Annotated in this window: 53 protein-coding genes and 6 pseudogenes (2 of these 59 cut by a window edge); 28 read left to right on the plus strand and 31 right to left on the minus strand. The window is 56.8% G+C overall.

The window, feature by feature from the left end; translation table 11 throughout:
- The 5 genes from FY156_28400 to msuE form a co-directional block, all read left to right on the plus strand.
- On the plus strand, positions 1–304 hold the 3' portion of the coding sequence (locus FY156_28400) for an ABC transporter ATP-binding protein (protein UXS05468.1). 1,421 nt of this gene lie to the left of the window's left edge; only the last 304 of its 1,725 coding nucleotides appear in the window; its start codon lies off the left edge, out of view; it ends in the stop codon at positions 302–304.
- Positions 301–1,389: an LLM class flavin-dependent oxidoreductase gene (locus FY156_28405; GenBank protein UXS05469.1), complete on the plus strand. Its 1,089-nt coding sequence runs from the start codon at positions 301–303 to the stop codon at positions 1,387–1,389. Before FY156_28400 ends, FY156_28405 begins: the two co-directional genes overlap by 4 nt.
- Before the next feature lie 167 nt (positions 1,390–1,556).
- A complete protein-coding gene (locus FY156_28410; protein UXS05470.1) occupies positions 1,557–2,660 on the plus strand; it encodes an LLM class flavin-dependent oxidoreductase in 1,104 nt (367 codons plus the stop codon).
- A gap of 117 nt (positions 2,661–2,777) precedes the next feature.
- The gene (locus tag FY156_28415; protein UXS05471.1) at positions 2,778–3,959 is read left to right on the plus strand and encodes an acyl-CoA/acyl-ACP dehydrogenase; all 1,182 of its coding nucleotides are present in this window, start codon (positions 2,778–2,780) and stop codon (positions 3,957–3,959) included.
- Positions 3,960–3,972: 13 nt separating this feature from the next.
- A complete protein-coding gene (msuE, locus tag FY156_28420; protein ID UXS05472.1) occupies positions 3,973–4,533 on the plus strand; it encodes an FMN reductase in 561 nt (186 codons plus the stop codon).
- 147 nt (positions 4,534–4,680) lie between these two features.
- On the opposite strand, the gene FY156_28425 is transcribed toward msuE, so the two are convergent.
- The 18 genes from FY156_28425 to FY156_28510 all read right to left on the minus strand — a co-directional run bounded on the left by FY156_28425 (position 4,681) and on the right by FY156_28510 (position 24,089).
- Positions 4,681–7,776: a PAS domain-containing protein gene (locus tag FY156_28425; GenBank protein UXS05616.1), complete on the minus strand. Its 3,096-nt coding sequence runs from the start codon at positions 7,774–7,776 to the stop codon at positions 4,681–4,683.
- 116 nt (positions 7,777–7,892) lie between these two features.
- Positions 7,893–8,270 carry a response regulator gene (locus FY156_28430; protein ID UXS05473.1) on the minus strand — a complete coding sequence of 126 codons (378 nt, stop codon included), beginning with the start codon at positions 8,268–8,270 and terminating at the stop codon, positions 7,893–7,895.
- 1,156 nt (positions 8,271–9,426) lie between these two features.
- Positions 9,427–9,681, minus strand: a complete 255-nt coding sequence (locus tag FY156_28435; GenBank protein ID UXS05474.1) for a type II toxin-antitoxin system Phd/YefM family antitoxin — start codon at positions 9,679–9,681, stop codon at positions 9,427–9,429.
- 319 nt (positions 9,682–10,000) lie between these two features.
- A complete protein-coding gene (locus tag FY156_28440) occupies positions 10,001–10,864 on the minus strand; it encodes a CoA ester lyase (GenBank protein ID UXS05475.1) in 864 nt (287 codons plus the stop codon).
- Entirely contained in the window at positions 10,861–11,727 is an 867-nt protein-coding gene (locus tag FY156_28445; protein UXS05476.1) for an acyl-CoA dehydrogenase, read from the minus strand. Before FY156_28445 ends, FY156_28440 begins: the two co-directional genes overlap by 4 nt.
- 16 nt (positions 11,728–11,743) lie before the next feature.
- Positions 11,744–12,937, minus strand: a complete 1,194-nt coding sequence (locus FY156_28450) for a CoA transferase (protein UXS05477.1) — start codon at positions 12,935–12,937, stop codon at positions 11,744–11,746.
- Positions 12,934–14,118 (minus strand): CoA transferase, encoded by a 1,185-nt coding sequence (locus tag FY156_28455; protein UXS05478.1) that lies wholly within the window; start codon positions 14,116–14,118, stop codon positions 12,934–12,936. The genes FY156_28450 and FY156_28455 overlap by 4 nt, the downstream gene beginning before the upstream one ends.
- 15 nt (positions 14,119–14,133) lie before the next feature.
- Complete coding sequence (locus FY156_28460; protein UXS05479.1) at positions 14,134–15,351, minus strand: acyl dehydratase; 1,218 nt, start codon at positions 15,349–15,351, stop codon at positions 14,134–14,136.
- Between the two features lie 208 nt (positions 15,352–15,559).
- The gene (locus FY156_28465; protein UXS05480.1) at positions 15,560–16,138 is read right to left on the minus strand and encodes a cysteine hydrolase; all 579 of its coding nucleotides are present in this window, start codon (positions 16,136–16,138) and stop codon (positions 15,560–15,562) included.
- 81 nt (positions 16,139–16,219) lie between these two features.
- A complete protein-coding gene (locus FY156_28470) occupies positions 16,220–16,870 on the minus strand; it encodes a GntR family transcriptional regulator (protein ID UXS05481.1) in 651 nt (216 codons plus the stop codon).
- 54 nt (positions 16,871–16,924) lie between these two features.
- Positions 16,925–17,764, minus strand: coding sequence for an N-acyl homoserine lactonase family protein (locus tag FY156_28475; GenBank protein UXS05617.1), 840 nt, complete (start codon positions 17,762–17,764; stop codon positions 16,925–16,927).
- Entirely contained in the window at positions 17,757–18,518 is a 762-nt protein-coding gene (locus FY156_28480; GenBank protein UXS05482.1) for an ABC transporter ATP-binding protein, read from the minus strand. The genes FY156_28475 and FY156_28480 overlap by 8 nt, the downstream gene beginning before the upstream one ends.
- A complete protein-coding gene (locus FY156_28485) occupies positions 18,511–19,287 on the minus strand; it encodes an ABC transporter ATP-binding protein (GenBank protein ID UXS05483.1) in 777 nt (258 codons plus the stop codon). Before FY156_28485 ends, FY156_28480 begins: the two co-directional genes overlap by 8 nt.
- Positions 19,287–20,273 carry a branched-chain amino acid ABC transporter permease gene (locus FY156_28490; GenBank protein ID UXS05484.1) on the minus strand — a complete coding sequence of 329 codons (987 nt, stop codon included), beginning with the start codon at positions 20,271–20,273 and terminating at the stop codon, positions 19,287–19,289. The genes FY156_28485 and FY156_28490 overlap by 1 nt, the downstream gene beginning before the upstream one ends.
- Complete coding sequence (locus FY156_28495; protein ID UXS05485.1) at positions 20,266–21,165, minus strand: branched-chain amino acid ABC transporter permease; 900 nt, start codon at positions 21,163–21,165, stop codon at positions 20,266–20,268. Before FY156_28495 ends, FY156_28490 begins: the two co-directional genes overlap by 8 nt.
- Positions 21,162–22,058, minus strand: coding sequence for an NAD(P)-dependent oxidoreductase (locus tag FY156_28500; GenBank protein UXS05486.1), 897 nt, complete (start codon positions 22,056–22,058; stop codon positions 21,162–21,164). The genes FY156_28495 and FY156_28500 overlap by 4 nt, the downstream gene beginning before the upstream one ends.
- Before the next feature lie 3 nt (positions 22,059–22,061).
- A complete protein-coding gene (locus FY156_28505) occupies positions 22,062–22,811 on the minus strand; it encodes an SDR family oxidoreductase (GenBank protein UXS05487.1) in 750 nt (249 codons plus the stop codon).
- Between the two features lie 66 nt (positions 22,812–22,877).
- Positions 22,878–24,089, minus strand: a complete 1,212-nt coding sequence (locus FY156_28510) for an ABC transporter substrate-binding protein (protein ID UXS05488.1) — start codon at positions 24,087–24,089, stop codon at positions 22,878–22,880.
- A 283-nt stretch (positions 24,090–24,372) separates the two neighbouring features.
- On the opposite strand from FY156_28510, the gene FY156_28515 reads away from it, so the two are divergent.
- Positions 24,373–25,608, plus strand: a complete 1,236-nt coding sequence (locus tag FY156_28515; GenBank protein ID UXS05489.1) for a CoA transferase — start codon at positions 24,373–24,375, stop codon at positions 25,606–25,608.
- 187 nt (positions 25,609–25,795) lie between these two features.
- On the opposite strand, the gene FY156_28520 is transcribed toward FY156_28515, so the two are convergent.
- From FY156_28520 to FY156_28530, 3 genes are all read right to left on the minus strand, one after another.
- The gene (locus FY156_28520; GenBank protein ID UXS05490.1) at positions 25,796–26,248 is read right to left on the minus strand and encodes a MarR family transcriptional regulator; all 453 of its coding nucleotides are present in this window, start codon (positions 26,246–26,248) and stop codon (positions 25,796–25,798) included.
- Between the two features lie 121 nt (positions 26,249–26,369).
- A complete protein-coding gene (locus FY156_28525) occupies positions 26,370–26,789 on the minus strand; it encodes a type II toxin-antitoxin system VapC family toxin (protein UXS05491.1) in 420 nt (139 codons plus the stop codon).
- Positions 26,786–27,040 (minus strand): plasmid stabilization protein, encoded by a 255-nt coding sequence (locus FY156_28530; GenBank protein ID UXS05492.1) that lies wholly within the window; start codon positions 27,038–27,040, stop codon positions 26,786–26,788. Before FY156_28530 ends, FY156_28525 begins: the two co-directional genes overlap by 4 nt.
- Before the next feature lie 284 nt (positions 27,041–27,324).
- On the opposite strand from FY156_28530, the gene FY156_28535 reads away from it, so the two are divergent.
- The 4 genes and pseudogenes from FY156_28535 (at position 27,325) to FY156_28550 (ending at position 30,280) form a co-directional block, all read left to right on the plus strand.
- Positions 27,325–27,585: a type II toxin-antitoxin system prevent-host-death family antitoxin gene (locus FY156_28535; GenBank protein UXS05493.1), complete on the plus strand. Its 261-nt coding sequence runs from the start codon at positions 27,325–27,327 to the stop codon at positions 27,583–27,585.
- A pseudogene (locus FY156_28540) lies at positions 27,575–27,982 on the plus strand (hypothetical protein). The gene FY156_28535 and the pseudogene FY156_28540 overlap by 11 nt, the downstream one beginning before the upstream one ends.
- Positions 27,983–28,340: 358 nt before the next feature.
- Positions 28,341–28,787 (plus strand): annotated as a pseudogene (locus FY156_28545) (ATP-binding cassette domain-containing protein).
- Positions 28,788–29,137: 350 nt separating this feature from the next.
- The gene (locus FY156_28550) at positions 29,138–30,280 is read left to right on the plus strand and encodes a Fic family protein (protein UXS05494.1); all 1,143 of its coding nucleotides are present in this window, start codon (positions 29,138–29,140) and stop codon (positions 30,278–30,280) included.
- 91 nt (positions 30,281–30,371) lie between these two features.
- Here FY156_28550 and FY156_28555 read toward each other — a convergent pair.
- Positions 30,372–31,268 (minus strand): annotated as a pseudogene (locus FY156_28555) (filamentous hemagglutinin).
- A gap of 108 nt (positions 31,269–31,376) precedes the next feature.
- Between FY156_28555 and FY156_28560 the strand changes: the two are divergent.
- Both FY156_28560 and FY156_28565 read left to right on the plus strand, forming a co-directional pair.
- Positions 31,377–31,658, plus strand: a complete 282-nt coding sequence (locus FY156_28560; protein ID UXS05495.1) for a type II toxin-antitoxin system ParD family antitoxin — start codon at positions 31,377–31,379, stop codon at positions 31,656–31,658.
- Positions 31,648–31,965, plus strand: coding sequence for a type II toxin-antitoxin system RelE/ParE family toxin (locus FY156_28565; protein ID UXS05496.1), 318 nt, complete (start codon positions 31,648–31,650; stop codon positions 31,963–31,965). The genes FY156_28560 and FY156_28565 overlap by 11 nt, the downstream gene beginning before the upstream one ends.
- Before the next feature lie 270 nt (positions 31,966–32,235).
- Here the strand turns inward: FY156_28565 and FY156_28570 are convergent, their stop codons facing one another.
- Positions 32,236–33,138 (minus strand): LysR family transcriptional regulator, encoded by a 903-nt coding sequence (locus FY156_28570; GenBank protein ID UXS05497.1) that lies wholly within the window; start codon positions 33,136–33,138, stop codon positions 32,236–32,238.
- A gap of 81 nt (positions 33,139–33,219) precedes the next feature.
- On the opposite strand from FY156_28570, the gene FY156_28575 reads away from it, so the two are divergent.
- Positions 33,220–34,020 carry an SDR family NAD(P)-dependent oxidoreductase gene (locus FY156_28575; GenBank protein UXS05498.1) on the plus strand — a complete coding sequence of 267 codons (801 nt, stop codon included), beginning with the start codon at positions 33,220–33,222 and terminating at the stop codon, positions 34,018–34,020.
- A 469-nt stretch (positions 34,021–34,489) separates the two neighbouring features.
- On the opposite strand, the gene FY156_28580 is transcribed toward FY156_28575, so the two are convergent.
- On the minus strand, positions 34,490–34,933 hold the full coding sequence (locus tag FY156_28580) for a transcriptional regulator (GenBank protein ID UXS05618.1): 444 nt from the start codon (positions 34,931–34,933) through the stop codon (positions 34,490–34,492).
- A gap of 341 nt (positions 34,934–35,274) precedes the next feature.
- Here FY156_28580 and FY156_28585 point away from each other — a divergent pair.
- Positions 35,275–35,661 (plus strand): annotated as a pseudogene (locus FY156_28585) (DEAD/DEAH box helicase).
- A 12-nt stretch (positions 35,662–35,673) separates the two neighbouring features.
- On the opposite strand, the pseudogene FY156_28590 reads toward FY156_28585, so the two are convergent.
- Positions 35,674–36,018, minus strand: a pseudogene (locus FY156_28590) (DCL family protein).
- A gap of 426 nt (positions 36,019–36,444) precedes the next feature.
- Here FY156_28590 and FY156_28595 point away from each other — a divergent pair.
- A complete protein-coding gene (locus FY156_28595) occupies positions 36,445–37,032 on the plus strand; it encodes a hypothetical protein (protein ID UXS05499.1) in 588 nt (195 codons plus the stop codon).
- Positions 37,022–37,966 carry a nucleotidyl transferase AbiEii/AbiGii toxin family protein gene (locus tag FY156_28600; GenBank protein UXS05500.1) on the plus strand — a complete coding sequence of 315 codons (945 nt, stop codon included), beginning with the start codon at positions 37,022–37,024 and terminating at the stop codon, positions 37,964–37,966. The genes FY156_28595 and FY156_28600 overlap by 11 nt, the downstream gene beginning before the upstream one ends.
- A gap of 341 nt (positions 37,967–38,307) precedes the next feature.
- On the opposite strand, the pseudogene FY156_28605 reads toward FY156_28600, so the two are convergent.
- A pseudogene (locus tag FY156_28605) lies at positions 38,308–38,550 on the minus strand (hypothetical protein).
- 184 nt (positions 38,551–38,734) lie between these two features.
- Here FY156_28605 and FY156_28610 point away from each other — a divergent pair.
- Together FY156_28610 and FY156_28615 are read left to right on the plus strand one after the other, a co-directional pair.
- Positions 38,735–41,710, plus strand: coding sequence for a Tn3 family transposase (locus tag FY156_28610; protein UXS05619.1), 2,976 nt, complete (start codon positions 38,735–38,737; stop codon positions 41,708–41,710).
- A gap of 434 nt (positions 41,711–42,144) precedes the next feature.
- On the plus strand, positions 42,145–42,636 hold the full coding sequence (locus tag FY156_28615; protein ID UXS05501.1) for a hypothetical protein: 492 nt from the start codon (positions 42,145–42,147) through the stop codon (positions 42,634–42,636).
- Positions 42,637–42,704: 68 nt separating this feature from the next.
- On the opposite strand, the gene FY156_28620 is transcribed toward FY156_28615, so the two are convergent.
- From FY156_28620 to FY156_28630, 3 genes are all read right to left on the minus strand, one after another.
- On the minus strand, positions 42,705–43,556 hold the full coding sequence (locus FY156_28620; protein ID UXS05502.1) for a DUF3313 domain-containing protein: 852 nt from the start codon (positions 43,554–43,556) through the stop codon (positions 42,705–42,707).
- A gap of 176 nt (positions 43,557–43,732) precedes the next feature.
- Complete coding sequence (locus FY156_28625) at positions 43,733–45,070, minus strand: HAMP domain-containing histidine kinase (GenBank protein ID UXS05503.1); 1,338 nt, start codon at positions 45,068–45,070, stop codon at positions 43,733–43,735.
- Positions 45,067–45,741: a response regulator transcription factor gene (locus tag FY156_28630; protein ID UXS05620.1), complete on the minus strand. Its 675-nt coding sequence runs from the start codon at positions 45,739–45,741 to the stop codon at positions 45,067–45,069. The genes FY156_28625 and FY156_28630 overlap by 4 nt, the downstream gene beginning before the upstream one ends.
- 190 nt (positions 45,742–45,931) lie before the next feature.
- Here FY156_28630 and FY156_28635 point away from each other — a divergent pair, with 190 nt between their 5' ends.
- The 3 genes from FY156_28635 to FY156_28645 all read left to right on the plus strand — a co-directional run bounded on the left by FY156_28635 (position 45,932) and on the right by FY156_28645 (position 50,877).
- Complete coding sequence (locus FY156_28635; GenBank protein ID UXS05504.1) at positions 45,932–47,089, plus strand: efflux RND transporter periplasmic adaptor subunit; 1,158 nt, start codon at positions 45,932–45,934, stop codon at positions 47,087–47,089.
- A 1-nt stretch (position 47,090) separates the two neighbouring features.
- A complete protein-coding gene (locus FY156_28640; protein ID UXS05505.1) occupies positions 47,091–50,267 on the plus strand; it encodes an efflux RND transporter permease subunit in 3,177 nt (1,058 codons plus the stop codon).
- 430 nt (positions 50,268–50,697) lie between these two features.
- The gene (locus FY156_28645) at positions 50,698–50,877 is read left to right on the plus strand and encodes a hypothetical protein (GenBank protein UXS05506.1); all 180 of its coding nucleotides are present in this window, start codon (positions 50,698–50,700) and stop codon (positions 50,875–50,877) included.
- 319 nt (positions 50,878–51,196) lie between these two features.
- Here the strand turns inward: FY156_28645 and FY156_28650 are convergent, their stop codons facing one another.
- Positions 51,197–51,859: a hypothetical protein gene (locus FY156_28650; GenBank protein ID UXS05621.1), complete on the minus strand. Its 663-nt coding sequence runs from the start codon at positions 51,857–51,859 to the stop codon at positions 51,197–51,199.
- A 153-nt stretch (positions 51,860–52,012) separates the two neighbouring features.
- Complete coding sequence (locus FY156_28655) at positions 52,013–52,639, minus strand: NADPH-dependent F420 reductase (protein ID UXS05507.1); 627 nt, start codon at positions 52,637–52,639, stop codon at positions 52,013–52,015.
- 97 nt (positions 52,640–52,736) lie between these two features.
- Between FY156_28655 and FY156_28660 the strand changes: the two genes are divergently transcribed.
- The 7 genes from FY156_28660 to FY156_28690 all read left to right on the plus strand — a co-directional run.
- Positions 52,737–53,636 (plus strand): LysR family transcriptional regulator, encoded by a 900-nt coding sequence (locus tag FY156_28660; protein ID UXS05508.1) that lies wholly within the window; start codon positions 52,737–52,739, stop codon positions 53,634–53,636.
- A 40-nt stretch (positions 53,637–53,676) separates the two neighbouring features.
- A complete protein-coding gene (locus FY156_28665; protein ID UXS05509.1) occupies positions 53,677–54,594 on the plus strand; it encodes a LysR family transcriptional regulator in 918 nt (305 codons plus the stop codon).
- A gap of 104 nt (positions 54,595–54,698) precedes the next feature.
- Positions 54,699–55,106, plus strand: a complete 408-nt coding sequence (locus FY156_28670) for a DoxX family protein (protein ID UXS05510.1) — start codon at positions 54,699–54,701, stop codon at positions 55,104–55,106.
- A gap of 28 nt (positions 55,107–55,134) precedes the next feature.
- Positions 55,135–56,001 carry a VOC family protein gene (locus tag FY156_28675; GenBank protein UXS05511.1) on the plus strand — a complete coding sequence of 289 codons (867 nt, stop codon included), beginning with the start codon at positions 55,135–55,137 and terminating at the stop codon, positions 55,999–56,001.
- Positions 56,002–56,004: 3 nt separating this feature from the next.
- A complete protein-coding gene (locus tag FY156_28680; GenBank protein UXS05512.1) occupies positions 56,005–56,964 on the plus strand; it encodes a glutathione S-transferase family protein in 960 nt (319 codons plus the stop codon).
- Between the two features lie 32 nt (positions 56,965–56,996).
- Positions 56,997–57,581, plus strand: a complete 585-nt coding sequence (locus FY156_28685; protein UXS05622.1) for a prolyl oligopeptidase family serine peptidase — start codon at positions 56,997–56,999, stop codon at positions 57,579–57,581.
- A gap of 11 nt (positions 57,582–57,592) precedes the next feature.
- Positions 57,593–57,671: the beginning of an LLM class flavin-dependent oxidoreductase gene (locus FY156_28690; GenBank protein UXS05513.1), read on the plus strand. 953 nt of this gene lie beyond the right edge of the window; the window shows 79 of its 1,032 coding nt (coding positions 1–79); it begins with the start codon at positions 57,593–57,595; its stop codon lies beyond the right edge, outside the window.

Below are 57,671 nucleotides of genomic sequence, written 5' to 3' on the forward strand. Positions count from 1 at the left end.
CGCCCTCGATGTCAGCGTACAGGCGGATATCGTCGAGGTGCTGCTCTCGCTACAGGCCAAACTCGGATTGACCTATGTGTTCGTCTCGCACGATCTGGCGCTTGTCCGCCAGCTCGCACATACCGTTTCCGTAATGCGGCACGGCAGCATCGTCGAACATGGAGCCGTTGCCGATATCTTCGACAGTCCGCAGCACCCCTATACCGCAGCACTTCTCGAATCCATTCCCGCAGGTTTCGCTGATCCGGTACGCCAGCCACGGCAGAAGCCGCATCGCGTTCTCCGGGAGGAGCGGTTCGCATGACAATAGCGGCACCCGCCAACACGCTGCCTGCCTCGTTTCGTCCGAAACGCCGACTGGGCTTCAACACCCGGGTTTCGTTCAATGACGACGCCGGGCCGGCGCAAGGATTGCGTGACGGGATCGAGCTCTACAAGGCAGCCGAGCGGCTGGGCTATCAGTCCGGCTGGGCCTATCAAAGGCATTTCGATCACTACCTGTCGTCACCACTGCCGTTCTTTGCAGCGGTCGGCCAGCATACGCGAAGGATCACGCTTGGTTCAGCCGTGATCCCGATGCGATATCAGGATCCGATCCTGCTCGCCGAGGCGGCGGGAACCACCGATCTCCTGATTGATGGCCGGTTGGAACTTGCCATTGCGACCGGCGCAAATGCCGCTTTCGACGCGGTATTTGGTGCGTCCGACACCGACGCGCGCACTGAAGCCAAGCGCCGGCAGGCGCGTTTTCTTTCGGCCATCTCGGGTGAGGTTCTTCACACCGTGACCGAGGCCGGCACTGGCAGTTCTCCCGGTGCAGAACTGCGTGTGACACCCCATAGTCCGACATTGCGATCGCGAATTCGTCAGGGTTCGGCCAGTCTCGGCTCAGCGATACAGGCAGCCGAACTCGGCATAGGACTTATCTCCGGCACTGTCCTGCATGATCACGACGAGGGCGAGACGTTCGGGGAATACCAAGCCCGTCTGATCGAAGCATATCGTGCCACCTGGCGAAGGACATGGAAATCTGAGCCGCCGCCAGTCGCCGTTGCCGCTTCTATATTGGTCGGCACGACGGCCGAACTTCGCGATACATATGCGGCCTACGATCTTGAACGCCGTACAAAGGGTATTGCCGCATCGCGTCCGAAAGGCGCGCTGGCACCGGTCGCGCAACCGGTAGGGGCACAGATTTCTCCAGTCTTTCAGGGAACTCCGGATCAGGTGATCCAGGCGGTTTATAACGATCCCGGCCTCTCTGCAGCCGATGAAATCGTATTGTTCTTGCCACCGGCCTTCGGCCTTGCGCAAAATGTGCGTCTGTTGACCGACCTCGCGCATGAGGTTGCCCCTGCCTTCGGCTGGTCGCCAGCACCCGATCCATAAACAGGCAGTGCTTCACCCGAAACCGAGCGGTAGTCACGATATCTACGCGTCGCGTCGCAGCGGAGAATATTTTCTACGCAATCGATAGAAAAAGAAAGACCTGTCTTCCTCATCTCGCTGCGCCCGCTTAACCTTGCCTCAACATTTGGAAACCACGAGGAGCTCCCATGACCGCGGAATTCATCAGCGTCAGCTTTCCCAACGCGTCAAACGACCTGACCCCCCTTCCGGACGCGCCCGTCGATCCGGTTTTTCTTGAGCGTTATGCCCGTGCGCTTGACGACTATGGTTTCAACTACACACTGATCCCCTATTCTTCGTCGTCCTTCGACCCTTTCACGCTTGGCGCGACAGTTCTGGCCCATACGAAGAACATCAAGATCATCGTGGCGCTCAGGCCCAACACCGTCTACCCGACGGTTGCAGCCAAGTCGCTGGCGACACTGGACCAGTTGAGCGGTGGACGCGTTGTGGTCCACTTCATCGCCGGCGGCAGTGATGAAGAACAGGCGCGCGAGGGTGATTTCCTCAACAAGGAAGAGCGCTACGAACGACAGGAAGAATATATCCGAATTCTGCGCCTCGCCTGGACGTCGAAGGAGCCCTTCGATTTCGATGGGAAATACTATCAATTCAAGCAGTTCCGCAGCGCCGTCCGCCCGACCAATGGTCTCATCCCGATTTCACTCGGCGGCTCCTCGGATGCGGCGTATCGGATCGGCGGATCGCTCTGCGACATCTTCGGCCTCTGGGGCGAACCTTTGAAGGAGACCAAACAGCAGATAGACCGGGTCTACGCCGAGGCCGCCAAGGCGGGCCGAACAGATCGCCCGCGCATCTGGGTAACCTTCCGGCCGATCGTTGCCGAAACCGACGAACTTGCCTGGGAAAAAGCGCACAAGGTCCTCGATAGATTGAATGAGAACCGTCAGAAAGGCCTGGCCCGGGCTCCCGTCAATGCCGCAACACCTGCCAATGTCGGTTCCCAGCGGCTGCTCGACATTGCCGCTCGTGGAGATGTGCATGATCGTGCGCTCTGGTATCCGACGGTCACTGCGACCAATGCAAGCGGCGCAACCACCGCACTTGTCGGTTCTCCCCGCACCATCGCCGATTCCATTCTCGACTACATCGATCTCGGCGCGGATCTGATTTCGATCCGTGGTTACGACAATTACAACGATGCGGTCGACTATGGTCGCTACATCCTGCCGCTCGTTCGCGAAGGTATTCGCGAGCGCGAAGAAGCCAAGAAAAAGAACGCCGCGTGATGCAAGCGGTCTGGTTTCCGAGACCAGACCGCTCGGCCCCCTTCGTTCAATGCAGGGTGAATGAACCACCTCCTCAATCGGGGGGCGGCTACCCGAAAAACAGAAAGTACAAGCCGCATGTCCTACGATCCAAACGTCCTCGACGCCACAACGCGTATTCTCGCCGAGGCAGCACCTGACGCGGATCAAACCGGTCAATTTCCCTGGACTGGCATTCGTGCCGTTCACGAAGCCGGTCTGCTTGAAAGCACAGTCGCCCCCCGTTATGGCGGCGAAGGTGCGACGCTGAGCGATGCGGCACATATTCTGGCAGCCCTTGGAAAGGGCGATCCATCGGTTGCGCTGATCAGCGCCATGACGATTTTCAACCATCTGGGTCAGGCAGCCAAAGGCCATTGGCCGGAAGCGCTCTATCGTCGACTGTTGGCGGAGGCGAAACATCAACCGCTGTTGCTCAACGCCGCACGCGTCGAACCCGAACTGGGATCGCCGGCACGCGGTGGTCTGCCCGCCACCCGTGCTCGCCGCACCGCGACCGGCTGGTCGATCAGCGGCCAGAAGCGATTTGTCACCGGCGCTTACGGCCTTACCCATTTCCTCGTCTGGGCACACACGGACGAGGCATCACCACGGGTCGGCACCTTTGTCGTTCCAAACAAGCTGCCGGGTATCACGGTGATTGAAAACTGGCAGAGCCTCGGTATGCGTGCCACAGGCTCGCACGATGTCGAATTCATAGACGTCGAAATTCCCGCGGAAAACGTGCTGGAACTGGTCGACCCGTCGATCGCCCAGCAGGACAATCGTGCCCATGCGGCTGTCACATTGGCCCTGACCGCCATCTATCTCGGTGCAGCCGAAGCGGCACAGGAAGCCTTCATCCGTTTTGCCTATGAGCGCGTTCCCGCCAATCTCGGCCGTCCGATCGCTGAAACCGAGCGCTTTGTTGCATTGTCAGGTGAGATCGACCTGCTCGTTTCCGGGGCGCGGCAGATCATCTTCAGTGCACTGGAAGGCAGCCTGAACGACCCCGACCGGTTGATCCGCGCCCGATTGCTGGCTGGCCGACAGATCCGGGATGCCGCTCAGATTGCCGTACGCGGCATCGGCAATCCCGGGCTCAGCGCCAATCTCGGCCTTGAGCGGCATTTCCGTGACATCCAGTCCGTGCTGGTGCATGCGCCGCAGGAGGACACGTCCGTCTCGATATTGGGACGCTCCGCCTTCGACCGCTGGAAACGCGAACGAACTGCCCAAGCAAGCCACCCGTCCATCGTATCCATTCTCAAGACCGCCTGAAAGGTACCTCGCCATGAGCAACAACCTGATCATCGGTTTTTCGGGCAATCTCGCTCGTCCTTCGAGCACAAGGCGTTTTGTCGAGAACGTGACGGAATCTCTGGCAGTACAGTCTGGGCTGCAACACGCGGTCTTCGACGTTGAAGATCTTGGCTCATCGCTTGCCACAGCAAGGTCCGTATCCGATCTCGACCCCGCCGCCCGTCAGATCATCCAGACAATTATCGAGGCGGAAGCACTGGTCATCGGCTCGCCAACTTACAAGGGCAGTTATACCGGATTGTTCAAACATGTCTTCGACCTGCTGGACCCGGCAGACCTGCGTGGCAAGCCTGTCATCCTGACAGCAACCGGTGGCGGCGATCGGCACGCATTGATCGTCGAGCATCAGTTGCGGCCGCTTTTCGCCTTCTTCGAAGCCTTCGTGCTTCCGACAGCAATCTACACATCGAGCCGGGATTTCACAGACGGTGTGCCGTCGCCAGCCATCCATAGCCGCGTCAACCAGGCATTGGCGGAAGCGTCGCGGCTTCTGGCCGCACGTTCCTTCTCGGCAACGATCGCCGCCGAGTAAAAACGCTCCTCGCCGTGGTCCAAGTTGCCTCAGTACGCCTATGGCTCCGAACTTGTGGGGCCTTCGCTTAAGGGGGGCGAAGGACGTTTGAAAGACAGCGCATGTTCGCTGGCGGTCCAAACGCTTCAGTCACACCTCGTGCTGACGTCAACTATCTTCGCTTTCACTCCGCCGCGCGCCCTTGTATTCGCCGCGGTGACCGAGACCATGCGAGATCGCGGACTGAAGATCCTCAGCGTCATATGGCTTTGAGAGGATGATCGCATCTTTTTCCGATTTCACAGATGTCGGATCGCCGGTTGCAAAAACAACAAGAGCTGATGGTCGCAGTGTCCTGGCTCTTGCCGCGAGATCTCTTCCTGACTCGCCCGGCAGATTGAGATCCGTGACAAGAACATCGACATGCATTGACTGCAGGGCCGTCAGCGCTTCTTCTGCGCTGGCTGCTTCCACCACGACAAAACCGGCATCCTGCAGTATTTCGGCGGTCGTCATCCGGATCAGACCATCATCCTCGACCAGAAGGACAGTTTTCTGGTTCGCGGAACCGTCATCTTGCCTGGCGGCCGGGATGAGATTTTCTTTCACGTCCAGAACCGGTTTTGCCGGCTTTGCAACTGCCCGCTGCTTTTGGTTTGCAAGAACATGACGAAACTTTCGGGCAAGAGCCTCGCGGGTGTAAGGCTTGGAAAGCAGTTCGACGCCGGCATCCAGTTTGCCGCCGTGAACAATAGAGTTTTCGGTGTAGCCGGAGGTAAAGAGCACGGCGATATCGGGCAGCCGCTCTTTTGCCTTACGTGCCAGCTCCGGGCTTTTCAGCGTACCCGGCATGACGACGTCAGTGAACAGGATATCAATTGGAATGCCGCTATCGATCACGGTCAACGCACTCGCTGCGTCAACGGCCCGTAACGTGCGATAACCAAGATCCGCCAGCAGCGCGACCACAGTGTCGCGGACCTCGTCATCGTCTTCGACGACCAGGACCGTTTCAGTTCCTCCGGTTATCGGCCCATTGTCGACAACGACCTCAACATCCTCAGCCTCGAGCGCACGCGGCAGATAGAGTTTTATCGTCGTACCTTCATCAACCTCGGAATAGATTTTGACGTGACCACCAGACTGCTTCACGAAACCGTAGACCATCGAAAGGCCAAGTCCTGAGCCTTTTCCCTCCCCCTTCGTAGAGAAGAATGGTTCGAAGACCTTTTCGATGATTTCCGGCGGCATTCCCGACCCGGTATCGGTGACCGCCATCATCACATATTGACCTGGCGTCACCTCATCATGGCTGCGCGCATAATCGTCGTCGAGGTGGGCGTTCGACAGTTCGATCGTCAGCTTGCCGGTCCCCTGCATGGCGTCACGCGCGTTGATTGCAAGGTTGAGCAGCGCGTTCTCGATCTGGTTTGGATCGATGAATGTGTTCCAGAGCCCGCCCCCGACAATCGTTTCGACCTCAATTGCCTCACCAATCGCACGGCGGATCATATCATCCATGTCGCGGACAAACCGGCTGACATTGACGACCTTGGGTTCCAGTGCCTGTCGCCGGCCAAAAGCCAGAAGCTGGCTGGCGAGTTTCGAACCTCTGGCAACACCGGCAAGCGCATTTGTTATCCGTAGCGCTGCCCGTTCGTTGCCTGCCACCTCTTTCGACAGAAGCTGGAGATTGCCGGAAACGACCTGGAGGAGATTGTTGAAGTCGTGCGCGACCCCGCCAGTCAGTTTGCCGATCGTCTCCATTTTCTGTGCCTGTGCGAGTTTCAGTTCGGCCTGCCGGCGCTCAGCCGTTTCTGCGACAACCCTCGCCTCAAGCGTATCATTGAGGTGCCGAAGCTGTTCTTCGGCGCGCTCTCTGTGACGAACCTGTCTCGCGAGAGTATCCGCCTGCTCACGCAATGCACTTTCTGCGGCACGCTGGTCGGTTATGTCGGTGTGGACACCGACCCACTCGACGATGTTACCGGATGATCCGATGACCGGAAGACCTCTGATCGCAAACTGGCGCCATTCGCCGTCGTGCCGCCTGACGCGATGCTCGTGGACGTACATCGACCTGGAGGCAACCGCCTCGTTCCAGGATGCGATCGATGGCTCCATATCGTCGGGATGCACGGCCTCGGCCCAACCGTATCCCTGATATTCTTCAAAGCTCTGACCGGTCAGTGAGCCCCAGCCCGGTTGCTCACCAACCATCTGGCCGTCGGCTGTGTTTGTCCACAAAACCCCATGCACCGCATCCATAGCGGTGCGGAACCGGCTGTTGCTTATGGCTAGTTCCGCCTCGCGGATCGCACGATCTTCGATGTCTATGCCGAGAATATGGACGCCGGGTATCGACCCATCCGGATCGATGTGGGGCACATAGCGGATTTCTAGGCGACGTGGCACGCCGCCCGAAAACGGCATGTCCGCCTCTGCCGTGCACGCTTCACCGGCAAGCGCCCTGTCGAGATCCGCGCGACGTCCCTCGTACGCCGCCTCACCGATCACATCGCGTACATGGCGACCCACAATGTCTGCCGGCTTTGAACCAAACCAGCTGTCATAGGCAGCGTTTGCAAAGCGATACACGTGATCTCTGTCGACGTAAGATATCAGCATGGGAACAGCGTCCGTCACGCGTCTGAGCTCAGCCTCGTTCTCAGCAATCCTTGCCTTCATCGCGGCGCGGTCGCTGTTATCGACCACTGTGCAAAGAACCCCGCCAACCGTTCCATCCGCCTCGTAGACGGGCGTATAGAAAAGATCGAAAATGAAAGTCTTGGAAATCCCATCGCGGATGAGCGTCATTGGCTGATCATGGAAAGACCGGAGTTCACCGCGCAGGCCCGCCTCGAGCATCTCGCGGTTCCAATCCCAGATCTCCGGCCAGATGCCGGGGACGGTCCCACCCAACGCAACTGGATGGTTGGCACCCGCGATATCGATATAACGGTCGTTGTAGATCATGACATGGCTCTTGCCCCACATCAGGACCTTCGCAACCGGCGAATTGACGACATTGGCAACGGTCGTCCGCAGCTCGGCCGACCAGAATTGGGAAGCTCCGAGCGCCGTCGTCGTCCAGTCGAAATCACGGATCAACTGACCACATTCCCCACCACCGATTGGCCAGGCGGCCGGCAACGGTACGGAGTTTTCACGGCCATCCTGCAGCGCCTGAAGTGCAGAGAGGACCAGGTCTTCAGCGCTGGCGTACCCGCCGCTTGCAACGAGGCCTTGAACAAGTTTCTCCATATCGGAGTTGAACGAAATGCTGAGGGGCTGGCTCTTGGTCATGGCAACTCGTTGCAGGTCTTCCGGCATGTGTCAAGCATGCCCGTGATGGCGAAAATGCTTTTTAGAACAATCTACTAAATGGATACCATCGCACGCATCGATGCGCTGAGCCTCTCAAGATCATAAGGCTTTTCAAAAAACCTGGCGTCGTCCGGCAACGTCGATCGCTGTGGACGAACCATGCCTGAAGCCACGATGATACCGAGAGCGGGCCATCGCTCGCGCACGAGTCGGGCGAGCTCGATCCCGTCCATCGCTCCCGGCATGTTGACATCCGTAAACACAATCTGGATGTCGTCACGCTTCTGAAGGATCGCAAGAGCCTCGTCAGCGTTCACGGCCTCGACCGGGTTGATCTGCTCGCTGGCAAGATAATCGGCAACGTCCATGCGGATAAGCGCGTCGTCCTCAACGATTAAGACCGTCATCGGAAGCCTGTGTGCATTGTTCAATATGTGTCCGCCCCATTTCGCGCCAGCAAATCAAATTCCACGCGAGCACTCTCCGGCAAATCCCCGGCCCACGATGCCGCTCAACGCGGCGAGGCGAATATTGTTCCGCCTGACCACGTCGTCTCACGGAAATTCGTCGATGGCACGAAATCGATACGCTTGTCGTCGCACGTCTATGATTTACGACGCTTTTCCATACAGGGTTTTACAGATCCAGAGATTCGAATGAAGGGACCTGTGCGGGGAGTTGGTTTTACGCATTCCAAGAACAACCGCTCAGTTCGGACTGCGACGTCCTGGCTCCAAATAAGCATTGAAAACATCTTGCTCTCCCCGCTCACAGCGTGCATCTCGCTCGCAGCCAGACCACAACGAGTCACGACACGTTCTAGAGCGGTGACGGTCAATGAGTTGCAGGAGCGAATACTCGGTAAGCCACTTTCCAAATTTGCCTCCTGTCGCAGTTCTGTCAGCGATGGTTGGAAGTGTAGCCGGGTCGTCTATAGTGCTAGCGTACCTGTTCGCACGCATCCTGATGAGCCTATTTGGTACGATTCCAGGCTGTTTTTGGTTGGTATTCCGTCAGTCATCGTCACGAAAAACCTGGCACCAAGCGCTCCTTTCAGAGCGTCGACCCTGCTAGTTTCTGAACGGCCGACCCCTACATTTCAAATAACTCAACGAGGTTCCTACCGAGCCCGAAGAAACAACTTCGAGGCGCCACGCATGCCGGTTCTCAGGCACGCCATGGATCTACGAGAACAACGCCTGTACCTTTGAAATCTTGAATGTTGCGTGTGACAACCACTAGCCCATGCACGATAGCTGACGCCGCGATGAGTGCATCTGCTTCATTGCGGCGATCCGGAATATGCAAGTGAGCACATCTCGTCGCAAATTGCTTCATCGATAGAGATGATGCGCTCAGCGAATTCCGGGCGAACTCGGCTATCTATCCAGGTTCGTAAGCGAGAGCCATGCTCGATGTCACGGCGCTGGATGCTGAGTATACCACGCTCAAGCTCTAAAATTGTTATGGCAGAAATATACAGATCACGGGAACCCTGTGCACTTAACCAAGTCGTCACGTTCAGATCAGCTTTACCGTGACCCACTTTACGGAGTTCGGAGACAACGTTTGTGTCGAGCTATTATTTCAAGAGAGATCAACTTCGCGAGTTGCAATGACCGACCGAGACGGATCGAAATCGATATTCGACAATCCTGGCATTGAAAGCGAGTCGACAAGATTGCGATGCTTACCTGTCAGGCGTTCAAACTCACGGTACGTCATCAACACATGCGAAGGTCTGCCTCGAACGATGATGACGACAGGCCCTGCCTCAGCAGCTTTTTTCGCTCTGCCAACATTATGATTCAGTTCGCGGCTGGTCAATCTAGTCGTAGCCATAGCTACCTCCATGTAGGAACGTACCTACATATAATGCCTTCATTTTCATCGCCCAATCCCTTTCTGGCGCCGCGTGGCTGCCGGCCTTTTAAGCTCTTGAACGGAATCTAACCGCTGGGATTCGCTTTGGGTGAGGTTTCCCGTCACCAGTAAATTGCAGCAACACATTGTACCATTTGATTTTCTGACACCGGAAATAATCTGGACCTGATTGTATTTTTCTATCCGAAATCCAGAGTTGGACGTAACCGCGCCCCTGTTAGGGCATTGAAACATTCGGTCGCCCACCACCTCATCGCTCCACGTCTAGACTCGAGAATTACAAACCACGGTGCACCTTCGTCATGTTTTCTTCGGCGGAACACTGTCTGAGGATATGCGCTGCCCTTTGGACAACGGGTCGGTCAATCATCTTGCCGTCGAGCTGGATCACATTATCCCCGGCCATTTCCACGGCCGCCATAACGGTCCTTGCCCAGGCAATGTCATCCGCGCTCGGTCGCAAAAGAGTATTTGCGGCAGAGACTTGCTTCGGATGGATGCACAGCTTTCCTCCGAATCCGAAATCAACTGCTCGTCTGAGATCTGCGAGCAGATCGATATCGGTGTCTAAAGATACGGTGACGCCGTCGATTGGCGGCGGCAAGTCTGTGCAACGTGACGCCATCGCAATCTGGAACCGCGCGTGATCCAACGCTGGACTTGCCACCGGGAGCCGCGCATCCGTACTGAAATCAATATTGCCGAACGCTATGCGAGACACGCCCTTCATCCTCGCAATTTCGTTCACCTGCTGCAGACCTTGCGCCGTCTCGATCAGAGCAATCACGGGACGGTCCACAAGGTAGTGGAGAACCTGCTTTAGAGATACCAAATCCGCTTTTGGCAACATGACCTCGGCCGACGAAACAGTCGCGACCGCAGAAAGATCGGCGTCAAACCAGAAACTATCGGCACCGTTGACGCGGACAACGCTCGCATGCCCGCCTCTCAACCATTGGCTCATGGCGACCCGAGCGTCATCTTTTTCGCTTGGAGCCACCGCGTCTTCCAGGTCGATAATGATCCGATCCGCTCCTGAAGCCTCTGCCTTCTCGAACCGATCAGGTCGATTGCCAGGAACGAAAAGATACGTCCTGGCCACGCCTGTCTGACACGAATTTTCAGACGCACTTTCAGTCATTCGAACTCAGCCTCCGCCGTCATCGCAAGATTGTCCTCAGGTCCCTTCGCCCAAAACGCCAAGACATCCTTGTCTGCCGTTTCGGCGCCTTCCAGATGAAACGGAGCGCTCACAAACAGTGGAGAGACGGCCCGGAAATCGAACCGCACAAGACGTCGTTCCGGCCTGACGGTTTGTGCCAGTTCCTGAAGCAGGCTTGAAATCAACGGTCCGTGCACGACGAGGTCCGGATACCCTTCCACCTCCTGCGCATATGGCGTGTCGTAGTGAATTCTATGACCGTTGGATGTCAAAGCGGAATATCTGAAGAGCAGGACTGGATCTGGCTCTATACGCCGTGACCATAGCGCAGCCTGTGCTGCAAGTTGAACTGCGGGCGGCAAAGCACCAAACTGTGGCGGCTCGCGATAAACGAGATCCTGTTCTTCCTCTATGCAGAGGGTTTCTCCGTGCATCACCCGATGACGGACCGAAACGAAAACAAGCCGTCCCGCCTTGCCGGACTTGGGTGTCACGCTGATAATCTCGCTTATTCGTTCGGCCTTTCCTCCGATCGGCAAGGGCGCGCGGTACCTCAATCGTCCGCCTGCCCACATGCGCCGCGGGAGCCCAACATCAGGCAGAAATCCACCTGTTTTCGGGTGGCCATCGTGTCCCACCTCGCTTCGGCGAACGAAAGGATTGAAGAAAATCCAGTGCCACGCGGCAGGGAGAGGGTCACCGGCGCTGGGCGCCGATGGAAGATCGAGTGTGCTGGCAAGGGCTGCAACGCGGTCTGGATCAATCAGGGCGAAGCGTCTTTCGGTACGACCGACGGCCCCCACAGCCGCGTCATCCATGCTGACTGCCGGATCTGCTAACATCTAAACTCCCCTTCTTTCAAAAAATGATTTGCCGCTCAACCAGTCCGTCGATTTCGCGCTGCGACATCTTGAGAAGCTCGCCATAGACGAAGCTTTCATGCTCGCCGAGTTTCGGGGTCCCCCTCTCTATCGTTGCAGGCTCGCTTACGGAAAACCGGGCGGGGAAACCGACGGCAGCCCGTCGTTCTCCTTCATTGCCGTCGACGTCAACGATTGCTCCACGCTCGCGCAGGTGATGATCGTGCACAAGATCGCGTGTGTTAAAGGACACATGAGCGGGGACGCCGAGGCGTTGAAGGGCGAAAGCAGAAGCGTCTGCGTTCTGCACGACACTCCATTCCTTGAGCGCGATGTCCAGTTCCCTCCGGTTTGCATGACGGGGCTCAGGGCTGGAAAAGCGTGGATCTTCCAGAAGGTGTGTGAGCCCGGCATGTTCCGCCAGCGCACGCCATTGGCATTCGCTGGCGACGGCAATACTGAGCCACCGGTCTGGCTGGTCTGTCGGATAAAGCCCATGGGGAGACATCCGATAGTCGTCGTTGCCCAGCCTTTCGACGTGACCTCCTGCAGAGACCGACATAAGGGTGTCTCCTACAAGCGACGATGCGACCTCTCGAGCAGCAACGTCGACATGAGACCCTTGGCCCGTTCGCCGCCTTTGATGAAGTGCCGCGACCGTTGCGAGCGCAGCATTCAATCCCACCGAATGGTCCATGACGTGACGCATTTCCATCGGCGGACCGTCACTGTAGCCGGAAAGGTAACCAAGACCGCCCCATGCACCAAAAAGCGGCGCGTAACCTGCAAAGTGTGAATCTGGCCCCGTCTGTCCGGATGAGGACACAGAGACCATCACAATATCGCGCTTCACCTCTTTCAGAGCAGCATAACCGAGCCCCAGCCTGGTCATCACACCTGCCCGAAAGCTTTCCGCTGCCACGTCCGAAACTGCGACCAGTCTTTTTGCCAGAGCAACCCCTTCCGGATGCTTCATGTTCAATCTTACAGACAGTTTGTTCGACGCCACCTGGTCGAAGCTTGCTGGCCCGTTTCGTCCGTAAACCGCATGCGGCTTGCGGAAAATGTCTGGCCGCAAGGCGCTCTCGATCTTGATGCACTGAGCGCCAAGTTGCGAAAGCATATGAGTGCAGAAGGGTCCGGCAGCATGTACCGTGAAATCAGCGATCGTTACGCCTTCAAGAGGTTTCATGCCTGCTCCTTCCAGAACATCTTTTCACTTGGAGCGGCGGCATTTTCGCTTGTGGAAGCCACGTTCGCTTCTCGCATCGCGGGCCAGGATATTGCCGGAAGCGGATCTGGCCCAAATCGGAATGGTGCCGACTGAATTCGGCACACGCCACCATCGGCGCGCTCAATCGACGAGAACAAACCTCGCGCCTCTTCGTGCTGCCCTGAAAGGATCTGTTCCGGCGTATTGTATCGGGCCATAGGGACACCAAGGCGCTGCGCGGCGGCAACAATCTCATCGACCGGATATCGCGCGGCCCATTTTCGAATTTCCTGATTGATGAGGTCTCCCCGTTGACTGCGGATGACGGCGTCTTCCAGGGCCGCGTCCTGAGCCCATTCGGGATATCCCATCAGTTCGACCAGCCCGTGCCACTGCCGCTGCTCGAGCGTAAGCAGTTCGACATATCCGTCCCGGCACTCAATTACCCCGCCATAACGGAAAGAGCGCGTCAGACGGTGCTCGAGGGACCCGTCTCCGTAACGCTGGACAGTAAACGCGCCGACAGCCAAATTGGCATCTTGAATGGAGACATCGACATACTGCCCCTTCCCACTCCAAACCGCGGCAAGAGCGCTCAGTGCACCAGCAATACCGCCCTGCATCTCGGCAAAATGACCCGCAATCTTCAAAGGTGGGCGATCGGGAAAGAGTGAGGCGGAAAGACCATTCGGCAAAAGAAATCCTTCTCCTGACGAATGGATGAGATTTAGTTCGCTCCCGGCCCAACCAGATTTCGACCCGTAGGATCCGAACGGCAGGACCGAGAGATGAACGAGGTTCGGCAGAGTTGCAGCGACGACTTCCGGATCGACGCCCCTCCGCCTTTTGTCGGCCATGGCAATATCCTCGATCAGAATGTCCGACGTCTCGAGCATGACACTCAGTTCCCGCATCCCGCACTCCGTATCGAGATCGATCGTGACAGAGCGCTTGCCGGCGCAAAGGTATGCAAAGATGGCACTCTCTTCGCTTTTGGGGCCGAGGAATGGGGGCTCGCGTCTTAACGGCGAGCCCTCCTGTGGTTCGATCAGGATAACCTCAGCCCCCATCGCCGCCAAAAGACGTCCAGCGTAGGCTGCGGCGACACTGGTTGAGTGTTCGACGCATCGAATACCCGAAAGCGGAAGCGACGTATCCATCATTGCCTCCAGGCCTTACCGGACGACCGGAAGCTCGAGATCGAGATTTCCCCCATCAAAGTGAACGGGAATGTTCGGGTCCCGGCTCGGCAGGATAACCGTTGCCAGACCAGGCGTGGTTATCTCTCCGCGCTGGTTCTCGCCCCATATCTCGATATCAACAAGGGCGTGGCGATCCTTGATGTATTTGCGCGTCACTTTGCCCTTGCACCAGGTAGAGTCGCCCATCGTATTGAACCGGCGCATCTCGGTGCGGACCCGCTTAAGGAAGGCGGCATCGCCCATCCAGTTGGTGACAAGAGAACACATCCAGGATGAACGCTGCGGACCGTAGTCGTATACGCCTGGAACCCCGACCTCTTTCGCCGTCGATTCACGATGGTGGCCGATACCGGTATATTCGATACCGCCACCTGCCTCAGGATTACGGAAGAAATGGCCTGGATGCTTCATCGCTGCTTTGAAGACGACGCCATGGGTATGGCCACGACCGCAACCCACAAGGAAACCCATCGTGTCCATTAGAGACAGCGGCCCGCGGACGATGGGGTCAAGTTGCTCGCCTTCGGCGACATCTTCCCAGTAGCGGACATTGGCGCCACGAATGCGGGCTTCTTCACGAAGGATCGCCTCATCAATTTGCTCGAACTCCTCGCCCGAGTATTCGTGGGTCACGATGTCCTTGTATTTTCCCGCATCCCGCGCGGCCTTTCGCTCATGGCGAGTGCATGTCCCGAGCGCCCGTGCGACAAGTTCGCCACGCTGGTTGCTGTAACTTGCTTCGACATATTGCAAGACAAGACGCCCGGAAAATTTGCTCTCTTTCTCCTCAACGCCAACGACACGCTCGATGGCGCTGATCCGATCCCCCGGGCGGATGTGGCGAAACAGTTCCCAGTCATTTCCTGCATAAAAGCCGTGGACGCCCGGTAAGCCCCAGCGCGTGCGACCGACCCATCCAAACGCCATCGGAAACATGGGGTGAGCGACCTGGCCACCGTAACGGGAGTTACGACCATATTCCTGCTCACGATAGAGCGGGTTCAGATCGCCGATACCGTTGCACCAGTTTCGCAGCGTGTCAGGTGTCGCATCCTGCAGATATGGACCTTCCGGCCGCAACTGGAGGCCAATCATCCCACGGGCGGCTGCAACAGCCTCATCGGTGATGCGACCCTCCGCTGGAGCGCCTCCCACATCCTGCTTCGACTTGTCGATAACCTCAACGTTCATATCTTCCTCCAAAGAAGTCACTGCACCTGCCCTCAACTCACGAGGCGCGCTAAGAAAGATAATGCATTTTATATTATTTAGGTCAACGGAAAAACGGCTTAAAATTTCACTTAAGTTGTTGGTTTATATATCATTTAAGCGCAAAAACGCCTCCGCTCTCCCGGAAAGTTTCCGAAAGCAACGAAGGCGCTGAAATGTGTTTTCGTGCTTAGATCGCGACAGCTACTGAAGTAGAAACGTCCGCGAAGCGGCGTACGCCAGCCAACGCATAGTCATGTTCTTCATCTGTCGCACCAGCGCAGCAGTCTTCGAGCACAACACACTCGAAATCCCTGTCATGTCCCTCTCGGGCTGCGGCCTGCACGACGCCATTGGTCGAGACACCGGTCAAAAGAAGGCGTTTCACGCCCATTGCACTGAGCAATGGGGGCAACTTCGTGCCATAGAAAGGGCTGACGCGATGTTTGACGATGTCAATATCACCGTCCTGCGGCTGAAACTCGTCATAGACCTCTGTACCCCAGGACCCAAGTTTAAAGAAGCCATTGTCACGCGCCTTGGAAAAGACCGGAGAACTCGGTGGGCATTCACGATAGTCAGGGGAAAAGCCAACCCTGACATAACCGACAGGCAACCCGGCCGTACGTGCGCGCCGGATTATCGATTTTGTGTTTTCGTAGACGTTCCTCTCACGGCACTTCACGCCATAAGTCTTCGCACCCATTCCATCTGGATGGATGAGGTCATTGATCATATCCATGACGAGCAGAATTGTATCAGCGGCCATTGCAGTACTCCTGAACTGACATTCCATTTTTAGGGCTAGTCAAGAACAAGAGTTCGCAATAGGTCCGGTCGAACAGACGCCCTACGTGGAATAACTGGCCTTGAATTCGTCCCACCCAGCCCTGATGTGTGACCGAAGTGCCGTCAGCATGGCCGCCTCGTCTCGTACGATGATCGCGCTGAGCATTTCTCGATGTTCGGCCGAGGCCCGATCGATACGGTTTTCCAGCTTGTTGATGAGGTCGAACGGATAGCGTGCCCAGAGTGTTCGGACAAATTGCAAGGTCTGAGGCAGTTCCGATGCCATGTAGATCGCTTCGTGAAAACGATAGTTGATTACGCGCACGGCTTCGCGGTCGCCTCTGCTTGCGGCCTCCTCGATCTGACCCTGCAAATTGCGCAACTCTTCCATGGTTTGTGGCGTCAACCGTTTCATGGCTGCCAGAGCAAGCTTTGATTCCAACGTGACGCGCAGGTCCACGATCTCTTCGGTCGCATCCATATCGAAGGGCGCGACAATCGCCCCGCGATGAGAATCCCCAAGCACGAAACCTTCCGCCTCTAGAAGCTTGATTGCCTCGCGCACCGGCGTGATGCTCGTTCCAATCAGTTGCGCCAGCTCCGCCTGTTTGAGCTTGGAACCACGAGCAAAACGGCCTGAGATGATGCCTTCTCTCAGGAAATCGGCGACGAATTCTTCTTTCGTACGAAATTTCACGCGCATGCCTTTCATGACCGAGTGTCCCTTTGGAACTATCCCGGAGATGGTGCACAATGCAATATCTTATCATCGCGCTATCCCCTCATTTAACGGAGGTCGATCGAGCCGAAAGACGGTTGCGGCTGGTTGATCGGCAGACGCGGGATAGATTTCGGCAATCCGTGGATCATGCGCTGGAACGACATGATCATCGCTGTCGGCGAGTTCCCGAATACGTTCATGTCCGGCAATCATGTCCGACAGATTGAACGCCACGGAAAAAGGAATGCCGCGCTCGTATTCCTCATAATAGTGCAAAGCATCGGATGCGAGAACAACGAAGCCACGGTCGGTACGGACCCGAACGATTTCCTGTCCAGCGCAATGGCCGCCAACCCAGTGCACCGACACCCCGTCAGCGATTTGTTGATCGCGTCCGTGCAGTGTCAATCGGTCTGAGTGAAGCAGGTGGACAAGTCGTGAAATCTCGTCAGCCTCATAGGCTCGACGAAACCATGGCCTCTGCATCCATGGTCCTGTGACGTAGTCCATTTCCTCGGCCTGCATATGGAAATGGGCATTTTTAAACGCATCGAGGTGACCGAGATGGTCGTAATGTGCGTGGGTCAGGATGACCGTCTCGACTACAGAAGGATCAATGCCGAGCGAGCGCCAGACGTCGACGGGGCTATGAGTTATGTCATGTCCGTGTCTGGCGGCCTTTTCTAGTTCCATGCCTGTGTCAACAACGATCACGATTTCCGATGAGCGAAGGATCCAGCAATAAAAATCCATCGGCATTTGTTCGGCCGGATGCTTCTCGAGGATGAAATTTTCCCCGCGTGTACGGCGCTGGTTTGTTCCGTAACGTATCGCATGAATTTCCCATGATCGTCCGCGTGTGGTTACAGCTTCAATGTCAGGCATATGCTTTGTCATGTTCACCCTCTGAGACCGATGTCGCGCCAAGAAATGTGTCGATGGCCTGCTGGCGCGCCGCAGTGTCTTGCAGCTCTTCGGCACGTCGATAGCCGACCAAACGCCCGCTGCGGAGAAAGTGCAGATCGTCACATAGACGCATTGTCATTCTAAGGTTCTGTTCGACGAGAACGATTGCCAGATCTCCGTCACCACGAATCGCGCCAAGCCTCTCAAAGACACGTCTCACAAGGAGTGGCGCCAGACCTAGGGAGGGTTCATCCAGCAACAGCAGCCTCGGCCCAGACATCAACCCCCTGCCGATTGCCAGCATCTGCTGCTCGCCGCCACTCAAGCGCCAGGCACCACCACTGAGTTTGCCCGCTATTTCGGGGAAGAGCTCAAGGATGGTGTCCATCCGCCGTCGCCTCTCCGAGGCGGCTATCTGATATCCGCCCAAAATCAGGTTTTCACGTACACTGAGATCTCCGACGATTTCACGTCGTTCCGGCACGTAGACAATTCCGCGTCGAACCCGCTCGCGCGTCGTCAGCTTGTCAATGTCTTCGCCTTCATAGACGATGCTGCCGCGGAAGGAGACCAGTCCTGCAATCGCCTTCATGATCGACGATTTGCCTGCGCCGTTCGCCCCAAGAAGAGCAGTAACCTTGGCGGCCTGAACGTCAAAACTGACGTTCTCTACGGCCTGAGCGCCTGCTCCATAGAAAACAGAGAGGTTTTTGACAGATAGGAGGCTAGTCATCGTCGCTCCCGAGATAAACTGAGACAACTCTTTCATTGGTGCGCACGGCATCGGGGGCCCCGCATGTGACGACCTCGCCGAAGTTGATCACGTAGATCCTGTCGCAAAGCGACATGACGAGATCCATGTCATGTTCGACAACAACCATGACCAGATCAGGAGATGCGATGCTCTTCAAAGTTCGTGTGAGATCCCGTGTCTCCGCATTGTTGAGCCCGGCGGCGGGTTCGTCGAGAAGCAAGACCGATGGCTTGCCAACTATGGCACGGGCAATTTCCACAAGACGCTGCATGCCTGGCGGCAGTTGCTGAGGAAAGAGGCCAGCGGCTTCGGCAAGCCCGAGGCTCGACAAGGTTTCCAATGCCGCCTGCTTCATCTCGGCGGTTTCTCGTCGGCCACCTGCGAGCGGAAGAAAGACGCTCGCCCACCCGGCGTGATAATTCCTCGCAAGTCCCATCATCACATTTTCGGTAACGGTCAGGTCGGGGCAAAGGGCGACGGTCTGGAAGCTGCGAACGACGCCTCGCGAGGCTCTGGCTGCAGGAGACAAGCCATCAAGCGGCCGGCCGTCATATGTGATGGAACCGCCCTGAGGCTGATAGGCACCGGTCAGGCAGTTGAAAAGGCTCGTCTTTCCGGCGCCATTTGGTCCAATCAAACCGGTAATTTCCCCCGACCTGAACTCGACATTCAACCCCTTCAGAACATTGATGCCGCCAAAGGAGAGTGATATCGAGTTTCCCTTGAGCAACTTGCTATGTGCGTCCATCACGTCCCCTCCCGGCTTCTGGCCACCCGTTGTGCGATCTTCGGTGAGAAATGCCCGAGAAGAACGACGCCAATCAGAGCAACACCGTAAAAGACAGGGATCCAGGCCCCCGAACTTGCCAGAACCTGCGGAACAAGTGTGAGGAAGGCGCCGCCAATCAAAGCCCGGGTCAAGGTGAGCCCATAGAAGCTGACCACGGATCCGACGAGCAGGAAGATAGACGACCAGAATGTGTAGCCCGTCGGCGAGACGGCAGAGCTCGCAAAGGCGAGCATCGCACCCGAGATCGCGGCAATACCGCCACTGATCCCCAGGACACTCACCCTGGCCCAAGCTGGCCGTGTCCCGAAGGCTTCTGCCGCGGCCGGATGTGTCCTTGCAAGTAACAGAGCACGTCCCTGTCTGGACCGTCGTAGCTGCACCAACGCATAGACGATGCAGGCTAGCGCAATCAGCGTAACATAATAGCGTTGCGGTTCGACCGGCAGGCCTGGAAGAAGCGGCTTCGAGACGTAGAGCCCTTCGAAACCACCCGTCCAGCGGTCAGCACTTATGATGATCTCGGGCAAGGCAAGCGCCAGGGCCATGGTGGAAACCGCAAGGTATATCCCCGAAAGTCGACGCGATGGCCAGGCGAAGAGGACACCAAAGAGCGTGCCGGCAACGATGGCGACGGGAAGAGAAACGGCAAGCGGCATCCCCAAATGCGCTTCCAAAATCGCAACGGAATAGGCACCAATGGCAGCAAAGAAGCTATGACCGATGGAGACCTCTCCGCCATAGCGAACCAGCACGCTGACCGCTAGCACGCCGATGCTGTTGGCAAAGCAAAGGCCAAGGGCATATCGCCATGAACCGGAAATTATCAGCGGTAGAACCAGCAAAACGAAAAGGATCAGTGCATCGAGCCGTACTTCTGTCACCATCGCCCGAAATGCCGTTGAATGTGCACGCTGCGCGTGGAGTGTCGCGGTAGTGTCAGACACGGCTGCCTCCTGCTCTGGCAAAAAGTCCATTTGGAAAGAGGTTCAGGGCACCCAGAATGACCACAAGGAGAAACGTGTTGGTGAACTCGGGCGACACGTAGAATGTGAAGAGGTTCATGAGGATGCCGATCAATACCCCGCCAGCAAGCGCTCCAGGCAAGCTCCCGAAGCCCCCCAGGACCGCAGCTGCAAATGCCTGCAGCATGAACGTTGCCACCGTGGTCGAACTCAGAAACGTTGTTGGTACGATCAAAAGCGCGCCGATGACACCGAGCACCGCAGAAACGATCCACGCAAAGAGGTGAATTGAGCGGAGGTTAAGACCGCAAATCTCCGCAGCAACGGGATTTGCCGATATTGCACGAAAAGCAACACCCAGCTTGGTGTAGTCAATTACGAAAAAGAGGGTGACAATCGTAACGACTGCAACGGCCAGGACGGTAAGGTCGTATCCGGTGATGCGAAGACCGAGGATTGTGGCACTAAACCGCGGAAGCGGCAGTTCGAGCGGCACAATATCCGCGCCGAACATGAGAAGCGTCACGCCTTGCGCGATAAGGCCAATGCCAAGCGTGGTAATCGTAGCAGTGAGGTCGGACGCCCCCATGATTGGTGCAATGATCGCGTAACTAAGGAATGCAATGGCGACAACGATCAGGACAGCGAGCAGCACGGCACTCCCCCAGGAAAGGCTCAAGAGAGTGCCGCTGGAGAATCCGTAGATCAGGAAGGCAGCAAGCCCCGCGATGTTGCCGTGGGAGAAATTTACCACCCGTGAGCTTTTGAAGATCATCACCAGACCCAACGCACCGAGTGCGTAAAGACAGCCAGTGACGATGCCCGACCACACCAGTGGAAAAAGATCGAGAATAAAGCTGTAGACGCCGTTCATGCCGGCACCTCGGACATGCTTCCATCTTCGACAAGCCGGATCACGCCTGGGAAATATTGGCCGCCAAGCCCTTTCTCGATGGCCATTTCATAATAGCGTCGCACGGTCTCCGCCGCCTTGAGCGGCACGCCCGTCTCGGCGGCAAGCTGGAACACGTAGTCGATGTCCTTCAAGACATATTCAGGTGGAAAAGAACGTTCAGGGAATTGCCGCGGCAACATTGCCTTTCGGCCATGATTGCGCAGCACGAAGCTGTCGCCGGACCCCTTCGAGACGGCGTCGAGAAGGGTTTCAGCTTTCACGCCCGCACGTTCGCCCAGCACGATCATCTCTGCGAGTGTCACGACATGTTCAAAGACAAGCATGTTGTTGACGAGCTTGAGCACCTGCCCGGCACCAACCTCTCCACCGTGGGTAATATCGGTTGCCATATATTCGAGGATGGGCTTGACCTTGTCGAACACGTCTTTTGTCGCACCAACCATGATGCTGAGCTCGCCGCGCTGGGCTGCCTCGCGCGTTCGCGCCACAGGCGCGTCAACGAAGTTCAACCCCAACTGGCTGAGCTCATCCGCGATTTGTCTGGCGAGCGCGACGGGCGTGGTCGAAAGATCGACGATCGTGGCACCGGATCGCCCATGTCTTCCAACCTCGTCGGCCACGGCCTTGACCTGCGGCCCGCCCGGCAGTGATAGAAGTATAAAATCGGAGTGAGCACTGACTGCAGCGATCGACGCTGCTCGTTCAGCATTCGTGCCATCCAATATGGAGAACGCTTCGTCGTTCATATCGAACGCGATGACGCGGCCGGGATGCTTGAGTGCTACGTTGCGACACATAGCGCCACCCATGACGCCCAGCCCGACGAAACCTATCGTGAAATTATCTGTCATGGTTCAATCCATCAGCATGCCGCCATTCACATCGAGCACCGTTCCGGTGATCCAGTTCGATGCTGGCGAACAAAGGAAGAGTATGGCTTGGGCGATATCTTCGGGCTGGCCGTATCGTCCAAGCGGCACATTGCCATTGGCAGAAGGTGCGGCACGCTGGGTGACCGTGTTCCACATTGGTGTCTCGACCGGCCCAGGTGCGATGACGCTCGCATAGACACCTTTTGATGCTCCAGCTTTTGCCACCCATTTCATTAGTCCGTGTACAGCGGATTTGGCGGCAACATAGGCTGGGCCCGATGCCACGCCCCCTATCTTTGCCGCGATAGACCCAAGTGCAACGATCTTACCTCCACCAGCGCTGGCCATAATGGGATATATTTCACGAAGAGGATTGACGACGCCCATAAGATTGACGTCAAGCATTGCGCGCCATTCGTCATCGGTCGATTCCGTCAGAGGGCGATGGGTGATTGTGCCGGCACAAAGGATCAGAATGTCGAGTTGACCGTAACGCGCCATAATATCGGCGATCACAGACTTCGTTTGCGAAGCCGAAGTCACATCGTACTTCGCATATTCGATAGCAGGATTGTCAAATTCTGCGTGCTCGGCAATGTCGGTTGCAACTACGGTAGCACCCGCCTGTGCAAGCGCGTAGGCGGTGGCCTTGCCAATCCCGCCGGTTGCGCCCGTTATGAGGGCGACACGCCCATCAAGACGAGCAGGGGCACTAATTGGTATATTCATCAAACGCTCCAATGTTTCTTACCGGTTTCTCCCGCCCGTCCGGGCGGGAGATGCTTTGAGGCACGGAGCTTATTGAGCGGGAGCGTCGAAGACGGCCGTTGGATAGGGACGAAACTCGCGCACTAGTTCGAATTTCCCGTCCTTCGCCTGGATGATGCCTTCCTGGCGTGTACCGCGATGATCTCCAGCCTTGAACGATACGCCTTGCGCGCCACCCACAGAAGCGTTGTCCAACGTTTCGAGAGCCGCGATGAGGTTTTCGCCGGTCAATGGTTTTCCGCTGTCGAGCAAAGCTTCAAAGCCCTTTGCAAACAGGGCAGCGTTGCTCCAGCCATTCAGGCCGAAAACGCCGACAGGATCGTTCGGGTAATACTTCGCCACGGATTCGCGATAAGCCTTCACCTCTGCTTCATCGCTGCTGACCGGCAGCAACCACGAGGAGAAATATGTTCCATTCAAGAGGTCTCCTGCCAACTTTACCGTTGATGGATCAGCAGTGAAGAAGGGAGCAAACCATTTCACATCGAGTGCCTGCAGGTCCGCCGCCTTGAGCGCAGCAGCAAGATTAGCGTTGGAGCCAAATAATATGACCGCCTCAGCACCCGAATTCGCGACACGCCGGATATGAGGGCTGAAACTCGTTGTCTTCACATCGAACGGCACCGATTCCGCGGGTTCAAGCCCGAGTTCTTTCATATAGAGGTCGAAGCCGCGTTTAGCAGATTTGCCGAGCTCGTCGTTCTCCCAAAGAAGCGCAATTTTCTTAAGACCGAGATCTTTCACGGCGTAATCAAGGTTCGACGCTGCCGACCAACCATAGTCCGGCAAGAGTGGAAACACGTTCGGCTCTACAAAAAATGCGCTCGCACCGCCGATCGGTCCGATCATCGGCACCTTCTTTTCCTTCGCATAAGGAATTGCAGCGACATTGGTCGCAGTTCCTACCGGCGCGGACAACGCAAAAGCGCCATCCTCCTCAACGAGCTTGCGGCTGACCGCCACACTGCGTGCCGGATCGTAACCATCATCATAGGTGATGTAATTGATAGTCCAGCCCTTGACCCCGCCGTTCTCGTTGAGATGCTTGAAATATGCGTCTGCAGCGTGGGTCAATACGGAATAGAAGGGAACGGGGCCCGTCACCGGGGTAAATGCTCCAACGGTGACGATCTTTTTTTCGAGATCTATTCCCTTCTCTTGAGCCAACGCAGCTCCAGAGCTCGCCAGCGACACAGCAAGCGCGCCAGCGGTTACAAGCAGTCGAGTGATACCTGGCAACATATCGATCCTCCCCATCGAATTAGACCAACCATCTTTCCGATTGAAACGTATGCGACCGCCAGGAAACGGTCAACATAAAATGCATTATGCACCGCAGCATTTGCTTGATGATCAAGACATATTGCATTGATGATAGCGATCACATCAATCGCATAAAACTGATTTTATATAGATATAACATTGCATTAAGTGCGCAAGAGGTTGAGGTTGCCGCAGCGGCGGAGTCCACGACTTGCGCACAATATAAAATGCATTATTATGCGAATTGCATCGGGAGGATATTATGAGTGGCATATTAGCAGGCAGAACCGTACTGGAGCTCGGCAGCATGATCGCAGCTCCTTTTGCAACGCATATCCTTCAGCAACTGGGGGCAAGCATCATAAAGATTGAGCCGCCAGGGGGAGAAACAACGCGCAGACTCGTCCGAGGCGGACCAAGCGGGACTTACATTGCTTACAACAGAGGAAAAAAAAGCATCTGCCTGAACATGCAGACTGAAGAAGGGGCGCGCATTTTCCGTGAACTTGTCGCCAGCGCCGACGTCGTTCTGCATAACCTGTCGCCAAGCGCAGCAAAAAAAATGCACGTCACTTTCAAAGATTGTGAAGCAATAAAGCCCGGCATCGTCTTTTGCCACATCAAAGGCTATGGTCAGGGGCCACAGTCCGAAGAAATCGCATCAAACCCCATCGCGGAAGCGGCAACCGGGGTCATGTTCGCCAACCGGCCTGCAGGAAAGCCTGCTCGACTGGGCCCGTCCTATCACGACCAGTTTGCTGGCTGCTATGCGGTGATCGGCGTGCTTTCTGCCCTTCTCGATGCCAACGCATCACCAGAGCGCCGAAACATCGAGCTGGGTCTTTATGAGACCGGACTACACATTGCGGCAAGAGAGCTTGTCGGTATCCAGTTAAAGTCCCAGATTACCGGGCGCCCCGAACAGGAGCCGTCTCCGGAATTCAGCATGCCTGGCTATGGTGCGTATGAGACCTCTGATGGACGGTGGATCTATCTGGTCATGCTTAATGACGAACACTGGCGAAAATTCAGTTTTGCCTCAGGATTGGAAACCGACCCTGAACTTGCCACGCTGAGGCAACGACGAAAGCAAAGACCAATTGTTGAAGACATCGTGACGAAGGCAGTAGGCGCAAAAACCTATTCAGCGCTGGCCGCAGCGCTGACGATCGCCGGCGTCGGATTTACGGAGGTTCTTCCTGGCGACGCGGTGCTTGACGCAGAGCAGGCGAACAACCCTCCGAAATACACTTCTCTGCCCTTTGCTTCCTTCACGTTCGACGCGCCAGATTTTCCTGTTTCATCAGCTGTCGACAAAGCAGACCTTGAGGCCCCTCCTCCTCTTTTGGGAGAACAGACGGTGGCACTGCTTCGTCAGGCGGGTTACTTGGACGGTGATATCGATAGGTTAATTGAGAGCGGCGCCGTCGATAGCTCAAGTAGTGTGGAAGATTTGTGGAACACTGGAAACAACGTTACCACCGTCGCCGCTCGTTGAATTTTGCCTTCTGCCCGATGTTCGGTCTAAAGCGTCGTGACCGATACGCCGGCAGCAGCATCGGTGGGCAGCGGCACAGCCGCTTGCCCGCCGAACTTGTCGGCGCACTGCAGCCATACTACGAAATCGCTATAAGATTTCCGCCATCACCTGGAGGACCGCCTAACCGTCCGGTCGTTCACGAATATCAGGACTGAGATCCGTCAGAAAACGGCGTGAGTTTCGAAACCTCCTCGAGATATTCCGATATTACGTCGAGTTTTTCATCTGAAAATCGCGCAGTGACGTTCCTGTACCTGTTGCGCAGTTCGACCAACAACGACAACGGTTCACTGGCGGCGGTGCGGTCCAATTCGATCAGTACACTACGCCGGTCGTCGCAATTGGGAATTCTTCGAGTAAAGCCCAATCTTTCCAGCCTGTCGAACAGCGCCGTTCCAGACCCGGACGTAAGTCCAAGCTTCGAAACGATATCTTTTGGACTCATTGGCGCAGGTGATGATGCAAGCAACGACAGGCATCGAAGATCTGTCGGGTGCATCTTGCCTTGGCGAGCAGCCGACTCGAGCGCATCCTCCGCGTTCTTGAGCATCCTACCCAAGGCGACATCCAGCCGTTCCTGCCGCTTTTCCCGATTCATACGCTACTCATATCATTGAATGGAAGCCAAGCGTTATAGAAACTAGTAACGCGCGAGCTCGGTGCCTTTCCAATTATGCTCTTGAAGTGACTCGAACCGGAGCCGCGCAATTCAGGCGGCTTTAGGCGACCCAAGGATTAATAACGCGCAATCCGGCTGCCTCGAACGGGCTTGTATCTCGCGTTACGACCGCGAGATGGTTTTCTGCTGCCGTAGCAGCGATGTATCCATCAGCCCGCGCGATTGCCTTTCCAGATTTTCGGCCGTCGGCCATTAACGCTGCATAAAAGTGCGAGGTACCGACACTAAAGGGCAGAATACGTCCATCAAAGAGCGGAAGAACTTCACTTTCAAGACGATCATGAAGAATTGCCTGACGCTTGCCCACAGGCATTGAGGCAATCCCGAAACGAAGTTCGGCAATGGAAATTGCGGAAATGAACAGCGTCTCGATTGCCTGTGCATCCAGCCAAGTCAGCACGGCAGGGTCAGGAGCTGGCTTCCAAGGCTCAGATATTACATTAGTGTCTAGCAAGATCATTCAAAAGTCATCGGTTCTGCCGGGGTCCTGTCGCGCTGCTGGTGCAGAGCTTCAACGTCACTATTTGATAATTCGGCGTCACGTCCGATGGCCGCGAGCAGTGATCCAAGTTTCACGCGTCCAGATGGACGAACAGCAGCTTCAAGGATGTCACGAATTTCGGCTTCGGTGCTCCGGCCGTGGTGAGCTGCTCTTGCGCGTAACGCCCGATGCGTTTCATCAGAGATGTTTCGAATGGTGACCGCTGCCATGGACATTATCCTATCTATCGTCTCGCCGCGATATCAATATAAACAAAATGATATCACGCTTCAAGTCGTACTGTGGGGAAGGAACAAGAACCTCCAAGCAAGCTCTTGAGCGGCTCAGAACCGTTGCCCCATGATTTGATAGTCTCGTTTTCGTAGAGCAAAATTCAGCTCCACATTTGCCATTTAAACAAATGCGCTCGTTACGCCATCTACTTCCTCAAAACCGAGATATCTTGATAATCTAGAAATTCAGATATTCTGGATATCCAGTTTGGAGATTTTCTATGCGCCGTTTCACGATGAGTGACCTCAACAAGCAGGTTGGCGATGCCACAGATGCTGCGAGCCGTGAGCCGATAGTTCTCACCAAACATAGGAAGCCACGCTTCGTATTGATGAGCTATGAGCATTATGAACGACTGCGCAGCGGTGGCGATCGCCGCAAGCCTCATCGGGCGACGGACATGCCCGATGAGCATGTAGAGCTGTTTAGTGCAGAAATCGATCGGTTGGCGCGTGGTGAAGGGTACGGCGATGAGCCGTGATTTCCTTCCCGGCCACATAATCAGCTATCCGTATCTATGGATCTGGCAGGATGAGCGTGGTGAGACTGAAGGACGCAAGTCGCGCCCGACCTGCGTCGTCGTTTCGGTTCGTAGTACCAAAGATGGCCTAACCCATCTAGCTCTTCTCGCCGTGACAACGCAACCGCCACAGACTGACCGCGCCGCTCTAGAAATCCCTGACACGGAGGCACGTCGAGCCGGACTGACCTGAAGCGCTGTTGGGTGTTGGTCGATGAATACAATTACGATGTGGCTGTATATCGAGCCAGACGAGAAGACACTCGGTCGTTTCAGCAAGGCGTTCATCATGAAAATTGCGGCCGCCTTTGGCGAAGCTTCTAGACATTCAGGTCGCCGGATAAACAGCATGGATTGAATCGCTAGGTTCGATTTTCGCTATATTCACTACCCGCGACCATCCCGGCTAATGGTGGAGCGGCCACGCCCACCAGGGGCGGCTCCCACAATAAAGATTACGCGATTTTCGATAGGTAATTGATATTTATCGATAAAAAGGTTACGGCGCATATATCTACATGATGGAACTCGTCAGGTTTGTCCCGATCTCCAGTTCATGATTTAGATACCCGTCGACCGAGAGCCGCGCACCAGAATATTGCGTAATGTAGGATTTTCCTTGCCTCCCTGCCCTCCACACTTGGCAATTGATGAATGATCCTCATAGGTCTATTCGTGAAGGTACACCTTATTCAGAAGAGAGCGTTTCCCCATCTTCGACGACGATGAACAACGTCGAAAGGAAATGCCAGATGAAGAAAACCCTTGCTGCTACCGTTGGCCTTCCCGTCTCGTTTCTTGACAGGTTCCCCCATCAGCTTTCTGGCGGGCAGCGCCAACGTGTGGCGATTGCCCGCGCTCTTATTCTCGAGCCGTCACTGTTGCTGCTTGATGAACCGACATCGGCACTCGACGTCTCCGTACAGGCTGAAATCATGAACTTGTTGCAGCGCCTGCGGGAGGAACGAGGTTTCACCTATATCATGGTCACGCATGATCTGGCCGTCGTCGATCACATGTGTGACCGTTTCGCCGTCATGCTGCATGGTGAGATCTCCGAGGTTCTCCCTCGCGAAGCAATCGCTGGCAACCAGGCCACCCACCCCTACGCACGGGAACTGATCGGCGCATCGCTGGCATATGAAGGCGTGCAGCTCGTATAGGCTCTAGTGTTAAGCATCCGGCTGGCTTGTGCGAGTTGTCGGAATTTGGAGGCCCAACGTTTCCATGGTCTTGAACAGATTCGAACTTGCGACAGACAAATTGAAGCCTGCGTTTTTTCAGACGCCTAGCCCGCACAGGCGATCTAATTATTGATCCGCTTGCATTTTCATCAGCTATTATCGGTCAACAATTTTCAGCCCTTATGACATAGGCTTTACACCAGGATGGCGAAATCGGTTCTGCTTGGTGCGCCCAGCTTTGGGTGGGTGCGGAGATTACAGGGAACAATCTCCGCAATTATGCGGAGATAGGTCTTGCTATTCTCCGCAGATGAGCCTTATCGTGGGATATGACTTATATCTGGCAGTCTAAGCTATGGCCGAAATTCGAGTGGAGCATTAACCACCTCGCATCAAGGATTGCGGCCGTACGCCTTGATCAAGGACGACTTATTGGTCGCGTCGAGAGCCTCGGCTTTCGTACGCGCGAGGCGACATTTCTCCGAGCTTTAACTGATGACGTCGTAAAGTCCTCAGCGATCGAGGGAGAGCAACTGGATGAGCAACAAGTGCGATCCTCGCTCGCCAGGCGGCTTGGTATCGATATCGATGGCTTCGTTACGCCAAACCGCTCGGTTGAGGGTATCGTCCATATCACGCTCGATGCCACAATCAATTGCGTGGAACCACTGACCGCAGAGCGACTATTCCAATGGCATGCGGCCCTGTTTCCGACTGGCCGCAACGAATGGGGCCATAGGCTTCGTGTCGGCGATTGGCGGGACGATTCCGGCGGCCGTATGGAAATCGTTTCTGGTGCATTTGGGCATGAAAAAGTTCATTATGTCGCTCCGCCCGCAGATAGCGTAGAAGCCGAGATGTCGGCCTTTCTAGAGTGGTTTAACGGATCGCACGAACTGGATCCCCTCATCAAAGCAGCAATTGCCCATCTCTGGTTCGTGGCGATCCACCCTTTCGGCGATGGCAACGGCCGAATAACTCGTGCAATAGCTGACATGACGCTTGCACGCGGTGGTGGGGGCGTGCAGCGGCTCTACTCGATGTCGGCAGCAATCGAGCGATCCCGCATAGGGTATTATGAAGCACTGCAATCAATCACCAGCGTGGAAAGCCTCGACATCACAAGCTGGATCGAATGGTTCCTCGATCGTTTGGGCAACGCTGTCAGCGAGGCGCTGCTGACCCTCGACAACGTTATACTGAAAAATGATTTCTGGCATACGCATGCCGCAAGCGAACTTAATCCACGACAAGCCAAGGTCATCAACCGGCTGCTAGAGGGCAATTTTCAAGGTAAGCTCACATCAACAAAGTGGGCGAAATTGACGAACGCATCCCAAGACACAGCGTCTCGCGACATTGCAGACCTGATAGCGAAAGGCGTACTGCAAAAAGGCGAAGCTGGCGGACGCAGCACGGCCTACGAGTTGGTTCTGAACTTTTCTGCGAACCACCCTCCTCGACCCGGATAGCATCCAGTCGTCAATACCACCTCTTCCGCGTAACCCGCTCCGCGCTTTGATCAGGAGGAGAGTGGCCCTGAAGGCGGGCAGATTGCCAGCCTAGCACGCATCCCGACGCATAAGCCGGCGTGAACAGGAGATCGATGAGATTGAAGCCCTGCCGGCCAGTGCAGGTCGCAAGTGCCGCGATATCGAGTGTACCGGCATCAAGGGCTTTGGCGACTTTACGGGCTGTCGCCAATTCATCTGGTGTCAGATCACCTGAGGACGCAAGCTTTGCCCCCAGTGCTTCGAAGGCCTCGCCAAGAGCCTTGCCGACAACGTCGATGCCCTCCGCGGCCGCTTTGAGGCTGTTGGTCGACAGATAGAAATCGACGGCGACATGCTTGTCCTTTGTGATTTCATAGGCGTTGCCCGGATCACGGTTGAGTTCGGAGAGCGGATCTGTTGCACCGCTCTGCTCGAGAGCAGCCTGCTGGTCTTGATTGCGAATGACGATCTCACCAGGGCCGACGGTGGCGCGAACGGTTTGGCGGGTATCGTCGAGCTGATAGCTGCCTTCGAGCGTGCTGTTGCCGACCGGATTGGCATCGGTTCCCTTGCCGCCGGTCAGATCGATACCGAGAGCCACACTGAAACCCTCATAACCCTTCTGGCCTTCAAAATCCCTGTGGGTAAGTGTGCCGGTATCAATCGTCAGGTCGCCTGTCGCCGAGACGATCTTCCCGGCATCGAGGTTGGTATTGCCGCCAACCGTGACATCCATCGTCCCATTGGAGACAAGGCCGGATTGTTCAGAGATCCAGTTGGTTGCGCCCGATCCCTTGCCACCGCCGAGCTGGATGCCGGAAAGGCCGCTTCCGCCGAGGCTGAGGCCGCCAGACGCGGATTTGTTGGCGCTTGTGCCGGTATCGGGAACGGAGACTAGGTTGAGATCGCCGCCAACTTTGGCCGTGACGCTGTCGCCGGAAACGACTGCACCCTTCAGGGTCGTGTTTCGATTTTCCTCAATCGAGGCTCTAAAATGGCACGAGCGCAAGACAATGTTGCCACTCTGCGCACTTGGTGGTAATAATTCCTACCAAATGCTATTTGGAGATTAAAGATGCCGAATGTTGAAAAGGTCAGCGTTTCGATGACGCCTCAACACGCAGAATTGCTCCGTGATGCTGTAAGCAGTGGAGCGTATGCTAGCGGAAGCGAAGTCGTTCGCGAAGCCATGCGTGACTGGTCAGCCAAATGGACGCAGAAGCGCGAAGATATCGTCAAGCTACGTGCGATGTGGGAAGAAGGCAAAGCCAGTGGGCCGGCTGCCGAAGTGGATTTTGATGCTGTGCTGGATGAAGCACGCGAGGAAATAGCGTCCGCCACTCCTCATGCCCGTTAAGCTTCTCTGGACACCGAAGGCGCGCGCTGACGTTAAAAACATCTACATTCATTTGGGTAAGGAGCAGCCGCGTAGCGCGGAACGGTACTTCGCCAATTTTCGCCGCAAGGCGGAATTGCTCATAGAGCACCCGTGTTTAGGAGAGCGTCATCCGGAAGTATTCCGAACCGCTCGTATGCTGGTCGAAGCGCCCTATGTTATCCTCTATGAAACAAGGCCCGACGCTGATGACGTTCCTGTGCATACCGTGGAGATCATCCGAGTGGTCGATGGACGGCGTGACCTTTCGGCACTGTTTAAGAGTTGATGCGGCTGAAGAGAGAGTGTCGACACCTTGAACGGAATCAAATCGCTAGGTTTCGGTTCCGCATAAGACTTCGCTATTTTGCAAACTGGTGGTCATTCCAACCTTACCGCCACAGCCGGTCGAAGCGCCCAGTCCATTTCCCAATAAAGCGCTTGATCTCCTAACCTGAAAAAAGACGTCGATAAAACATTGACTCGGTCCGAGAGCGTAGCTGGGCGGCGAGCAACCGTAACTATTTTTCTGACGCGCGCCATCGAGATGGCCTCGAATTCATCCCTCTCTTATCAAATCGATCAGCGCTCTTAACGACGCTGACGTATTTCGATTGTGAGGATAATACAGACAAAGCGGAGATGTCCGAGGCATCCATTCCTCCAGAAGCGAGATCAGTTTTCCGGCCTTGACGGCCTCTTTCGCGACCGAACGTGCAACATATGCAAGTCCCATCCCATCGATCGCGGCCTTGAAGATGAGAGACTGATCGTCAAGAAGAAGCTGCCCCGGTACCTCGAGCGTTGCAACCTCGCCAGACCATTCAAACTCCCAACGATATTGCCCGCCGTTCTTGTGTTGACTGCGAATGCATTTATGCGTCATCAGGTCGGCGGGAACCTTTGGTAGGGTTCTCTCTGCAAGGTAGGACGGTGAACCCACCACGCAAAAATCTAGGCCGAATTGAAAAGGCACCGCTACCATATCAGCAGGCACAGAGTCTCTTAGCCGAATTCCGGCATCGTAGCCTTCCAGGACAATATCTATCAGACTGGTTTCGGTCGTAAGTTCAATCTTGACGTCGGGACAGCGCTCCATGAAGTCCTGCAGTATTCCAGTGATGGCGTGTGCTGCGGTCACCGAACTGTTGATGCGAAGTACACCTTTCGGATGTCCCGCGTGACTTCCTGCCGCTTCAAGGGTACGCTCAATCTCTGCGAGTAAGGGGACAATGCGCCCAACGAGTTCCTTGCCAGCAGAGGTGAGGGACACGCTGCGCGTCGTTCGATTGAAAAGGCGGATCCCCAGGCGGTCTTCAAAGCTTTTGATCGTACTGCTGATTGCAGTTGGCGACATGCCAAGAGTATCGGCCGCGACGCGAAAACTGCAGGATTCCGCTACGGCTATTGCCGCTTTGAGTTCGACCAGACTACTTCTGCCAATTATCCCATTTATCGGCATAAGCCATCCCTTTTATCACAACTACTCAGCAGAATGATCGTCGCATATCTCTGTCCAATCGTTCAACGACGGAGACAAGACATGGATATGAATTTGAGAGGCAAGCGTGGTCTGGTGACGGGATCGTCCGCGGGGATTGGCGCGGCCATAGCCGCGATGCTCGCGGTTGAGGGAGCAGCAGTTGTGGTCCACGGGCGCGATCCGGAGCGTACCGAGAAAGTTGCTCAGTCGATCATTTCGTCCGGAGGCGATGCCGATACGGCGATCGGCGACCTGTCCAACGATGAGGGTGCCGATGCAGTCGCTGCGCAGGCCCTCCGAAATGGTGCAATCGACATCCTCGTCAACAACGCCGGCTTTTATCACCATCTCGACTGGCACACAGCGACACCGCAACGGTGGGTGGAAACATACGAAGTGAATGCCCTGTCTGGCGTGCGAATGATCCAGCGGCTTGTGCCCGCTATGGTCGGTCGTGGCTGGGGCCGGGTTATCCAGATCGGTGGTGGTTTGGCGAGCCAGCCAATCCCGATGCAGCCGGACTACGAAGCTTCGTTGGCAGCAAGACATAATCTCGCGGTCTCACTTGCGAGAAGGCTGAAAAATACCGGGGTCACATCGAACATAGTCTCCCCCGGAGCTATCCTCGTGCCCGCCGTCAAGGAATTGCTCGAAAAGATTGCCTCGCAGCATGGTTGGGGCGAGACCTGGGATGAGATCGAGCGCGGCTGCGTCAACGATATGGTCCCGAACGATGTCGGTCGCCTTGGCCGCCCAGATGAGATTGCCGGGGCAGTAACCTATCTGGCAAGCGGTTACGCGGACTACATCAGCGGCGCGACCATTCGCGTCGATGGTGGGACTGTGCGATCGGCTTTCTGATTTGAGTAAATGGGACACAGATGCTCGTGTCCCGGCGCGTTGTGCAAAGTCGTCAGGACGTGCCACAAGGCCGTCGGCGTTTCTGGTACGCTCGAGACCCGCCGGCGGCATGGACATTCGCGAGACGAAAGACGGGGAATACCTCTACTTGGCCCCGGTCGCGTTCGCGAACGACTTCGCCGGCGGCCTCGCGAGGCGAACGCGGAATTCTTCATCAGATCGAGAATCTTCGCCGCCAAGCAGGCGTTTGGGGCGTAGATCACCGTCCCCGTCTGGAGGACAAGGAAGGGCTGGGCGGGTTGTGCCAGTACTGATATTAGCCGGTGCTAAACTGCAAGCCCATCTGGTGCATTTGTGAATGCTCCTGCATTTCCCCGTAACGATGACGCTCGCAAGCTTTAGTGATAGGAGACCTTGTAGAATCCAATGCTGCATTAAACGGCAGCAGAAAGATCCTCGACAAATCAAACTAACCCACGCTTCTGGGAGACGTATCAGATTCGGCTGCAGTGCGCGAATAGCTGCGAGCCAGTTCAATGAACGCTCGCAATTTCTGGGGAACCTGCCGGCGGCCTGGGTAGTATAGGGAAAGCGCGGACGTGGCCGGTGTCCAATCGTCAAGAACCTTCTTTAGGCGACCGGTACTCAAAAACGGTGCGACCGCTCTCTCGGAAAGATAGGCAAGCCCCACACCGTTCAAAGCCGCATCGAGCATAAGCCCACTGTCGTCCAGTGTTAAACGACCTGGAACATTCAGGGTATAACTTCTACCTCCTCGCGAAAACTCCCAATGATAGATACGGCCACCTGTCATGCGGGCACGAATACACTCATGTCTCAAGAGATCTGCTGGTTCTTCTGGCATCCCTTGCCGCTGGAGATAGGCCGGCGAAGCAACCACGACCTCCCGAATATTTGGGCGACCTTCGATAAATGCAAAGCGGCATCTGGCACCGCTCATTTCTCGGAGTAGTGACGATGACACTTCTCATCATGGCTTTGTTGGAGACCGCCCCCCTTAGCGTCTGCATCACCCCTATCCTTTTGTTCGCGCCCACAAGCGCCGGTCAGCCGCTTGTAGGGAGTACCCTGTCTATATTCGCTGGTATGGCCCTTACATTCGCTATCGTGAGAAATCCTGCATTCCGAGGCCAACACGCTAGCTTAACCGGTCACCAGCTTCGGCAGCGAGCTCCTCAGCGCTTGTCTACTACACTTTCACTTTAGTGTGCGGCTGTAAGGCGCCCGGCTTCTGCGCCTTCGGAAAGCGACGACGCATATCATCGTTTCTCCAACATGATGGAACGGATCAATGAGAATGTCCTGACTGTCTTTGTGCCGAAGACCTTGATCCCGCTTCACGCGCTAACGGTACTGCAATGGCTCAAGGGCTTTTCCCTGCCGACGATTATTCGCAAGCGGCTGGATTACCTCCAACGGCGTGACGGTGAGGTCGATACGGCCAGTGTCATACGAAGCACACTTGAAATGATCGAAGGCACGGCCCGCTTTCTGGCACCGCGCTATTTCTCGGCCTACGTCGATGTGCTGAATCAGCACTTGAAGGCCATAGGCCGGGAAGACCTTATCGATCACGACCTCGACATCGGCGTTGCACTGGAATTCGGCGTTAGCACTGTCGCCGTATGCCACCGAGAATTCCTCCGCGTCGCTCTTGGGACGGCCTGCGACTGCCTGCACGTAACTGAAATCTGTGGGAGTATCGTCGACGCGAATGACCCAGAATCCAGGGCTCGACCATCCGTCGCCCTTATTCAGCCGCCGCTCAAACCGCCTTATGCCGGCCCCTATCTTCGAGGGGCCATCGGAAACGAGCAAATCAAATCGTTCAAGCAGCGCCGAGAGATCGCTGTGGTCCTGATAGTCAGATATGTGATCTCCGTCGTTATAGCGTGCCAGCATTTCCCGAAAATGCTGTTCGGCAGCCTTCTTGCTCTTAAATACCTTACCGTTCGTAAGCTCGACCGGTTTTACCATCTACTCCTCCAATACCACCCTTATCAGCACTTTTTCACGGATTTCGCGGACCACGATGGAGGGGAGACCGAGGGCATCCAACCGGTCGCGTCGATCAACGACCCATTGGATGCAAGCTGCCTCATCCAGCCGATCCAAAGCGATAATCTCATATAGAGCCACCGCGCCTATGCGCGACATCCCCAGCTCCATCAAGGAACGTAGGGTGAGGGCACGTCATGTCGTCGCTATCGTCCATGACCTTCCGGAGGGCAAGTCAGTTCCGGGATTTTCGATGTTCGAGTAGTAGATTTTTCCGGAAGTTCCCCTATATAATTCAATTATTTCAGTAAGCTATATGCTGATTTGCCGCCAAAATTTGCATGAGATTTGGAGAAAATTGCATTCACGACCACATGTCGCTATAGTGAGTGTAGGAGCTAACCCATGACGAAGTTACAGGAATTGAAAAGGCATCTGCGGTCCGGCAAGGTCTACCGTCGGGAGGATCTCGCCCGATGGTCGTCGTCTGTCGATCGGCATCTTCAGCAGCTGCTGGCAGAGGGATACCTGACCAAGCTATCGACCGGCGTCTATCACCGGCCGAAGCAGACCGCGTTCGGCAAGGCCCCTGCCGAGGATGACGCGCTCGTTGAGGCTTTCCTGAAGGATGACCGTTACCTCGTCACCTCGCCCAATGCCTATAACAGTCTGGGTGTCGGCGCGACGCAGCTCTATAACAAGACCGTCGTCTATAACCATAAGCGCCACGGCAACTTCATGCTGGGCGGCCGAGAGTTCGAGTTCCGCAGAAAGCCAGCCTTCCCCAAAACCCTGACCAAAGAATTCCTACTGGTCGACCTGGTCAACAATCTCGATCAGCTGGCCGAGGACCGCGATCAGGTGCTGGCCCGCGTGAAGGAACGTGCCCTGCAAGGCAATCGCACCGCCATCACCCGTGCTGCCAAGGAATACGGCATGGTGCGCACGCGGAAATTCTTCAACACCCTCGCCGCAGATCCACATGCCAGCTGATTTCCTCCATAGGCACAAGGATTTTGCTTCCCTGCTGCGCATCGTCGCTGACCAGATGAAGGTGCAGCCGGTGCTGGTCGAAAAAGACTACTGGATCATGCATTGCCTGTACGGCCTGCAGCAGTTGGAGATGGCGTTCGAGCTGAAGGGCGGTACCTCGCTCTCGAAAGGATACCGCATCATCAACCGCTTCTCGGAGGATATCGATATCCGTATCGAACCACCGAAGGCGATGGGGGTAAAAGCCGGCCCCAATCACGACAAGGCAGCGCATCATGAAAGCCGGAAGGGCTTCTATGACTGGCTGGCCGAGACGATCACGATCGACGGTATCCAGAAGATCGAGCGCGATACCGAATTCGACAACGAGACGTATCGCAGCGGTGGCATCCGCCTCTACTACCCCGAGACGACCGGCACGAAATCGGGTCTCAAGGACGGCGTGTTGCTCGAAGCCGGCTTCGACACGGTGGCTCCAAATATCAACAAGGACATCAGCTCCTGGGCCTACGATTACGCGGCATCGCGCGTGGACCTGATCGATAATCGCGCACTGGCCGTTCCCTGCTACGAACCCGGCTACACGCTCGTCGAGAAGCTCCAGACCATCTCCACCAAATATCGCAAGCAGCAAGAAACCGGCCAGTTCCCCGCCAATTTCCTCCGGCATTATTACGACGTCTACTGCCTGCTTGACCAACCGGACGTGCAAGCTTTCCTCGGCTCGGACGCGTATGTTGCCCACAAGCAGACGCGCTTCCCGAAGGCCGACAATCAGGACATCAGCAGCAATCCCGCGTTCAGTCTATCCGACTCAGAGACGTTCGGACTTTACGAACGCGCATACGAGCGGACGTCGGCGCTCTATTATCACGGCAGGCCCAGCCTGAAAGAAATCCTCGCCAGCATCACCTTCTACGCCGCGCGCCTCTGACTGATTCGTCGTATTCGATACTCTCCTTTTCCCGGTCTTTCACAAGCTTAATCGTCTTGCTAGCGTCTCACCAGATTGGTCTTGGTTGAAACAAGGGCTGCGCGAGGCACGTTCCCGCGGCCAGCGTGCGGCCATACGGGTCGGAGCAGACGGAACTTTTGGAACCACGGTCCTCACTGAACCGCATTTTCTGCTGATGCAGGACGTGGACGACCCGGAGACCGACGTTCTTTTCCTCAACCATCGATCAGGCGTTGCGACATTGACCAAGACCACATGGGCGGCACTTGAAGCGAGCAAAGACTTCGAGAACCTTCCTCCGCCTTAGGGGAGTGAGGCGGCTATACAATCCCCCAAGCGCGAAACCTCCCCCTCCCCGTCATCTCCCTAAGTCCCAGCTCCGCCACGATCCGCCGCGCCGCCTGCGGCGTGACCTCGAGCGCTTTCGCCACCATCCCGGCCGACACCAGCGGTTTGGCCATCACCAGCTCGACCAATTCCGGCAATTTTGAAGATGTGCGCCGCCCCTCCAGTTTCCGCTCGAACATTTTTAGCGCCAGCGTCAACCGGTCATGTTCCTTCATGGGGTCGGAACAAGAGCAGTCCGAAATCGTACGCTAAGGTCGAACGAAACCGGAACGATGCCGTAGATCCGATGTGCAACATCCGATCTCTGTGGATTGCCACCGACATGCGCCAATTTTGATTTCTCTGTCCGGCCCGACTCGACAACGCTTCGAGCAGATTGCTCATCAATGGAGTCGGGCGATGGCAAAGCGCAAGCTTCTTAAAGATCAAGATCGCCGGAAGCTTGTCGACATACCAGTCGACGAGGATAACCTAATCCGACACTATTCGTTGTCATTGGCGGATCGCCTGGAGATTGAACTGCGGAGACGTAATCACAATCGGCTCGGCTTCGCCATCCAGCTATGTCTAATGCGATACCCGGGTCGAGTGCTTGGAGCAGAAGAAACTCCGCCTCGCGCCATGCTGAAGTATGTTGCTGATCAGATCGGCGCCGCTCCAGACGAATTTGCCCTCTATGCACGCCGCGAAGAAACCCGTCGGGATCATATGGCGCGGCTAATGGTGTATCTGGATACGAGAAGCGCGACGCTGCAAGATCGCCGCGCCGCGCTATTGGCGGCAATTCAAGCGGCGACCATGTCCGACGACGGTGCTGCGATAGCCAGTTCGACTGTCGCCGCGTTTCGCGAACGCGGCGCTCTTCTGCCGGCGATCGACACGATCGAACGCATCGGCCTTGCCGGCCGTGCCATAGCCCGGCGGCGAGCAGAAAGAACCCTGATTGAAGACATCCCACTCGATAGGCTTCAATCACTGGATAGGCTGTTAGAGGTTGACCCGTCGATCGGCCAGACCCGCTTTCATTGGCTGCGTTCGGCACCAGAAGCGCCGGCCGCGTCGAACCTCGTCGGGCTGACCGAGCGGATAGCCTTTCTGCGGCGGCTGGAGATCGATCCGGAACTGCAGGCGCGCGTGTCATCCGGACGGTGGGACCAGATGATCCGGGAGGGCAACGCAACGCCGGCCTGGCTTGCCAACGACTTCAACGCCAGCCGTCGCCACGCTCTGATCGTGGCCCAAGTCATCAAGCTTTGCCAGAAGCTCACGGACGATGCGGTGACGATGTTCATCAAGCTGATGGGTAAATTGTTCTCGCAAGCCAACAATCGAAAGAAGCAGCGACAGATGGACTGCAGAGCGAATACCGCCAAAGCGCTGCGCATGTTTCTAGATACGATCACCGCACTGCAGTCCGCCAACGACTATGGTCGGAACGCATTGGATGTTCTCGACCAAAAAGTCGGTTGGGACCGGTTGCTTCGGATGAAGCCTGAGCTTGAGTCGATGGTCGACGACAACGAGGCACCGCCGTTGACCGTGGCAGCCGAACAATACGCGACCGTCCACAAATACATTGGTGCATTTCTTCAGGCCTTCACGTTTCGCTCGGCGCATCGCCACGACCCGCTTCTGGCGGCAATTGCACTGCTGAAACGGCTTTATGCCGAGAAGCGGCGGACACTCCCTGATCGCGTGCCGCTCACCCATCTCAGCCAAACTGATCGACGGCTTATCTTCGAACAAGTGAAACCTGATCGCCGTCTCTACGAGATCGCCACGCTAGCGGCTTTGCGAGACCGGCTTAGATCTGCGGATATTTGGGTCGACGGCAGCCGATCTTTCCGGCCGATTGACGAGCATCTGATGCCGCGGTCGACATTCATCACGATGAAGGAAGAAGATCGTCTCGGTTTGGGGGTCCAAGGCGACGGCGCGCAGTGGCTTGCTGAAGCGTGCCAGATGCTCGAGTTCAACCTGCAGCGTCTTGCGCACAGAGCACGATCCGGAAAGCTCGAAGGAGTTCGTCTTGAGGCCGGAACGTTGATCGTCACACCAACCGTCGGCGAAGTCCCCGTGGCAGCAGAGGAACTGAATGCCGAGATCAGCGATATGTATCCGTTGGTCGAGGTTCCCGACTTGTTAAGGGAAGTGCATGAATGGACCGGCTTTGCGGATCACTTCACGCATGTTCGCACCGGCGACATCCCGAAAAATGTCTCTGCCATGCTCGCTGGTGTACTGGCCGATGCGACGAACCTCGGCCCAAAGCGAATGGCGGGCGCCTCCAAGGGGATCAGCGCTCACCAGATTGGGTGGATGCGCACATTCCATGCCCGATCGGAGACCTACCGCGCGGCGCAAGCGTGCATCACCGATGTCCACACCCAGCATCCGCATTCGCGCCTTTGGGGCAATGGCACAACGTCGTCGTCCGATGGCCAATTCTTCCGTACGAGCGACCGGGCTGCAAAGCGCGGCGACATCAATTTGCATTACGGCAGCGAGCCCGGATCGAAATTCTATAGCCATCTGTCAGATCAGTACGGCTACTTCGGCATTTTGCCCATCAGTCCGACCGAAAGCGAGGCGGCCTATGTGCTCGATGGGCTCTTCGACCAGGACACGGTGCTCGACATTCAGGAACACTTTACCGACACGGGCGGTGCCAGTGATCATATCTTCGGGCTGTTCGCCTTGATCGGAAAGCGGTTCTCACCGCGACTGCGCAATCTCAAAGACCGGAAGTTCCACACGCTAGAAAAGAGCGGTGCATATCCGGCGCTGTCGAACCATATCGGGGCGCCGATCAACACCGCCCTGATTCTCGACCATTGGGACGATCTGCTCCATCTCGCGGCGTCGATCACGACGCGGTCCGTGGTACCGTCTACGATCCTGAAGAAGCTTTCTGCGTCTCCGAAGCAAAGCCATCTCGCGAAGGCGCTCCGCGAACTCGGTCGGATTGAGCGTTCGCTCTTCATGATCGAATGGTACTCAAGCCCGGCACTACGGCGGAGATGCCAAGCCGGTCTCAACAAAGGCGAGGCCGCCCATAAGCTGAAGCGCGCTGTCTTTTTCCACGAGCGAGGCGAGATCCGTGACCGGTCGTTCGAAAGCCAAGCTTTCCGCGCCTCGGGGCTCAATCTCGTCGTCAGTGCGATCGTGCACTGGAATACGGTTTATCTTGATCGCGCGGTCACACAGCTGAAACGAGCGGGGCGAGACATTCCTGATACTCTATTGAAACACATATCGCCGCTCAGTTGGGAACATATCAACCTTACCGGCATCTACACATGGGATGCCGAACATCAGATGCCGAACGGATTTCGATCGCTCCGCCTTCCGGCTAGGCTAAGGAACGCCGCGTAAGTTCTCATTCCGTTCGTCCTTAGCGTACGATTTCGGACTGCTCTTGTTCTGACCCCACAAGAGCGCGGTGCGCCCGACATCGACACGCAGGATCGTCGGCACAGGCTATTTTTCGGCGGAGCGGGCCACGATCAGGTCATGAACCTGCGGGCCGGTGCCACCGTGACGGACAAGGAAAGTCTCTGTCGAAGGCTGCCGCCATTCGACTTCCTGCCGGACTGCCAATGGATACCGGGCAGGTAATGCCACCATCAGACGGTCGCGCCAGATAGCGTGGGAATAGAGGTCGGAATTTCGTGGGTGCAAGCCGTGAAGGCGACATCGAGCTTCCTTCCCCCACCACGAACTGCGCCTCGCGCGCTGCTCCTTCGGTGACATGCAGGCGATCGTTCGGATGCTTGCCGTGGAACTGATTCAGCAGGCGGTCGAGGCAGTTGCCTGACGTCAGGGCATGGACGCCGATCCGAAGTCTCGCCCTCTTCGACTCCGGCGTGGCAAAACGAAGCCTCTACAGCTGTTTTCCCTCCAAGGCAGATCTTCTCCGGCAAGTTGTTTTAACTTATTCAGACAATACGCTGGGTCGCCTGAAATTCAGCAAAAACGACAAACGCCCCCTGGACGAACTGCTCTACGACGGATGTATCCGCATTTTGGAGATCGTGCTTAGACCCGATGTCATCGCGATGGAGAGGCTGGTGCTATCAGAAGCGATCCGCGTTCCCGAGTTGACGCAGGGCGTCCAAATGGCCCGCCATCAGGGCGCACTCTATTTACTAGCCATCCTGGAGCACTCGCTTGCCGTGCCGGAGGGTGGCCGTGATGTTGTTTCCCCTTTTAGAGAGCCTGCCCTGCTTTCGAGTTGTCGCTACTCTGGCGAGGAAGAATTGCGGCAACATTACAAGGTGGTAATGCGGCCAGGATTTTAAGACGGACGGAAGGTCTGGGGTGTGGCCTTTGCTCCGTCCGTCCTACCGCCCGGGAAAGCCGGCCGATTTTAATACGTCGATGCCTGTTGTGTCGGGGTCTTCGGCTTCTTGTCGGTCCACTCGGGCGGTGCGCCGACCTTGTCGGCGACGATCCCGGCGAGACCCGGCGACCGACCGAACGCGTCACAGGCTGCGTATTTGGGCTTGCCGCCAAGTGCCGAATTCATCCGTTGCGCAGAGGGCAACGAGAGGTCGAGGCCCTTCGGCTCTTTTCCGCTAACGAGCATGCGCGAGAGATATTTTCCAAAATTTGCGGCGAGACTGTAAGCGTCCCCGACCTCTGACACGCGGGCATTGTTAGTGATCGAGTTGGCGCCCTTCGACCAGACGACAGCTGCCCGTTGGGTGCCGCTGATGTCTATAGCCTCGGCCTCGACCGCAAGGCCACCGAGCCCGACAGGCAGTCGCGGAATCCCGACCGGCAGGGCGAGGCTGCTGCCAAGCGAAACCGCGGTCGAAACACCGGCCATGGTCTTGTTGGTCGCGACAATATCGGTCACGACGGTTCGAACGGTCAGATCGGCAGGCTGACCCGTGAGGACGATCTGGTACTTATCGCTGAGCGAAACGCAAACGGCACGGTCAAGCGCGTTGGAGACCAGTGCCCTGTCTTGCGGTGACTTAATTCGCGAGGCGGCATCAAAAGAGAAAGTCGTCGGTACGATCGAGACTGTTCTCACGCCAGCTAAGCCCTGTGCATCAACAAAGGTGCGGGATTTGGTAAACTTGCCTTTCGGCGGGCTGAGCTGACTGTAAGACGTCAACGTCCCGCCCTCCTTTAGAGGAACGGACGTGCAGCCGGCGAGAAGAGCGGCCGTTGGCAGGACAAGCCACACTAGCCGGAAGCGATGCCTGCTCATTTTGTCTGCTCCGGAAATCGTCGCTTCCGGACCGTGTCTGTTGTTCACAATGCTGTCCCCTTGCTGATCGCAATGGGCGGAGGATGCGCGACAAGAATTGCGGCAACATTACAGGAATTGAGACGGTAACACTTCGATACTAGCCAATCGTCTGCGGCGTTTAGCCGATTGATGTGCTAGAAGCGGATCGCAAACGTCGTCCCAGCAGAAGAACTGTCGATCGTCACTTTTCCGCCATGGCGTGAAACGATCTGCCTGACAAGCGCCAGACCAAGACCAGCCCCCTTGCTACGAGGCGTTACCCGGTAGAATGGCTCGAAAATCAGTTCCTGCTGATCTGCCGGGATGCCCGGTCCCTGATCAGAAACAGAAATCACCGCATCAGAAGAGACGGCGACGACGATTGCGCCGGTATTACCTCCGTGATCGATCGCGTTGCGAACGAGGTTGGTGATCGCTCGCGTGAGCGCTGATGGGCTGCCCTTCCGCTTCAGGGTCTCAATCTCGCTCTCGAACGAGATGTCATAGCCTGCCGCGATAGCAACCGGGGCGAGATCCGCCACCACCGTCCTCGCGATGTCGACGAGATCCATAGTTTCCTGCAGGTCATCGGTCTGATCGTTGCGCTCGAAAGCCAGAAGCTGCTCGGCCGTGTCGGCAAGCCGCGCGACATCGTCGAGAAGACGCCGGCGCTCCCTGCCCTCATCCATGCCTTCGATGCGGGTCTGCATGATGGCGATCGGCGTCCTGAGTTCATGCGCCGCGTCGATCAGAAATCGCTGCCTGGCAAGGAACTGCTCTTCGAGTCGTTCCAGCATGCTGTTGAAGGCAACGATCAGTGGTGCCACCTCTTTTGGCACCTTGCTGATCGGAAGCCGCGTCCCCGGGCGACGGGGATCGATTTCCGGCGCCATTTTAGCGACGTCTTTCAAGCCTGCGAGCCCCCGGCCGACGATGCGCGGGATGGTCAGAAACAACGCTGGCAGCGCGATCGCCAACAGCGGGACGTAGATTGGCGCAAGACTGGTCAGCATCGTCAAAATATTGTCAGTCGTGCTGGTATTGCCGCCGTACATGACCCTGATTTCACCGAGAGGGGTTTCGATGGCGTCGATCGAGGCTTTTTCCTGCGTTCCGCTCGCGCCTCGAACGTCGCCATCTCTGATCAAGCGAACGTATGGCGCTAGACCCTGATAATAGTCGGGAGTGGTGCCGAAACTCACCAGTTGGCCGTCCTGAGTCGCGGCAACGAACCATAGGCGGTCGTTCTCTGTTTTGAACGATCGAAGTTGGGCGCTCTCTTTGATGACGAGTCGTCCCTGTTGATCGCGTGTTAGCGAACCCTCAAGCGCATGAGTCAGCCTGTCCTTCAGCCCGACATTGGGCGAGAGGATCATTGCGCCGTAAACGCACAATCCTACAATAACGGCGGCCACCACGGCGACAAAAACGAGGCTTAGTTGCCAGCTCAACTTCCACCAGAGTGAGGCGCTTGGGCGGGTCGTCTGCATCAAACCTCATCCTTCAGCAAATAACCGACGCCACGAATATTATGGACGGACACGCCAGCAGAGCAATCCGCCAGGCGCTTACGCAGCCGCGAGATGTGCGCATCGAGTGCGTTTGACTGGATCTCTTCCTCGTAATTGTAGACGGCCGCTTCCAGAACGGATCGCAGCACGGTTTTGCCCTGACGTTTGGCAAGCGCAATCAGCACCAGCAGTTCGCGGCGCGGAAGATCAAACGGACTTTTGTCCATGGTCACCGTGAGATTAAGCGGATCGATCGCCATGCGGCCGACGACGATCTTCGCTTCTACGACAGAAGCTGGACGGCGAAGCACGGCGCGTACACGCGCCATCAGTTCGTCGACGAGAAAGGGTTTGCCGAGATAGTCATCCGCTCCCCCGTCGAGACCCTCGATCCGCTCTTTCGGATCATTTCGCGCGGTGAGGACGATCACGGGGGTCAACACGGCTGCCCGCCGGAGCTTTGGAATAAACGTGAGGCCCTCCCCATCCGGCAAACGACGATCAAGGAGGATCACATCATACGTGTTCTGTCGTGTGAGTTCACCTGCGTCTGCGAGCAGCATCGCATGATCGATGACAATGCCTTGCTTGCTGAGCGCTGCCATCAAGGCATCAGCCAGTTCCTTTTCGTCCTCGACCAGTAGAAGTCTCATCCTGCTCACCACCTTTTCCACGTCTCCTTTTCTATTGTGAACGTTGCGGAAGAATTACGTAAACCCAACTTGAGCCGGTAATGCTGCTGCAATTGTCGGGCCCTAACCATGAGAACAACCGGTCGCCGAGATGTGCGACGAGGCTGCATCAACGCGGCCGTGTTGAACTCGATGAGGAAGGGTGCGCATCATGGCCTTCAAATGGTTTGCGAGAATTGCCAAGGCAGGAATGGTCCTGGGCGGCTGCACTCTTGTTTTCATGTATCTCGATCCCACTCGTGGCACGGTCGATGCCAATGAACGGGTCAAGGATATCGTCGCGTCCGTATCCGCATCACAGGCAAGCGGACCGCTTGAGCTGGCACAAACTGAAGTGACGAGTGTCGAGCCGGTTTCGATGGCAGAGCGTCTGCGCGTCAGTGGTGAGCTTCAGCCGATCAGCCGGGTAGTGATGCGGGCAAGAAGCGCCGGCAAGGTCCTCGGACTAGCCGTTCGCGAAGGCGAGCGCGTCAGGGCTGGCGATGTCGTTCTTCGCTTCGAGACGGATGATCTTCAATCGACGCTGTTGCAACGTGAAAGCGACCGCGACGCTGCCGAGGCCGAACTGACACTTGCCGTGCAGGCACTGAGCCGGATCGAACAGCTGGATGCAAAGAACGTCACGTCGAAAGAGCAACTGGAAAAAGCCAGAAGGGACGTCGCCGCGAACACATCTAAGGTGCAGAGCCTTTCGGCGCAGGTCGATATCGCCCGCGTCGCGCTGCGCGATGCGGACGTTACCGCCACCTTCGACGGCATTGTTGCGAGCCGCGCGGTCGAGGCGGGTTCGCGGGTCAGCGCGGATGCCGAACTGCTGACTATCGTCGATACCAGCACTCTCGAGGCGAAGGTCGTTGTCTCAACCCGCGATGTCGCACGCGTGGCTGCAGGGCAGACAGCCGAACTTCAGATCGACGGGATGGAAGGACAAACGATCCTCGGCGAGGTCGCCCGCATCAATCCGGTCGCGGACAATGGGACTCGGTTCGTCCCTGTCTATCTGCGCCTTTCCAATCGCGACGGACGGCTCTGGGGCGGGATGTTCGCGACGGGCTCGATCCTCGTTCGGGAAAAGGCCGGCGCCCTTGTCGTCCCGGCGATATCCCTGCGCAAGGACGAGACCGGCGACTATGTTCTGAAGCTGCACAGCGGCCATCTTCGACGCCAACGGGTTACGGTTGGACAGGCCTGGAACGGCGGTAGCCTGATCGAGATTGCCGACGGCCTGGTCGATGGCGACACGATCGTGACCGCGCTGCTGCCAGAGCTGAAGCCGGATGTCGCCGTGACCGTCAACAAGGCCGGCTGACATGTTCCTGACCCGCATCTCCGTCATCCATCCCGTCTTCACCACCATGATGATGGTAGCCCTGCTGGTGATGGGCGTCTTCTCGTTTCAGCGGCTGGGGCTCGACCAGTATCCCAATGTCGACGTTCCGATCGTCGTGGTGATGACGACCTATCCCGGCGCGACACCGGAAACTGTCGAGACGGAAGTCACCCGTCCCATTGAGGACGCGTTGAATGCCATCAGCGGCCTCGACGAGATTACCTCGACCTCCTACGAGGGACGCTCTGTCGTCACGGCAAGTTTTAAGCTCGAGGTTCAGGGCGCGGTGGCCGCGCAGGATGTGCGAGACAAAGTGGCGGCCCTTGAAGCCGGATTCCCGGAAGATGTCGACAAGCCAATCGTCTCGCGGTTCAATCCGTCCGATCAGCCGATCCTGTCCATCGCCATCAGTTCGACGTCGCTGGACGTCCCTGCCCTGACGACGATCGCTGATCAGCGCGTTGTCCGACAGTTGACCACCATCTCTGGCGTCGGTCAGGCGACGCTGGTAGGCGGCCAGAAGCGCCAGATCGACGTCGCCATCGACGATACGCGGATGCGCGCGCTGAGCGTTGGCATTAACGATGTGATCAATGCACTTAAATCGGGCAACAAGAACAGTCCGGCTGGCAGCGTTATCAGCACCTTCTCCGAACGGACTATTCAAATTCAAGGTCGGATCGAGCAGCCGCGAGACCTGCTCGACATGGTCGTCGCCCGTCACGGCGGGGGCCCGGTCTACCTGCGTGACGTCGCGACCGTCTCGGATGGTGCGGCCGACGCCGAGAGCCGGGCGCTCTATAATGGCGAAACGGCGCTCGCCATCGATATCGTGAAGGTCCAGGACGCCAATACGGTGCAGGTGGTGGCAGACGTCAACGCGCGTCTCGACCACCTCAACGCGGAACTCGCGTCGCAGAACGTACAGTTGCGCGTTGTTACCGATGCCTCGACGGCCATTCAGGAGTCCGTTTCCCAGGTTCAGGCGACGCTAATCGAGGGCACAGCACTCGCCGTTGCGATCGTTTTCCTGTTCCTTAACTCCTGGCGCAGCACCGTCATCACCGGCCTGACACTGCCGATCGCCATGCTCGGAACGCTGGCGGTCATCAGCTTCCTCGGCTTCACACTCAACACGCTGAGCCTGCTGGCGTTGACGCTCTCGATCGGTATCCTCGTGGATGATGCCATCGTCGTGCGCGAGAACATCACGCGGCATCTTCACATGGGCAAGTCACACATTCGCGCGGCGCTGGACGGCACCAACGAGATCGGGCTTGCGGTGATCGCCACGACCCTGACGATCGTCGCGGTGTTCCTGCCGGTCGCCTTCATGGACGGTATCGTGGGGCGCTTTTTCTACGAATTCGGCGTGACGGTCTCCGCCGCCGTGCTCATCTCGCTCTTCGTTGCCTTCACGCTTGATCCGATGCTGTCCAGCGTCTGGTACGATCCCGATGCGCAGCCGGACGCGAAGCGCGGACCCGTCGGCCGTTTGGTCGCGCGCTTCGATCACGGCTTCGAATGGCTGGCCGGTCAGTATCGGCATGTGATCGGCTGGACTTTGCGCCACCGTCTCGTGACGCTTCTTGCAACCGTCGGCATCTTTATTGGCAGCCTGTTCATGGTGCCGCTGGTCGGCGCGGAGTTCGTGCCCGGCGCCGACGAGGGCCGGTTCCAGATCAACGTCACCGCGCCGGTCGGCTCCTCCCTCGACTACACCGCGACGAAAGTGCGCCAGGTCGAGAACGCGCTCAGGGAGTTCCCCGAGGTCGAGACGATCTATTCGACGATCAACACGGGCGGGACGGTCGGCAAGCATCGCGCCGCCGTGCTGGTGCGCCTCGTTCCTCTCGAGCAGCGTAAACGAACCCCACTCATGCTGGCAAATCCGATCCGCGAGCGGCTGTCCGTCATTCCGGGCATCGAGATCGCCATCGTGCAGGAAGGGTTCGGCGGCGGGGACAGCCCCATCCAGTTAAGCGTGCTTGGAGACGACCGCGCGGTCATCGAGAAAATCGCCTCAGATCTTGCCGACGACATGCGCAGGATACCGGGCATGGTCGACGTGAATTCGAGCGCGAGGGAAGTGACCTTCATCCTTTCGGTGCGCCTGAAGCGCGAGGCGGCGAGCGATCTCGGCATGACCAGATCCGATCTTGCCGCCTCACTCTCGCCGCTTATCGGCGGCGAGGAGGTTTCAAACTGGACGGATACCACGGGCGAGACCTACGAGATTGTCGTGCGCCTGCCGAGCGAGCAACGCGCCGATGCGGCGATGATCGGCGAGCTTATGCTGACGACCGGGCGAACGGATGAAAATGGAGCGCCGATCCTGGTCCAGGTCGATCAGGTCGCCGATATCAAGGCCGTCCCGGCGGCTTCCGAAATCCGCCGCCTCGACAATCGCCGGGAGGTGCTGGTGTCCGCCGATGTATCGGGCCGCACGCTCGGCGACGTGACCAGCGAATTGCAGACGCTGATCGCCAACCGAGATTTGCCCGAAGGCTACCTCATCCGCTTTGGCGGGGAATCGGAGAACATGCAGGAAACAATGGGGCATATGGTGACGGCACTCGCGATGGCGGTGATCTTCATCTATCTGGTATTGGCCTCGCAGTTCAGTAGTTTCCTGCAACCGCTTGCCATCATGGCAGCCCTGCCCCTCTCGCTCGTCGGCGTGCTTCTCGGACTCCTGATCGCCGGAAGCACAATCAACATGTTCTCGCTGATCGGCTTCATCATGCTGATGGGCCTCGTCACCAAGAACGGCATCCTGCTGGTCGACTTCGCCAATCAGGAGCGCCGGCGCGGTCTTTCTCTCAACGACGCCCTGATCAGCGCTGTCGCCATCCGCTTCCGCCCGATCGTCATGACAACTCTAGCTATGATCTTCGGCATGATCCCGCTCGGGATGGCGGTGGCTGGCGGCGGTGCGCAGCGCGCTCCCATGGCCCATGCCGTGATCGGTGGGCTGATCAGTTCCACCGTCCTGACCCTGTTCGTAGTGCCGATGATCCTTTCCTATATCGACAGCATCACGCGGCGCCTGGCCCGCTTCATGCCGAAAGCGCCCGACGATCATGGTGATCAAACACCGCACTCCGGCACGCAGGGCAGCTACATCGAACAGCAGCCGGGCTCTGCAACATCCTGACCCGCCGGGACCGACAAAAAGGCGGCAAATGTGGGAAAGGCGTCGTTTGAAAAGTAACCTTCGTGGCCGTGATCGTTCTGGTGACTACGGCGTTCGTCTTTTTGATCATGCCCTATCACGGCGCCATGCTGTGGCCACGATCGATACGATCCTATTCTATCCTATGCATGAAATTCTCTGCCGGTGGTTCGGCGGACGTAGGAGCCTTGCCGCGGCCGCCAGGTCATCCGCTTTGTCCTGCATCGCCCCCGTATCGTTCTCGGACCGCTGGCTGATGAAGCTACGCGGCTCTAAAGTCCCTTAAGCCAGCGAGAGTTTGACGCCGTCCAGATCTTGCAGCGAATCCGCGATGCCTTGCCCTCCCCCATCGTCTATGTTCCGGACACATTCAAATCGGCGATCTGGACCAGATCCTGCAAATGTTGCATCCGTGACGAAGGCGACAGTCAAGGGTAACCGGCTTATTGCGTCGATGGAGGGCATCATCGGCGGATCGAGCTTCCCGCTGAAACGCATTGGCGCTGCCTTTTTGGCGAGAGCATTGGCGGCGCTGATGTCGCTTCTTCAGGTCATTAGTGCGGCGCTGGTCTTAATCCCGGCAGATTTCTAACCTGATCGGCAAGGATCTTAGCCCGTCCGATTTTCGCTGTTTGGCGTGAGCGGCTTTGCGCTAAGATCAGTCATTACCGCCTTGTTCGTGGCGGCCAAGTCCTCATTTGCCCTTGAGAACACGTCACCTGAGCAGTAAAATACTTAAAGGCCCAGCCACCAGGATGGCAAGAACGATGGCCGGATAGAGATATTGTAGAAAAAGGCGGACAATGTTGCTTGCGAATTTCATAGGCCTACACCTGATAGAGATCATCAGGTGTAGGCTGAGCTTTCCGCATTGCCGTAACATGACGGGCCCTTGGCCTGTCCAATTTTTTTCAAGGAGCAGGGGTTACCTTCAGGTTTCGGAAATAGGCCAGCGTCCCGGATTCCAGCCAGACGCCCACGCCGCCTCGTTGACCAGCTCCCAGTTTTAGATCGCTGACAATCAAAGCAGGTCGTTCATTACCGTCGAGATAGAGTTCTGCCCTTTCTCCGGATACGAGGATCTTCATGTGGATCCATCGTCCTAGGTCAAGCTCCGCGTAGCTCTCGTATTTTTCAGGAGATTCCTGCCTCAGCCTGTCGAAACGATAGTCTGGGTATGCTACATACTGCACACTGTGGTTGCGCCGCACCTGATCGCCCGCGGTACTGTTCGTCGGGCGCAGGTAGATGCTTTCAAAGCGGCCGTCCTTGTCGATACGGAAAGTAAGGCCGACAAAGCCACGTGCGTATGCTGGAGCATTCTCAACCAGTTCACTTGCCACTTCGATCTCGATGACGCCATCACCAAAATCTAGAGGCAGCCATGCCATGAAGTCCCGGTCCGAAAGCTTTTCCTTCTGCGGGTCTTGGATAGCCTCAGATGGCATCGCCATCCTGAAGGCTGGTTCACCCTTGTAGCTCGACTGTTCGAGCGAAACACCCGAAAGAGTGAAGTCGCCAACGGCGGGTGATGCAGAAGTTCCTGCTGAGTGGCCTTCGGCCGCAAAAAGCATTCCGATGGCGAGTGGCACTGTACGTACGAAATTCATTGTGTTCCTCCAGTTGCGTATCGCAGCCAAAACGTAAGTTAAGCGCAGTTCCACGATAATTTGCTTAGGCTGCAAGCCTGATGGACCGCAAAATTGCTTTCCATCAGGCATCTTCTGTCAAACGCGAACCCAGGCAGGCGCTACCGTCGGGCCCATACCGAGGAAAAAGCCGAAGTGGATGTTCATCTCTCCTATCGGTTCTAGAAAGCGGCTGTTGCTCAACGGGCCGGCATTGATAGGCTCGAACGACAACGTCTCAGCCAATTTGCGCACCTTCGCCGTTGCGTCCTCATCATCGCCAGCCACAAACACTTGCAGCGTCTTGCCCGTCCGGGCCTCCGGCGAAATCAGGCCCGCAAATATCGTGTTAAATGCTTTCACGACATGGGCACCACCTGCGAGCTTCTGAATTTCCTCGGAAGCGGACGTCGTGTGACCCAGGAGCAATTCCTTGTAGTCGGCAGTGATCGGGTTGGTGATGTCGATCAGGATTTTGCCCTTCAGGTCCCCGGCTTCTGCCAGAACTGGAGCGACGGCCTGGTACGGCAGCGCCAACAAAACAACATCCGCAAGCTTTATAGCAGCGGCGATACCCCCGCCTTCAACATGCGAGCCGATTTCGGCGGCAAGTGATGCGGCCTTGGCCGGATCCCGGTGACCCATGACGACATCAACGCCTCGAGCAGCAAATGCCCGGGCAAATCCAGAGCCCATGTTCCCTGTTCCAATGACTGCGACTTTCATTTCCATATCCTCTCTTTTCGACTAAAGACACTTTGCCTCTGAAACAAAATAAGATAAATCGCACGATCATCGCATCACTTGAAACGGAATGTTTTGAATGGATCGTCTGACTGGGATGGAAGTGTTTGTCAGAGCCGTGGACTGCGGCTCATTCAGCGCCGCGGCCGAAGCATTGCAGATGTCATCTCAGCTTGTCGGCAAACATGTCCAGAAGCTTGAGCAGCACCTGGGTGTCCAGCTTCTCCATCGCTCGACGCGTAGACAGAGTCTGACCGATTTCGGACGGATCTTCTACGAGCGCGCAAAAATCATTCTGGCCGAGGTCGAGACAGCCGAGAGCATGGCGGCAGAAACGCGCGCAGTGCCGGCAGGACGCCTGCGCATAAATGCCCCTGTGAGCTTCGGCATGCGTAGCCTTTCCCCACTCCTCCCCCAATTCCTGAAGCTGTACCCGGAAGTGTCTGTTGAACTGACACTGGCCAACCGCGCGGTGGACCTGATCGACGAAGGCTATGACGCAGTGTTTAGGGTTGGAGAGCTCTTGGACAGCGGGTTAATCGCTAGACGGCTTTCACCATATCAACTGGCTCTTTGCGCATCGCCCAGATATCTGGCGAAAGCACCGCCACTGACGTCGCCGCAAGACTTGACACGGCACGAATGCCTTGGATTCTCCCATACGGCACTGCGCACCCACTGGACCTTTGATGGCCCGGACGGCCGGCAGGTCATCCCCGTCACAAGTCGGCTTGTGGCAGATCATGGCGAGCCCTTGCTTTGCGCGGCTTTGGAAGGCTTGGGGATTATGTTGCAGCCGTTAGAACTTGTGCGCGACTATCTCGCCGATGGTCAGTTGGTCGAGCTCCTTCCGGACTACGTGGTGCCGACCCGGCCCTTGCACATCCTCTACGCGCCGGATCGACGACTGACGCCAAAACTGAGAAGCTTCCTAGATTTCGCCGTCGCGAATTTCTGTGCTGATGTTGGCGACTGTTGACGACGCAGGGGCCGCCCGATTCATGTAAAGGATGAGTGCCTTGGACCGACTTGAATGCGACCGCATGTTTGTAGCGGTTATAGATACGGGCAGCTTCGCAGCCGCAGCTGCCCGTTTGGGAACGAGCACCGGGCAAGCGTCGAAACTCGTATCACGGCTCGAGAAAGAGCTAGGTGTACAGCTCCTCATGCGTACGACCAGGGCATTGTCGCTGTCGGAGGTCGGTAGGGCTTATTACGAACGGATAAAGGCCCTTATAGATGATTTCGATTCTCTCGATGCGTCTGTGCGTAATGCGTCTGGCGCGCCTTCAGGCAGACTGCGGATCACGGCACCCATCACATTTGGCACGACCCAATTGACGCCAGTGCTCATTTCGTTTGCCGCAGTCTACCCGGATATTCAACTGGACATCAGTTTTTCCGATCGAGTCGTCAATCTTGTCGACGAAGGATTCGATGCAGCAGTCAGGATCGGCCAGCCAACCGATAGCAGCCTGATCGCACGGAAGCTCTGTGCCGCAAGAATTGTCCTCGTGGCGTCTCCGTCGTATCTGGATGCCAGGGGCATACCGACCCTCCCCGGTGAGCTTGTCGACCACGACTGCATCATAGACACGAATTTTCGAGACCCGCTATCATGGCGATTCAGGATAGATAACAAGCGGCAACCCGTCGGCACCGACGTCCGCGGGCGCCTGCATTTTTCCAATGCCGAAGCATGTGTCGCAGCCGCCGACGCTGGGCTGGGGATTGCTCGTGTTCCGAGTTTTGTCGCTGGAGCCAGACTACGGGCAGGATCGATCAAACCCGTTCTCGGCCGATATGAGGATGAGCCCCTGGGCCTTTATGTAGTGTTTCCGCCAAGCCGGCACTTGGCGCTCAAGGTCAGAGTGCTGGTTGATTTCCTGGCCGATGCCTATCGCGGGAAGCCTTCGTGGGATGATGCCTGGAGTTGATTGATTCCAATTTGGAATCAATTAGCCTCCTCTTGATGGGATAATCATCGATAGGGAATTGAGACATATTCCGGTCAGAGATTAACCCAATGAGAGTTTAAATCATGATCGACACTCGTACTGCCCCCTACGCAGCGCTACTCCTGCGCGTCGCCCTTGGCCTGCTTTTCCTTGCCCATGCCGGGCTCAAGATCTTTGTCTTCACGCCGAATGGAACCGCTGGCTTCTTTGCCTCGCTTGGCCTTCCGGGCTGGCTCGCATACGTCACGATCCTTTGGGAACTGGCGGGCGCTGCCGCGCTGATCTTGGGCATCTGGCCGCGTCTCGCAGCCATCGCCGTCATTCCGGTGCTGCTCGGTGCGATTTTCACCGTTCACGGCAAGGCCGGTTTCTTTTTCGATAACCCGACTGGCGGCTGGGAATTCCCAGTTTTCTGGATCGTCGGCCTGATTGTCCTGGCACTGATCGGTGATGGCGCAAAGGCACTGTGCCCGACCCCAGTTCGCAAGTAACCTTTACGCCATTCGAACGGAAGCAACCATGAGCACGGCACATAGTTTGAAGACTGGCATCGGCAAAGTGAGCTTGTCGGTCAATGACCTTGACCGTGTGAGCGGCTTCTACCAGGAGGCCGTCGGCCTCCACCTGCTTAACAATGATGCATCGACCGCGGAACTTGGCGTCGATGGAAAGACGCTACTCGAACTGCGGCGTGATACGACAGCGCGCCGCCGCTCGCCGCGCGAGGCCGGATTGTTTCACACGGCCTTCCTGCTTCCCTCCCGCGCCGATCTCGGCCGCTGGATCAAGCACGCGATGAAAACCCGGCCGCCAGTGGTGGGCGCTTCAGATCACGGCGTGAGCGAAGCCCTCTACCTGTCCGATCCGGAAGGCAACGGCGTCGAGATCTACTCGGACCGACCAGTCCTCTCATGGCAATGGAAAGATGGTCTTTTGCATATGCCAAGCGACGAACTCGATATCGATGCCGTCGTCGCTACAAGCGGTGGCGAAGACTGGAATGGTTTTCCCGAGGGATCAACGGTCGGCCACGTGCATCTGCAGGTCGGTGCGATTCCCGCTGCGGAGACTTTCTATAGCAACGTGCTCGGCTTTGCAGTCACATCACGATATCCCGGTGGGACATTCTATGGTGCCGATGGTTACCATCATCACCTCGCAACGAATATATGGAATAGCCGCGGCACCGGCGCACGCAGCTATCCAAGCACAGGTCTCGCAAATATTGAGATCGTCGCAAGCGAGGATTTTCGGTTATCCGTCAGCGCCAAATCGACAGAAGCCAAAATTTCAACAGCCGAGAAGCAAATGGGTCTGACATTGAACGATCCTTGGGGTACCGAGATCAGCATCATTGCACCGGCACCCCAGAATATCCAGGAGTAAGCAATGCTTGTAGAAGGTAAATGGACTGCCGACTGGCACCCGGTTCAGGCGAGCGATGCCAAAGGCGGTTTCGTCCGTCAGGTCTCCGGTTTTCGCAACTGGATTACGCCGGACGGAAGCGCCGGGACGACTGGTGAAGGCGGGTTCAAGGCTGAAGCCGACCGCTATCACCTCTATGTCGCGCTGATCTGCCCCTGGGCATCCCGCACTCTCATCGGCCGCGCTCTAAAGAAGCTCGAAGAGGTCATATCGGTCTCGGTCGTCGAGCCGGCGCTATCCGACCAGGGCTGGCACTTTGGCGAATATCCGGGATCCGATCGCGATACGCTCAATGGTGCCGATTATCTCCACCAGATCTACACGAGTGCCGATGCAGTCTATACCGGTCGGGCGACAGTACCGGTCCTTTGGGACAAGGAGCGCCGCACCATCGTCAATAACGAGTCCGCCGACATTCTGCGAATGCTCAATTCCGGCTTCGGCGTATTTGCGGATAACACCATCGACCTTTACCCGGAACACCTGCGCGTCGAAATCGACGCCTTGAATGAGCGGATCTATCCAAAACTCAATAACGGCGTTTACCGGGCTGGCTTCGCGATCACGCAGAACGCCTATGAAGAAGCATTCGCCGATGTATTCGGCATGCTCGACGAACTCGAAACTCGCCTGGAGAGCCAGGGTCCTTATCTGTTCGGCGATCGCCTGACGGAAGCTGATGTGCGGTTGTTCGTCACGCTGATCCGCTTCGATGCCGCCTATAACGGCCTGTTCAAGTGCAATTTGCGCCGGCTTGCCGATTATTCCCGCCTCAGCAGCTATGTGGAAAACATCCTTGCGATCCCCGGCATTCGCGGCACGGTCAACATCGACCACATCAAACGCGGCTATTACTCGATCAAGGCACTCAACCCGAACGGCATCGTCCCGGTCGGCCCGCAACTGCCTTTTGAGCATGCATAAGGATTCAACCAGTGTCTGAAAATCTCGTCATCATGCTTCACGGCGTCGGCTCGAGCGGCGACGACCTTGCACCGCTTGCAAACTCCTGGAAGGACGATCTGCCGGGCGCTGTTTTCGTCTCTCCGAATGGGCCGAGCCCGTCGAGTTTCGGATCAGGCTATCAGTGGTTCAGCGTTGCCGGCGTAACCGAGGAAAACCGCAGTGGCCGCATCGAGCAGGCGCGGCCTTCCTTCGATCAGGTGATCTCTGCCATTGTTGAAGAGAACGGGTTTGCCGAACGGCTCGACCGGGTCGCCTTCGTCGGCTTCTCCCAGGGCACGATCATGGCGCTTGATGCGGTAGCTTCCGGGCGCTGGCCCGTCGGCGCGGTTATCGGTTTTTCCGGACGCCTAGCCTCTCCGGTTCCACTTGAACCGGCTTTACAGACGCCGATCCTGCTGGTGCACGGGAGTGCTGATCCGGTGATCCCGGTTGCGGAAACCACAAAGGCCGCGGCTACGCTCCAAGCCCTCGGCATGACGGTGACCACGGTGATCCTGCCTGGACTGCCTCACACGATTTCTGCCGAAGGTGCAGCCCAGGCGGGTCGTTTCCTGGCTGAAGTCATCAGCAAATAGGAACCTCGAGCATGGAGATCGGTCTTTACACATTCGGCGACCTGCCGATTGGCACTCGCGGACCGGAAGCATCGAAGCGCCGGCTGCTGG

Source organism: Agrobacterium tumefaciens (assembly GCA_025559845.1).
Taxonomy (GTDB): domain Bacteria; phylum Pseudomonadota; class Alphaproteobacteria; order Rhizobiales; family Rhizobiaceae; genus Agrobacterium.

Bases quoted from the DNA above. Each gene is read 5' to 3' on its own strand.
- FY156_28470 (UXS05481.1), bottom strand. From the start codon at position 16,870: ATGAAAGGCATGCGCGTGAAATTTCGTACGAAAGAAGAATTCGTCGCC.
- FY156_28525 (UXS05491.1), bottom strand. From the start codon at position 26,789: ATGATCTTGCTAGACACTAATGTAATATCTGAGCCTTGGAAGCCAGCT.
- FY156_28500 (UXS05486.1), bottom strand. From the start codon at position 22,058: ATGACAGATAATTTCACGATAGGTTTCGTCGGGCTGGGCGTCATGGGT.
- FY156_28475 (UXS05617.1), bottom strand. From the start codon at position 17,764: ATGCCTGACATTGAAGCTGTAACCACACGCGGACGATCATGGGAAATT.
- FY156_28510 (UXS05488.1), bottom strand. From the start codon at position 24,089: ATGTTGCCAGGTATCACTCGACTGCTTGTAACCGCTGGCGCGCTTGCT.
- FY156_28480 (UXS05482.1), bottom strand. From the start codon at position 18,518: ATGACTAGCCTCCTATCTGTCAAAAACCTCTCTGTTTTCTATGGAGCA.
- FY156_28600 (UXS05500.1), top strand. From the start codon at position 37,022: ATGCCAGCTGATTTCCTCCATAGGCACAAGGATTTTGCTTCCCTGCTG.
- FY156_28460 (UXS05479.1), bottom strand. From the start codon at position 15,351: ATGAACGTTGAGGTTATCGACAAGTCGAAGCAGGATGTGGGAGGCGCT.
- FY156_28670 (UXS05510.1), top strand. From the start codon at position 54,699: ATGATCGACACTCGTACTGCCCCCTACGCAGCGCTACTCCTGCGCGTC.
- FY156_28610 (UXS05619.1), top strand. From the start codon at position 38,735: ATGGCAAAGCGCAAGCTTCTTAAAGATCAAGATCGCCGGAAGCTTGTC.
- msuE (UXS05472.1), top strand. From the start codon at position 3,973: ATGAGCAACAACCTGATCATCGGTTTTTCGGGCAATCTCGCTCGTCCT.
- FY156_28560 (UXS05495.1), top strand. From the start codon at position 31,377: ATGCCGAATGTTGAAAAGGTCAGCGTTTCGATGACGCCTCAACACGCA.
- FY156_28680 (UXS05512.1), top strand. From the start codon at position 56,005: ATGCTTGTAGAAGGTAAATGGACTGCCGACTGGCACCCGGTTCAGGCG.
- FY156_28550 (UXS05494.1), top strand. From the start codon at position 29,138: ATGACTTATATCTGGCAGTCTAAGCTATGGCCGAAATTCGAGTGGAGC.
- FY156_28405 (UXS05469.1), top strand. From the start codon at position 301: ATGACAATAGCGGCACCCGCCAACACGCTGCCTGCCTCGTTTCGTCCG.
- FY156_28565 (UXS05496.1), top strand. From the start codon at position 31,648: ATGCCCGTTAAGCTTCTCTGGACACCGAAGGCGCGCGCTGACGTTAAA.
- FY156_28425 (UXS05616.1), bottom strand. From the start codon at position 7,776: ATGGAGAAACTTGTTCAAGGCCTCGTTGCAAGCGGCGGGTACGCCAGC.
- FY156_28515 (UXS05489.1), top strand. From the start codon at position 24,373: ATGAGTGGCATATTAGCAGGCAGAACCGTACTGGAGCTCGGCAGCATG.
- FY156_28455 (UXS05478.1), bottom strand. From the start codon at position 14,118: ATGGATACGTCGCTTCCGCTTTCGGGTATTCGATGCGTCGAACACTCA.
- FY156_28410 (UXS05470.1), top strand. From the start codon at position 1,557: ATGACCGCGGAATTCATCAGCGTCAGCTTTCCCAACGCGTCAAACGAC.
- FY156_28415 (UXS05471.1), top strand. From the start codon at position 2,778: ATGTCCTACGATCCAAACGTCCTCGACGCCACAACGCGTATTCTCGCC.
- FY156_28675 (UXS05511.1), top strand. From the start codon at position 55,135: ATGAGCACGGCACATAGTTTGAAGACTGGCATCGGCAAAGTGAGCTTG.
- FY156_28520 (UXS05490.1), bottom strand. From the start codon at position 26,248: ATGAATCGGGAAAAGCGGCAGGAACGGCTGGATGTCGCCTTGGGTAGG.
- FY156_28445 (UXS05476.1), bottom strand. From the start codon at position 11,727: ATGTTAGCAGATCCGGCAGTCAGCATGGATGACGCGGCTGTGGGGGCC.
- FY156_28655 (UXS05507.1), bottom strand. From the start codon at position 52,639: ATGAAAGTCGCAGTCATTGGAACAGGGAACATGGGCTCTGGATTTGCC.
- FY156_28660 (UXS05508.1), top strand. From the start codon at position 52,737: ATGGATCGTCTGACTGGGATGGAAGTGTTTGTCAGAGCCGTGGACTGC.
- FY156_28530 (UXS05492.1), bottom strand. From the start codon at position 27,040: ATGGCAGCGGTCACCATTCGAAACATCTCTGATGAAACGCATCGGGCG.
- FY156_28535 (UXS05493.1), top strand. From the start codon at position 27,325: ATGCGCCGTTTCACGATGAGTGACCTCAACAAGCAGGTTGGCGATGCC.
- FY156_28570 (UXS05497.1), bottom strand. From the start codon at position 33,138: ATGCCGATAAATGGGATAATTGGCAGAAGTAGTCTGGTCGAACTCAAA.
- FY156_28595 (UXS05499.1), top strand. From the start codon at position 36,445: ATGACGAAGTTACAGGAATTGAAAAGGCATCTGCGGTCCGGCAAGGTC.
- FY156_28685 (UXS05622.1), top strand. From the start codon at position 56,997: ATGCTTCACGGCGTCGGCTCGAGCGGCGACGACCTTGCACCGCTTGCA.
- FY156_28440 (UXS05475.1), bottom strand. From the start codon at position 10,864: ATGACTGAAAGTGCGTCTGAAAATTCGTGTCAGACAGGCGTGGCCAGG.
- FY156_28635 (UXS05504.1), top strand. From the start codon at position 45,932: ATGGCCTTCAAATGGTTTGCGAGAATTGCCAAGGCAGGAATGGTCCTG.
- FY156_28465 (UXS05480.1), bottom strand. From the start codon at position 16,138: ATGGCCGCTGATACAATTCTGCTCGTCATGGATATGATCAATGACCTC.
- FY156_28450 (UXS05477.1), bottom strand. From the start codon at position 12,937: ATGAAACCTCTTGAAGGCGTAACGATCGCTGATTTCACGGTACATGCT.
- FY156_28620 (UXS05502.1), bottom strand. From the start codon at position 43,556: ATGAGCAGGCATCGCTTCCGGCTAGTGTGGCTTGTCCTGCCAACGGCC.
- FY156_28435 (UXS05474.1), bottom strand. From the start codon at position 9,681: ATGGCTACGACTAGATTGACCAGCCGCGAACTGAATCATAATGTTGGC.
- FY156_28575 (UXS05498.1), top strand. From the start codon at position 33,220: ATGGATATGAATTTGAGAGGCAAGCGTGGTCTGGTGACGGGATCGTCC.
- FY156_28485 (UXS05483.1), bottom strand. From the start codon at position 19,287: ATGGACGCACATAGCAAGTTGCTCAAGGGAAACTCGATATCACTCTCC.
- FY156_28640 (UXS05505.1), top strand. From the start codon at position 47,091: ATGTTCCTGACCCGCATCTCCGTCATCCATCCCGTCTTCACCACCATG.
- FY156_28495 (UXS05485.1), bottom strand. From the start codon at position 21,165: ATGAACGGCGTCTACAGCTTTATTCTCGATCTTTTTCCACTGGTGTGG.
- FY156_28630 (UXS05620.1), bottom strand. From the start codon at position 45,741: ATGAGACTTCTACTGGTCGAGGACGAAAAGGAACTGGCTGATGCCTTG.
- FY156_28650 (UXS05621.1), bottom strand. From the start codon at position 51,859: ATGCTTTTTGCGGCCGAAGGCCACTCAGCAGGAACTTCTGCATCACCC.